This window comes from Mesorhizobium sp. CA10 (genome assembly GCF_020165285.1).
GTDB lineage: Bacteria > Pseudomonadota > Alphaproteobacteria > Rhizobiales > Rhizobiaceae > Mesorhizobium.
This window is the reverse complement of sequence record NZ_JAIUHV010000006.1, coordinates 283047-339410: the sequence shown is the minus strand read 5'-3', so window position 1 is coordinate 339410 and position 56364 is coordinate 283047. Positions and strand designations below refer to the sequence as shown.

The window sequence follows — 56364 nt, the reverse complement described above, 5'->3', positions numbered from 1 at the left end:
ACCGTCGGTAATGAAAAAGCAGAAGCAACATGGGGTAGATGTTGCGATGGGCCTGTTCGACAGAACGCTGGAATACATAGACCAGTTGCAGCATGCTGGCACCGCGGCCGCGGTCTGCGAGAGGCTGCTCGGCATCACCTCGAGCTTCGGCCTGACCGCACTGATGGCGGGAACCGTGCCGCAGCCGGGCACGCCGCGCGGCCGGCAGAAACAGCATGTGATGCTTTGCGATTGGCCCGGCGAATGGCTGGAGCGCTATGTGGCGCGCAACTATGTCGACCACGACCCGGTCGTCAGCCACATGAAGCAGCTTCAGGCGCCGTTCCAGTGGCGGGACGCTTCCAAGAACGCCCTGATCGACAAGAACAGCGACGAAGTCATGGGCGACGCCCGCGAGTTCAAGCTGCGCGACGGCCTGGCGTTTCCGCTGGTCACGCTCGACGGCCAGATCGTCATGGTCTCGCTGGGTGGCGAATCCGTTGAATTGTCGGATGCGGAATTCGGAATGGTATCGCTCGCGTCGACCTATGCGATAGGCCGTGCCATGCAACTGCACACCAAGGCCGACAGCGTCATCGATCACATAGAATTGACGGCGCGTGAGCGGGAGTGCCTGCAATGGGCCGCCGTCGGCAAGTCCGAATGGGAGATCTCGCAAATCCTCGGCATCTCGGAACACACTTCCGAGAAACACCTTCTTAACGCCAAGAGCAAACTCGGCGCAGCCAATCGGGTACAGGCGGTCGCGGAGGCGATTAGGCGCGGTTATATTAGCTAGGTCGGCCGTGCCGACCTGGAAATTCTTGCCTGCGCCTTCGCGCAATATTTTAAGGGACATCACGGCCGTATCTTCCTCTTAAGCCCAGGAGACGGCTAATGCTTTTTGCCCTTACCACTCAGGAACTGATGGAACGCCCCGACCTTTGGGAGGCGGTCCATCGCTTGCGCTACAAGATCTTCGTCGAGGAGATGGGTTGGACCGATCTCGACCGTCCTGACCAGCTCGAGATCGACCAGTTCGATCATGACGAAGCCGAACACCACCTCGTCATCCGCAACGGCGAACTGGCTGGCTACCAGCGCATGCTGCCGACCACACGGCCGCATCTTCTGACGGATGTTCTGTCGGATCTCTGCGAAGGACCGTCCCCCTCGGGGCCGAATGTCTGGGAACTGACCCGCTACGCGGTGGCTCCGGGTTTTCGCGACGGCAAACGCGGCGTCTCGACAGTCGGCACCGAGCTGATCGCCGGCTTCGTCGAATGGGGCCTGAAGCGCAACGTCAACCAGGTCATCATCGAGTTCGAGCCGATGTGGGTGCTGCGCGCTCTGCAACTGCACTTCCTGGCGACGCCGCTCGGTTACCAGCGCACCTATGGCAACCAGCAGGTCGTGGCGACGCTGCTCACCTTCACCGAGCATACGCTCGATGTCGTGCGGGCCCGCCGCAACCACCATCTGCCGGTGCTGAACCGGGGCTATCCCGGTCTGCTCGGCCTCAAGCAGGCTTCGTGATGGAGGCGGTCATGAGTTTCCATCCCGAACCGGAACTGCGCGGCCATACGCTGGTCGTCACCGTGTCCTCGCATGACGGCCGACCGGTGCTCGACAGGCACGCCTATGCGAGCCTTGCCAGGACCTTGCGCGATGCGGCGGTCAACGACGAGGTCCGCGTCGTCATGCTGCGCGGCCTTGCCGGGTGCTTCTGCCTTGGCGGGGACTTCTCGGAGTTCCTCGACGCCACCAAGCACCGAGAGCTGATCGCCGCCGTCACCGACATGTTCCGCATGTTGGCGACCTTCCCAAAGCCGGTCCTTGCCTGCGTCGACGGCGATGCCGTCGGCGTCGGCTGCACCATCCTGTTCCATTGCGACATGGTGATCGCTTCCAGGGGCAGCACCTTCAGGGTGCCGTTCGTCGATTTTGGCCTGGTGCCGGACGCGGCGACCAGCATTCTGGCGCCCCAGAAGCTCGGCTATGCCGGCGCCTTCCGTTTCTTCTGCTTGGGCGATACGCTGGGCGTCGAAGACGCCAAGGCGCTTGGCCTGGTCGGCGAGATCGTGACGCAAGGCAGCGCCGAGGAAGCAACGCTGGCGAGGGCGAAACAGCTGGCCAAGAAGCCTGTTGCGGCATTGCTGCAGACGCGCAGCCTTCTCAAGGGAGATACGGACGTGTTGTGCGACCGCATCGACCACGAGATCACGCTGTTCCAGCAGGCGCTTCAGGATGACACCACGCTGAAGCGGCTGCAGCGGATTGCTCGCCTGGCCGCCTGAGCGCCCGGCATGAAACCTCAGCGCCGCGCGAGCCGAAAGGCGCGCGGCGCTGTAACTCGTCCGGAACCGCGTTACCCCGCGGGTAGGGCAGGCCAGCGGTTCCAGACGAAGAACAACAACTAGTCTTCAAGGAATTCCGGCCCCTCGCCGATGATCTTCTTGTCGGGCTTGCCGACGGCGTCGAGGTCCCTTCCGTCATAAGGCAGGGAAAGCAGGATACGCTGGATCACCGCAAGCCGGGCGCGTCGCTTGTCATTGGCCCGCACGACGACCCAGGGCGAGAACTCCTTATGTGTGCGCTCGATCATCTGGTCGCGCGCCCTGGTGTAGTCGTCCCACTTGCCGACGCCGGCGATGTCGATCGGCGAGAACTTCCAGTTCTTCAGCGGCGACCAGCGGCGGTCATGGAACCGTTCGAGCTGCGTTTCGCGGCCGATATTCAGCCAGAATTTGAAGAAATGCATACCTTCGTTGCAGATCATCCGCTCGAAATGCGGCGTCTCGTCGAGGAATTTCTCATGCTGCTCCGGCGTGCAGAACCCCATGACCGGCTCGACACCGGCGCGGTTGTACCAGGAGCGGTCGAAGGTGACGAATTCGCCCGAAGTCGGGAAATGGTCGACATAGCGCTGGTAATACCATTGCCCCGCCTCGGTCGGCGTCGGCTTGGGCAGCGCGACGTTGCGGGCCGTGCGCGGGTTCATATATTGCCGCAGCACGAAGATCGTGCCTCCCTTGCCGGCCGCGTCTCTACCCTCGAAAAGCGCCATCACCCGCTTGCCGGTGGCTTGCAGCCAAGCCTGCGCCTTGACCAGTTCGATCTGCAGCTCCTCGAGTTCCTTTTCGTAGTCCTCGCTTTTCATCTTCTTGTCGTAAGGATAGCCGCCTGCGGTAAGCTTGTTGTCCTCGATCCAGTCGGGCAGCACCGGATTGTCGATGTCGAACTCGCGCTCCTTGCCGCCGATCTTGATCTTGATCGGCGCCGTGGCCGGCACCGCTTCGGCCGTTTCCTTGGCTTTTTTCATCCGGACGAACCTTTCCAGTTTGCGGACTCATGCTATGGAGCCTGTGCAGCGCAAAGACGCTGCAGCATTTTGATCTTGCGCATGAACCTTCGCGAAAATCGATCCTGATTTCCAGGGGCCCATGCGTCAGGCCGGTCCAGCGAGCCGGCTGACCGGTCGAACGGGATGCGGGGTGGCGCGGGCCTATGGCAGAGACGGGCGCGGGACAAGACAACAAGGGGCAAGCCTTGGCCGGGCGGCTGGCGCGCAACCGCTGGCTGCTTGGCGCAGGCGTTCTCGCGGTCCTTGCCGTTCATTTTTTCGCCGGCTCATCCGCCTATGTGCTGCTGCTGGCCCTGGCCGCGCTGGCGGCCGCGGCGATGCTGCCGGCAGATGCCGAACGCCAGCCGGCCGATGCGGGGGCAGCGATCGAGGCCAGCGGGCTGCAGAGGCTCTCCGGCGAATATCTGGCCGCCGCGGTCGCCGACCCGCTGATCATCTTCGACCATTCCGCCACCATCGTTCACGCCAACGCTGCCGCCTTCGCCGCCTTTGGCGGACTGGCGCCCGGTATGTCGCTGTCGCTCAAGTTCCGCGCCCCGGAGATGCAGGCGCTGCTGGACGGCATCCTTGCCGGGGAAGTCGCTTCCGATGCGGTCGACTACACCGAAAAGCTGCCGGTGGAACGCACATATCGGGTCAGCGCGTCCACGGTTGGTCATGCTACAGGCCTTTACGTGCTGGTGTTCAAGGATCAAAGCGAGACGCGTCGCATCGATCGCATGCGCGCCGACTTCATCGCCAATGCCAGCCATGAGCTGCGCACGCCGCTTGCCTCGATCGCCGGCTTCATCGAGACGCTGCGCGGGCCGGCCCGCAACGATCCGGCGGCGCGCGACCAGTTCCTGCAGATCATGCAGAACCAGACCGGCCGGATGGCCCGCCTGATCGACGATCTGCTCTCACTGTCGCGGTTGGAGATGAAACCCTATCTGGGGCCGGGCACCGAGGTCGATCTTCGCCAGACGATCGACAGCGTCATCGATTCGCTGGGGCCGCTGGCCAGTGAGAACGGCGTCGTCATCGAGCGGGAGTTCGCCAACGCGCCGCTTGTCGTCCCCGGCGATCGCGACGAGCTGTTCCAGGTCTTCGAGAATCTCCTTGAGAATGCCTGCAAATACGGCCAGTCAGGCGGGCGCGTCACCGTATCGGTCGCCGGCGGCGAGGATGGCCAGCAGCCGGGCTTCGACGTCACGATAAGGGATTATGGTCCGGGCATTGCCGAAGAGCACATCCCGCGCATCACCGAGCGCTTCTACCGCGTCGATGTTGAAAACAGCCGCGCCCAGAAAGGCACCGGGCTTGGCCTTTCGATCGTCAAGCATATATTGACCCGTCATAACGCAAGATTGTCCATCAAGTCGGAAGTCGGCAAGGGCGCGGCGTTCACGGTTCATTTGCCGGCTCGCTGATCGTATATCGGTTACCAACCGGGATTTTCTTCTTTCTGTCATGCGGTTCACGTATCAGCGACGGATTGAGGGAACGCACCAGCCGGCACAAGCCGGGAAGGCATATCCATGCAGTCCGTTCATATCGCCAGTGCCTATGATGAAGAGCTGAAATTCCTGTCGAAGCGCATCGCCGCGATGGGCGGCCATGCCGAGCGCATGGTCGAACAGGCGGTCGCGGCCCTGGTGAATGTCGACCATGGCCTCGCGCAGAAGGTCATCCAGGACGATCTCGTCCTCGACGAAGGACAGCGCGAGATCGACGACAAGGCCATCATCATCATCGCCAGGCGCCAGCCGATGGCGACGGATCTTCGCGAGATCGTCGGCGCGATCCGTATCTCGGCCGATATCGAGCGTGTCGGCGACTTGGGCAAGAACGTCGCCAAGCGGGTGGCCTCGGTGGACGGCCGCCAGCCGAATAGCCTTTTCCGCGGTATCGAGGCGCTTGCCAATCTGGCGCTGACGCAGCTCAAGGAAGTGCTCGACGTCTACGCCTCGCGTTCGGTCGAGAGGATTGGCCTCGTGCGCGACCGGGACGACCAGATCGACGCCATGTACACCTCGCTGTTCCGCGAGCTCTTGACCTACATGATGGAAGATCCGCGCAACATCACACCGTGCACGCATCTTCTGTTCTGCGCCAAGAACATCGAGCGCATCGGCGACCACGCGACCAATATCGCCGAGACGATCTATTACATCGTCACGGGCGACCAGATGCCAGCCGACCGGCCGAAAGGCGACAGGACCGACAAGGTCGTACTTCCCGGCCCGGTGCCGGCTAAGTGAACCGCCGCCTCTCGAACGGCTTCCTGATTTAGGATAAGCTCCTCCAGAGACAGCGATTTTTGTCAGTCGCAGTCTCGGGAGGTTTGCGATGGAACAAGTTCGAAACCTGACCCCGGCCCCTATGTCGGGCATCATTGCATCCAGCGTCTATTCGGGCGGCAAGCGCATCGCCGACATCGCCATCGAACAGGCCGGCGAATGGGCGGCAAAACCCGGTCATGTCGTCTGGATCGGCCTGCTCGAGCCCGATCGCAACCTGCTGCTCCGGGTGCAGGCGCAATTCCACTTGCATGATTTGGCGATCGAGGATGCCGAGCATCCGCATGCGCGCCCGAAGATCGAGCAATATGGCGACGCCCTCTTCATCGTTGCCCGCACCGCGCAATTGATCGACGGCCGTGTCACTTTCGGCGAGACGCATCTGTTCGTCGGCGCCGGCTATATTGTCAGCGTCCGGCACGGCCCGTCGACCTCTTACGCCGCCGTGCGCCAGCACTGGGAGAGCTGCCCGCATTCGCTCGCCAAAGGCGAGGATTTCGTCCTCTACGCTATCCTCGACTTCATCGTCGACAACTACATGCCGGTGCTGGAGCAGATCGAGGACGAGGTCGAGGCGATCGAGGACAAGGTGCTTCTGAAGCCGATGACCGGTTCCGATATCGAGCGGCTTTACATGCTGCGCCGCGATCTGCTGCGGCTGCGCAATGCGGCGCTGCCGCTGGTCGAGGTCTGCCGCCGGCTGACCAGCGCCGACCTGCCGCAGATACATGCCGCCATGCATCCGCTGTTTCGCGACGTGACCGACCACATCCGCACCGTTCAGGAAAAGATCGATAGCCTTCGCGAGGTTCTGGCCTTCGCTTTCGAAGCGAGCCTGCTCGTGGGACAGAGCCAGGAAACCGCCATTTCCAAGAAGCTCGCCTCATGGGCGGCCATCCTGGCGGTGCCCACGGCCTTCGCCGGCATCTACGGCATGAACTTCTCCGACATGCCGGAACTGAAGATGGAATACGGCTATCCGGCCGTCCTGGTGGCGATCGCGCTCATCTGCGCGTTCCTGTACTGGCGGTTCAAGAAGAATGGATGGCTGTGAAATAGGGGAGTAGGGCAGTAAGGAATAGGGAGCGAGTAGCGAATAGGGAGCAGCGAGTAGGGGAAATAAGTTGCCCTTTTCGCGAAACTCTATCCAGTTCTATTCGCTATTCGCTATTCGCTATTCGCTATTCGCTATTCGCTATTCGCTATTCGCTCAGCGCGCCCTGCGCCGCTCCCCGGCCGGCTGGAACGCCACCCGCGAATGATATTTGCAATAGGGTCCCGTTTCGGCGGCGTCGTTGCCGCAGAAGTTGAAGTCTTCCGACAGCGGATCGCCGTTCGGCCATTTGCAGGTGCGTTCGGTCAGCTCGACGAGCTGCAGATGCCGCGAGATCGGCACGACCACGTTCTCGACCGGTCGGATATAGTGGCGCGCGACCGGCTCGGCGTCGAACTGCACCTGCAGCGCGGTGGCGCCGATGGTGGTGGTCACGTGACGTGTGGCACTCGCGGCGCGGGTCACCGATTTCTGCATCGAGGCGCCTTGCGTCGCCTTCTTCTGGCGCGCCGGAGCGGCCGTTGCGCGGCCGCGGCCCGACAGCTTCAGGCGATGCACCTTGCCGATGACGGCGTTGCGGCTCACCCCGCCGAGCTGTGCGGCGATCTGGCTGGCGCTCAGACCCTCCGACCACAATTTCCTGAGAAGTTCGACCCGCTCGTCAGTCCAGTTCATGAGACCGCGCTCCTGCTGAGGCGTACGACAGTCAGAATCCTTTCCCGCCCCCGGCTCTCGCCGGGCAAACAACACCACATATACCGGGTGATTAGGTCCGCCGCACGAAATCTAGTTATTTCTCGACTACAAATACCTTATGCGCTGACTCGGTGACAAGAGTCCCCAGGGCAACACGATTCGGTTTTTTCGGTTTTCCCCAACTTGCCGGCCTACTTATGAGCCGGCGTGGCGTCAGGGGCTTGCCACGCGCTTCTGCGTGACGTTTTCGTTGACTTCATGGCCGAAAAACATGATAAGCCGCAAAGGCCGCCGCATTGGCGGCTTTTTTGATTTCCGGTTCCGGAGACGCATATAATGAGCGGTTCGGCGCTTTACGAGACCTTTGCCCGCGCACCCCTGGCTTTCGACCGCGGGGAGGGGACCTGGCTGGTCACCGACAAGGGCGAGCGATATCTCGACTTCGCCGGCGGCATCGCGGTGAATTCGCTGGGCCACGGCCATCCGCATCTGGTCGCGGCGCTCACCGAGCAGGCCGCCAAGCTGTGGCACGTCTCCAACCTCTATGAGATCCCGGAACAGCGCCGGCTGGGCGAGCGGCTGACTGAGGCGACCTTTGCAGACAAGGTGTTCTTCACCAATTCCGGTGCCGAGGCACTGGAATGCGCCATCAAGACGGCCAGGCGCTATCAATTCGTCAAGGGCCATCCCGAGCGTTTTCGCATCATCACCTTCGAGGGTGCCTTTCACGGCCGCACGCTGGCGACGATCGCCGCCGGCGGCCAGTACAAATACCTCGAAGGCTTCGGCCCGAAGGTCGAGGGATTCGACCAGGTGGCTTTCGACGACATCGACGCCGCTGAAAAGGCGATCACGCCGGAAACCGCGGCGATCCTGATCGAGCCGGTGCAAGGCGAGGGCGGCATACGCCCGGTGCCGACGCAATCGCTGAAGCGGCTGCGGCAACTCTGCGACAAGCACGGCCTGCTTTTGATCTTCGACGAGGTCCAGTGCGGCATCGGTCGCACCGGCAAGCTGTTCGCACATGAATGGTCAGGCGTCACGCCCGATCTGATGGCGATCGCCAAGGGCATCGGCGGCGGCTTCCCGATGGGCGCCTGCCTTGCCACCGACGAGGCGGCGACCGGCATGACGGCCGGCGTGCACGGCACCACCTTCGGCGGCAATCCGCTGGCGATGGCCGTCGGCAACGCCGTGCTCGACGTGGTGCTGGCCGACGGCTTCCTCGAGGACGTGCAGCGCAAGGCGCTGCTTCTGAAGCAGGGCCTTGCGGCGGTGGCCGATGAATTCCCCGACGTCATCGAGGGCATCAGGGGAACCGGCCTTATGCTCGGCCTGAAATGCGCCATGCCCAATGCCAAGGTGAACATGGCGCTGCGCGACCAGCACCTGCTTGCCGTGCCGGCGGGCGACAACGTCATCCGCCTCCTGCCGCCGCTCACCGTCACCGACGAGGAGATCGGCGAGGCGCTGGAGCGCATTCGCGGCGGCGCCAAGCGCCTGACCGACGCGATTGCCGCCGAAGCCGCCAAATAATTTCTGGAACCTGCCGATGAGTGTTCGCCACTTCACCGATCTGTCCGCCGTTTCCGCGGGCGACCTGCGCATCATGCTGGACGACGCGGTGGCGCGAAAGACCAGGCTCAAGGCGGGCGAGCGTTCAAAACCGCTCGACGGCAAGGTGCTGGCCATGATCTTCGACAAGCCGTCGACGCGCACGCGCGTGTCCTTCGATGTCGGCATGCGCCAGCTCGGCGGCGAGACCATCATGTTGACCGGCACCGAGATGCAGCTCGGCCGTTCGGAGACCATCGCCGACACGGCGAAAGTGCTGTCGCGCTACGTCGACGCCATCATGATCCGCACCACCTCGCACGACCGGCTGCTGGAGCTCACCGAGAACGCCACCGTTCCGGTCATCAACGGGCTGACCGACGACACGCATCCCTGCCAGCTCATGGCCGACATCATGACCTTTGAGGAGCATCGCGGTCCGGTGTCCGGCAAGACCTTCGCCTGGACCGGCGACGGCAACAATGTGCTGCATTCGCTCTTGGAGGCCTCGGCGCGGTTTAGCTTCAACCTCAATGTCGCGGTGCCGGAAGGCAGCGAGCCTTTCGAGAAATATGTCGACTGGTCGAAAGCCAATGGCGGCAAGGTCCGGTTTTCCAGGTCCGCCGAGGAAGCCGTCGACCAGGCCGACTGCGTCGTCACCGACAGCTGGGTCTCCATGGGCCAGGAGCATCGCGCCCGCGGCCACAACGTCTTCCTGCCCTATCAGGTCAATGCGGCGCTGATGGCGAAAGCCAAGCCCGATGCATTGTTCATGCACTGCCTGCCGGCGCATCGCGGTGAGGAGGTCACCGACGAGGTGATCGACGGCCCGCATTCGGTGGTCTTCGACGAGGCCGAGAACCGGCTGCACGCCCAGAAGGCAGTGCTGGCCTGGTGTCTGGGCGCGTGAGAAGGGCCGGACCTGACCGCTTCCGGCCCGATCGGGCTCAACTTGATCTGGGGACATGTGATGCCTATTTGCGGGCCATCACGTAAATCGAACGCGCTTCGATGCATGCGGCTCACCGGGCGGCATGGCTGCGCCCCGGAGTATTGTCATGTTGGAAACCCAGACCTTGGCTGAGCATAAACCCCAACTCGGTGAATTCGGCTTCGCCGGCGACGATCATGTCGTGCCTTATGAGGTCGCGCCGCTCGATGTGCGCGGCCGCACCGTGCAGCTCGGGCCGATGCTCGACGCTATTCTGAGCCGCCACGATTACCCTGAGCCGGTCGCCCGCCTGCTGGCGGAAGCCTGCGTGCTCACCGTGCTGCTCGGCACTTCGCTGAAGTTCGAAGGCAAGTTCATCCTGCAGACCCGCACCGACGGTCCGGTCGACATGCTGGTGGCCGATTTCACCACGCCGCATGCGCTGCGCGCCTATGCGCGCTTCGATGCCGACCGGCTGCAGGCGCTGACCGCCGCCGGCGAGACCTCGCAGCAGACGCTGCTCGGCGACGGCGTCTTGGCGTTGACGATCGACCAGGGCGCACATACGCAGCGCTACCAAGGCATCGTCCAGCTCGACGGCACCTCGCTCGAGGACGCCGCGCGCACCTATTTCCGGCAGTCGGAGCAGATCCCGACCGATATCAAGATGTCGGTCGCCAAGCTGGTCACGCCCGGCCCGGCCGGCGCGCGCGAGCAATGGCGTGCCGGCGGCATCCTGGCGCAATTCCTGCCGCAATCGCCGGAGCGCATGCGCGTTCCCGATATTTCCGGCGGCGACGGCGATCCGCGTGACGTTGCGGACCAGCCGGCCGACAATTCCTGGCAGGAGTTGCTGGCGCTGCTCGGCACGATCGAGCCGACCGAGTTGATCGATCCGACCGTGGGCGCCGAGCGGTTGCTCTACCGGCTGTTCCACGAACACGGCGTGCGCGTTTTCCGCGGCGTCCCTGTCGCCGACCAGTGCTCCTGCTCGCGCGACAAGATCCGCGGCATTCTCGAAGGCTTTTCGGCTGAGGAGATCAAGGAATCGACCGAGGAGGGCGGCATCCATGTCGCCTGCGAGTTCTGCTCGACCCAATACGACTTCGACCCGGCTGAATTCGCGAAGTGATCTCTCTTCCTTCTCCCCGTTCCACGGGGAGAAGGTGCCCGAAGGGCGGATGAGGGCGGCGCCAACGTTGGCGATCATAGCGACACGCTGGCGACGCGGTCGTCCGCCTCAAGGAAAATCTCAGAAGGCCGGCGCCGCCCCTCATTGCCCAGCCGGGCATTTCTCCCGTGAAACGCGGAGAAAGAGGCTGTCGCCGACGTCTAATTCACCGTGCGCCTTGTTCCCGGCATATCGAGCGAGAAAGCCGGAATGGCGATATCGAACGTCTCGCCGCGGCCGTTGCGCATCGTGTAGTGGCCGACCATGATGCCTGATGGCGTCGAGAGCGGGCAGCCCGAGGTGTACTGGTAGCTGTCGCCGGGATTGAGTTCCGGCTGGTCGCCGACGACGCCGGCGCCGCGCACCTCCTCGACCCGGCCCTGACCGTCGGTGATGTGCCAGTAGCGCGACACAAGCTGCACGAACTCGTCGGAGCGGTTGTCGATCGTCACCTGATAGCCCCAGACATAGCGGTTCTCGGACGGATCGGAGCGGTCCTCCAGATAGAAGGGCCTGACCAGCACTTCGATGTTGCGCGTCACTGCGCGATACATGGGCCACTCCGGTTGCCGCCGCGGAACATATGTCACGCTCCGCTCTTGATAGGCGCAGCGCCGACCATCCTGCCAGCCTTGTAAGCGCAGGTGCCGAAAAACAATGTCATTTAAGTGACACATGACAATGTTGGTGTGCACAAACCTGCCGGGCGACTCGGACGCTCTGTAAACAGTTGAAACGGCCGCGTGCGGCCTAAAGCAATTCTAGGAAAAGCGCGAGCGGTTAGGCTCGGCGCCTTCGCCGTAGCCCTCGTCCGGAATCGCGTGAAAACAAGGAGATGGAGTGGGTCGCCGTTTGCGTGAAACGGTGAAACTCTCTGTCGGGAGTGACCAGATCTCGATGGAACTGACTATCGCAGCCGGCCTGGCTTCGTCAGCGCTTCTTTCCTTCAATCTCGCCAGCATCCTGCTCGCCTCGTCGCAGCTGAAGCGGCGGCATGTCATCGCGCCGCCCCCCGGCGCGCGGCCGCCGGTCTCCATCATCGTGCCGTCGCGTGGCGTCGAGCCGTTCACGCCGGAAACCTTGCAGCGCGCCTTCTCGCTCGATTGGCCGCGCTACGAGCTGATCTTCTGCGTCGCGCATGCCGAAGACCCGGTGGTCAAGCTGATCGATGCGGCGATCGCGCGCTGCCCGAAGGTTCCGGCGCGGCTGCTGATCGGCGACGATCGTGTCAGCGCCAATCCCAAGCTCAACAACTGCGTCAAGGGCTGGCAGGCGGCGCGACACGATTGGGTGATCCTCGCCGATTCCAACGTGCTGATGCCGAGAGACTATGTCCAGCACCTGATGGCGGCATGGCGGCCGGATACCGGCCTCGTCTGCTCGACGCCGATCGGCTCGCGGCCGGACGGGTTTTGGGCCGAAGTCGAATGCGCCTTCCTCAACACGCTGCAGGCGCGTTGGCAGTATGCCGGCGAGGCGCTTGGCCTTGGCTTCGCCCAGGGCAAGAGTATGCTGTGGAACAAGGCGATGCTCGATGCCAATGGCGGCATCCAGGCCTTGGCCGCCGAGATCGCCGAGGACGCGGCGGCCACCAAGCTGGTCAACGGCCTGGGGCTTAATGTCAACCTCGTCGCCTCCCCGTTCGAGCAGCCGCTCGGCCAGCGCAGGTTCGCCGAGATCTGGTCGCGCCAGACGCGCTGGGCGCGGCTGCGGCGGGTTACGTTCCCTCTGTTCTTCGCGCCGGAGATACTGACTGGCGCTGCGGTGCCGCTGCTGCTGGCGCTGATTGCAGCGGCAAGCGCCGGCGTCAGCCTGCCCACGACGGCCTTGGGCGTGCTGGCGATCGCCTACCTGCCGGAATGGCTGCTGGCCTTTGCGAAGGGCTGGTATTTGTCGCCGCGCAGCATCACCGCGATGATCGTGCGCGATGCCCTGCTGCCGGCCATCTGGGCGCGCGCCTGGTTCGGCGGCGCCGTCGAATGGCGCGGCAACGCCATGACCATCCGCACCAAGGCGATGACCGAGCTGGAGGAGCTCGCCTAGAGCAATTCCAGGAAAAGTGTGAAACGGTTTTCCGTCCGGAATTGCGGCTCTGGAAGGCTCGGGCCGCGGCGTTCTCAGCCTTCTATTTTGCTGCCTTCAGCGCCTGTTCCACGTCTTCCAGCAGATCGTCGCTGTCCTCCAGGCCGACGGAGAGCCTCAGCGTCCCTGGCCCGATGCCGAGCTCGGCGCGGGCCTCGTCGCTCAGGTTCTTGTGCGTCGTGGTCGCCGGATGGGTGATCAGGCTCTTGGCGTCACCGAGATTGTTCGAGATCAGCACGATGTCGAGCGCGTTCTGGAAGGCAAAGGCCGCCTGCTTGCCGCCTTTGACGTCGAGGCAGATCAGCGTCGAGCCTCCCGACATCTGCTTCTTGACGATATCCGCTTGCGGATGATCGGCGCGGCCCGGATAGATGACGCGGGCGATCTCCGGCCGCTCGGCCAGGAAATCGGCGATCTTGCCGGCGCTCTCCGTCTGCTGGCGCACGCGTAGCGGCAGCGTCTCCAGGCCTTTGAGCAGCGTCCAAGCGTTGAAGGGCGACAGGCTCGGGCCGGTGTGGCGGAAATAGTCGTGAAGGTTCTCTTCGATCCACTTCTTGTCAGACAGGATGACGCCGCCCAGGCAGCGGCCCTGGCCGTCTATGTGCTTGGTCGCCGAATAGACGACGATATGGGCGCCGAGCTGCAGCGGCTTCTGCTGCAGCGGCGTGGCGAAGACATTGTCGACGATCAGCCTGGCGCCGATCGAATTGGCGAGCCTGGCGACGGCGGCGATGTCGACCACCTCCAGCGTCGGGTTGGTCGGGCTTTCCAGGAAGAACAGCTTGGTGTTCGGCCTTACCGCCTTTTCCCAATTGGCGATGTCGGTTCCGTCGACCAGCGTCGCCTGGATGCCGTAGCGCGGCGCCAGCGTCTCGACCACCCAGCGGCAGGAGCCGAACAGGGCGCGCGCCGCGACGATATGATCTCCGGCCTTGGCGCTGCAGAGCAGCGCGGCGGTTACTGCGGCCATGCCGGAAGCGGTGGCGCGGGCATCCTCGGCGCCTTCGAGCGCGCACATGCGCTTTTCGAACATGTCGACGGTCGGGTTGGCGTAGCGCGAATAGATGAAGCCCGGCTCTTCGCCCTTGAAGCGGGCTTCCGCCGCTTGCGCCGTCTCGTAGACATAGCCTTGGGTGAGATACATCGCCTCGGATGTCTCGCCGAAACCGGAACGCAACGTTCCGCCATGCACGAGTGCCGTCTGAGGTTTCCAGTTGCGCTTCTTGGTGCTCATAGCCCTGCTTTCAGACACAAAAAAACCGGCCGCGAAGTCGCAACCGGTCCATATAGCCTTGCGGCTCGACGGTCCTTTAGCGACTTGTTTAACGTGGCTGCAAGCCGACCGGCCAAATCACCACGGGATAACGACCCTTTAGACCCGCGCCGCGCTTGCGTCAATTGCCGGCTTCATTAAGAGGTTTGTACCAGCCGGGCGGCAAGAGCCTGCTTAGATCCTCGCCCGGCCTTGTGAACGGAGCCAGCCTTTGCGGCAAACAGGCATTCTTCCGGATCAGGACATCGCAGCGCTGTTCGAGGCGAACGCGCTGAAGTCGCCGCGCGCGCTGGACGCCGACCAGATCCAGCCGGCCAGCCTCGATCTAAGGCTCGGCGACAAGGCGTTTCGCGTGCGTGCCTCGTTCCTGCCGGGTCCGGATCATCGGGTCGCCGACAAGCTCGAGCGGCTGAAGCTGCACGAGATCAGCCTTGCCGAGGGCGCGGTGCTGGAAACCGGCTGCGTCTATATCGTGCCGCTGCTCGAGAGCCTGGCGCTGCCGGCGAACGTATCCGCCTCGGCCAATCCGAAGAGCTCGACCGGCCGTCTCGACATATTCACGCGCGTCATGACCGACCGCGGCCATGAGTTCGACAAGATTGCCGCCGGCTACCGCGGGCCGCTCTATCTCGAGGTCAGCCCGCGCACCTTCCCGATCGTCGTGCGCGCCGGCTCGCGGCTGTCGCAGATCCGCTTCCGCACCGGCAACGCGGTGCTCTCGGAGAATGAGCTGCGCGACCTTCACCGCGCCGAGATGCTGGTCGCCACCGAGCCGCCCAATATTTCAGGCGGCGGCATCGCGCTCTCCATCGATCTCGACGGCGACAAGGACGGCCTTGTCGGCTACCGCGGCAAGCACCACACCGGACTGGTCGACGTCGACAAGCGCGCCGCCCAGGATGTCGTCGATTTCTGGGAGCCGATCTACAAGAGCGGCGCCGGCGAACTGGTGCTCGATCCGGACGAATTCTATATCTTGGTCAGCCGAGAAGCTGTGCACGTGCCGCCGCTCTATGCCGCCGAGATGACACCCTTCGATCCGCTGGTCGGCGAGTTCCGCGTCCATTATGCCGGCTTCTTCGATCCGGGCTTCGGCCACTCCGCCGCCGGCGGCAGCGGTAGCCGCGCGGTGCTTGAAGTGCGCAGCCACGAGGTGCCTTTTATCCTCGACCACGGCCAGATCGTCGGCCGTCTCGTCTACGAGCATATGCTGAAACGCCCGCAGGCGCTTTACGGCACCGAACTCGGCTCGAACTATCAGGCGCAGGGCCTGAAGCTCTCCAAGCATTTTCGGGCAGCGCGCTGAGGTCCAAGTGGGGAGATGTCCGGAAGGGGACGCGCCGTCCCATCTGTTCTTCGTCATTCTAGGGCGGAGCAAGGAGCGAAGCGACGCGCGCAGACCCTAGAATCCATGCCGTGACGCCTGAGCGCCGCCACGGTGCCGAACGCTCACCAGCCAATTCCGTGAGAGAACTCGAACCATTCAGGATGATCTTCTGGAGCCTTGGCCGGTCTTGTGCCCGGGCATGCGGTGGGTAAGGTCATTGGCGACACCGAAATAGCGTGCCACCTTCTGGCTCGCGGTCATGTAAACATAGCCTGTCATGTTGCGATCTTAGCTGGCGCTGCGCCAACGGTTATTCTGGACGGCAGCAGTCTACGCCCAATGTCACGGCATGGATTCTAGGGTCTGCGCGCGTCGCTTCGCTCCTTGCTCCGCCTAGAATGACGAAGTGGAAGAGGCAGCTTCCTTCGCGCCCCTCTGGCCTGCCAGTCACCGGGAGATCGGCGCTACAGCGCCTTCACCGCCACCTTGACCGGCTTTTCGATCTCCAGCGGATTGCGCAGCGGCAAGCCGAAATCCGGCGCCTCGATCTCGAACGTATCGCCGGCCTCGGTCCTGATGCCATCGGCGAAGGAGAGCGTCGCGGTGCCGAACATATGCACATGCACGTCGCCCGGCTGGCGGAAGGCCGAATATTTGAAATGGTGGTGCTCGAGATTGGCGATGGTGTGCGACATGTTCGCTTCGCCCGACAGGAACGGCTTTTCCCAGAGCAGCTTGCCGTCGCGCCAGATGCGCGAGGCGCCGCGGATGTCGGCGGGCAGCTCGCCGATCAGGATTTCAGGGCCAAACGAGGCGTTGCGCAGCTTGGAATGGGCGAGGAACAGATAGTTCACCCGCTCGGTGACGTGATCGGAGAACTCGTTCGACAGCGTGAAGCCGACGCGGAACGGCGCGCCGTCATCGCCGATGACATAGATGCCGGCGATCTCCGGCTCCTCGCCGCCATCCTGCGCGAAGGCCGGCGACATCAGCGGCGCGCCGGGGGCCACCGCCATCGTGCCGTTGCCCTTGTAGAACCATTCCGGCTGCACGCCGACCTGTCCCTTGGCCGGCTTGCCGCCTTCGAGCCCCATGCGGAACATCTTCATGGAATCGGTGAGCTGTTCTTCGCCGTCATTGAGCTTCTTATGCATGGAATCGCGCGTTGCCGCGGAACCGAGATGCGTCAGCCCCGTGCCGGTGAGATGCAGATGCGCCGGGTCCGGATGGTTGATCGGCGAGACCAGCCTGCCCCTCTTGTAGACGGCGTCGAGATCGACCGTCTCGCCATAGCCCTTGCGCTCGATCAATGCCTCGAGGCCCGTGCCTGTCCGCGCGGCCTCCATCGCCAGCGAATAGACGCTGCGCGCGCCGTTGATGACCCTGGTCTTGCCGCCGCCATTGCGGGCGACGACGCGGATCGTCTCGGCGTCGTCGAGGATCTGGGAGATCAGCATGTTTGAACCCTCTCTCATCTTGCCTGGCTGCCCGCGGGCAAACCTTGACCGGCGCGGCGCGGAGAAATCCGTGCCACGGTTGAAATTCTTCGTCCGGATTGCGCTCGCGAGCCCGGTCCTTGCCTGGACTTCTTGGCGCCGACGGGTTGCCGGCAGCTTCGCGATCTGAAACCCGTATGCCTCCTGAACCTTGTTCCGGCCCTTAAGCCTTGTTCTTGTTGTAGACGTCGAAGATGACGGCGCCGAGCAGCACCAGGCCCTTGACCACCTGCTGCCAGTCGACATTGACGCCCATGATCGACATGCCGTTGTTCATCACGCCCATGATGAAGCCGCCGACCACGGCGCCGATCACCTGGCCGACGCCGCCCATTGCCGAGGCACCGCCGATGAAAACCGCCGCAATGACGTCGAGCTCGCTGCCGAGACCCGCCGCCGGCACGGCCTGGCCGAGGCGCGCCGCGATGATCAGGCCGCCCAGCGCCGAGAGCACGCCCATGTTGATGAAGACAAGCAGCGTCAGCCTTTCGGTGTTGATGCCCGAGAGCTGCGCGGCCTTGGCGTTGCCGCCCATGGCATAGATGCGGCGGCCGATGGTCATGCGCTTGGTGACGAAGACAAAGAGCGAGATCAGCACGCCCATCACCAGCAGCACGACCGGCAGTCCCCTGTAGCTGGCGAACTGGAAGACTAGGAAGAGCGCCAGCGCGCTGCCGACCAGCGTCTTGATGACGAAGAGCGGGAAGGGCTCCGCCTCATAGCCATGACGCTCGCGCTTGCGCCGCGTCCGGAACCCGAAATAGGCATAGGCGAGGACCGCGATCAGACCGAGCACGACCGTCGTCATATGCAGTGTCAAGCCGCTGCCGACGATCGTCTTGCCGGCGGCATTCACCGTCGGCGGGATCAGCGTCAGCGGGCCGATCACGTCCGGAATGAAGCCGGAACTCAGCGCCTTGAAGCTGTCCGGCAGCGGGCCGACCGAGGAGCCACCGCCGAGCAGCGCCTGGCAGATGCCGCGGAAGATCAGCATGCCCGCCAACGTCACGATGAAGCTCGGTATCTTGTGATAGGCGATCCAGTAGCCTTGCGCAGCGCCGATGAGCGCCCCGACGATCAGGCACACGATCGAGACCACCAGCGGATTCGAGAACATCCCAAGCGGCCAGATCACCATCATCATCGCCGCCAGCGCGCCGATGAAGCCGGCGACCGATCCGACGCTGAGGTCGATATAGCCAGCGACGATCACCAACAGCATGCCAAGCGCCATCACGATGATGAACGAGTTCTGCTGCACCAGATTGCTGAGGTTCACCGGTTTGAACAGCGTTCCCGACGTCGTGTACTGGAAGAACAGCATGATGACGATCAGCGCGATGATCAGGCCGTATTCGCGCAGGTTCGTCGTCAGCGCCGAGACGGCGACGCGCGGACCCTGCTGCTTGACGTCCTCGGCGAGCCCGCTTTGCGGCGCGGGAGCGCTTTCTGTGCTCATGATGCTTTTCCTTCTCCGCGAACGATGGCGCGCATGATTTTTTCCTGGCTTGCGTCGCTTGCAGCCATTTCGCCGACTATACGCCCTTCGTTCATCACATAGATACGGTCGGAGATACCGAGCAGTTCGGGCATTTCCGACGAGATGACGATGATCGCTTTGCCCTCGGCGGCAAGGCGCGCGATGATCGTATAGATTTCGTACTTCGCGCCTACGTCAATGCCGCGGGTCGGCTCGTCGAGGATCAAAACCTCCGGATCGGCGAACAGCCATTTCGACAGCACGACTTTCTGCTGGTTGCCGCCCGAGAGGTTGCCGGTCAGCTGGTAGACGCTGGAGGCGCGGATGTTGGTCTTCTTGCGGTAGTCATTGGCGACGCTCATCTCGCGCATGTCGTCGATGACGCCGCGGCTGGAAACGCCGGAGAGGTTGGCCAAAGTCACGTTGTGCTTGATGTGGTCGATGAGGTTGAGGCCGTAGGTCTTGCGGTCTTCGGTGACATAGGCGATGCCGCTCGCCACCGCCTTGCTCACCGATGAGAGGTCGATAGGCTTGCCGTGCAGCGACACCTCTCCGGTGATGTGCCGGCCGTAGGAGCGTCCGAAAAGGCTCATCGCGAATTCGGTCCGGCCGGCGCCCATCAGCCCGGCGATACCGACAACCTCGCCCTTGCGCACATTGAGGTTGATGTTCTTGATCACCTGCCGCTCGGCATGGATCGGGTGGTAAACCGACCAGTCCTTTACCTCGAAGATGACGTCGCCGATCTTCGGCTCGCGCGGCGGGTAGCGGTCGTCGAGCGAGCGGCCGACCATCGAGGTGATGATGCGGTCTTCCGAGATGTCCTTCCTCGGCAAGGTCTCGATGGTGCGCCCGTCGCGGATCACCGTCACCTTGTCGGCGACGCGGTTCACCTCGTTGAGCTTGTGCGAGATCAGGATCGAGGTCATGCCCTGGCGCTTGAACTCGAGCAGAAGGTCGAGCAGCGCCTGGCTGTCCTTCTCGCTGAGCGAGGCCGTCGGCTCGTCGAGGATAAGGAGCTTCACTTCCTTGCTCAGCGCCTTGGCGATCTCGACCAGTTGCTGCTTGCCGACGCCGATATTGGTGATGAGCGTCTTGGGGTCTTCCTTGAGCCCGACCTTCTTGAGAAGGGCGCCGGTACGCGTCTCGTTGGCGTCCCAGTCGATGACGCCGTAGGTGGCGTGCTCGTTGCCAAGGAAGATGTTTTCCGTGATCGACAGCATCGGCACCAGGGCAAGCTCCTGGTGGATGATGACGATGCCGATATGCTCGCTGTCGTGAATGCCTTTGAAATTGCATTCCTGGCCGCGGAAGATGATCTGGCCCTCATAGGTGCCGGATGGATAGACGCCCGACAGCACCTTCATCAGTGTCGACTTGCCGGCGCCGTTCTCGCCGACGACGGCGTGGATCTCACCTTCCTCGACGCTGAGATTGACGTTCGACAACGCCTTCACGCCGGGGAACGTCTTGGTGATGTCGCGCATCTCCAAAATCGTCGAGGCCATCAGGATCTGCTCCCTGGCGCAGGCCTTCCACTCGCGGAAAGCGTCTTGCGCGAAATCAACATGCCACAGTTTCGCTCATGCCTTGGCGGCATATGGCGCTGCGGTAGCCGGCAAAAACAATACCGGGGTCGCTTGCGAACGAAAAGGGGCCCTGCAGTCGCGCAGGACCCCTTCCTTTGAGACCGGATTACTTCAGCTCTTCAGCCTTGATGTAGCCGGAGTCGACGACCAGTTCCTTGTAGTTCGACTTGTCGACCTCATGCGGCGTCAACAGGATCGAGGGAACTGCCTTGACGTCGTTGTTGTAGGTCTTGGTGTCGAGGCCGTCCGGCTTGCCGCCGGAGAGCACCTTGTCGACCAGCTGCACGGTGGCCTTGGCCAGCTCGCGGGTGTCCTTGAACACGGTCGAGTACTGCTCGCCCGAGATGATCAGCTTGACCGAGGCGGTCTCGGCGTCTTGGCCGGTCACGATCGGCCAAGGCTGGGCTTCCGTGCCGTAGCCGACGGCGCGCAGCGAGGCGGTGATGCCGCGCGACAGGCCGTCATAGGGAGACAGAACGCCGTCGACGCGGCTGCCGTCCGAGTAGTTGGCCGAGAGCAGGTTGTCCATGCGCGCCTGGGCGGTGGCGGCAAGCCAACGCAGGGTGCCGACCTTGTCCATGCCCATCTGGCCGGACTTGATCTTGATCGAGCCGTCGTCGATCAGCGGCTGCAGGACCGACATGGCGCCGTTGTAGAAGAAGAAGGCGTTGTTGTCGTCCGGCGAGCCACCGAACAGCTCCACGTTCCACGGCTTGGTGTTCGGGAAGCGCTCCTTGAGGCCCTTGACCAGCGAGTTCGCCTGGATCACGCCGACGCCGAAATTGTCGAAGGTGGTGTAGTAGTCGACATTCGGGGTCTTCTTGATCAGGCGGTCATAGGCGATGGTGACGACGCCGGCATCATTGGCCTTCTGCAGCGCGTCGGCCATGGTGGTGCCGTCGATCGAAGCGATGATCAGCGCCTTCGGGCCTTTGGTGATTTCGTTTTCCAGCTGGCTGAGCTGGTTCGGGATGTCGTCCTGCGCATATTGCAGGTCGACGGTGTAGCCGAGCGCTTCGAGCTGGGACTTGACGGCGTCGCCGTCATTGATCCAGCGCTGCGAGGTCTTGGTCGGCATCAGCACGCCGACGAGACCCTTGTCGGCGGCGTGCGCCGAATAGGTCGTGGCGGCAATGCCAAGGGCCGCGATGGCGGCCAGCGTCTTGATGATCTTCACGATTACTCTCCCTGGTTGATGGACGCGACACCTCGGGGCTTCGCGGGCCGCGCAGTCGAACAGGTGCGCTGGCGCGCCACTGTCGGCTTTATCGATCTCCGGTATCCTCCCAATCGGCCCCGCGGCGCAGTTTCAATCGATACGATTTCGCTCGTCGCCGACCCCTGCGCATCGGAACGCGCGGAGGGTGGGTCGCTTTGACATAACTGTCAAATGCGATCTTTGCTGGTTGCTATATCGATACTGGTATGGCTTAAGCGATCGATAGAAACTCGCACAGGAGACCGAAAACCATGGCGGCGTTGCGCGATCCCGATGCGATTTCAGGTGGTTACGAGAAATTGCCGGGAGATGGCGAGACGCTGCTGCGCAGCGGCCTCAGTCTCCGCCACATGCGCATGATTGCCGCCTTGGACGATCACGGGCGGGTGAGCGCCGCCGCCCAGGTCATGAACATCTCCCAGCCGGCCGCCTCGCGCATGATCGCAGAGATGGAAGCGGTGCTCGACGTGAAGTTGTGCGAGCGGCTGCCGCGCGGCGTGACGCTGACCCCCTACGGCCAGGCGCTCGCCCGGCGCGCCCGCTCCATCCTGCTGGAGATGCGGGAGGCCGATCGTGAGATTTCCGAGCTCAAGGCCGGCAAGGGCGGCTCCGTATTCCTCGGCGCGGTCACGGCGCCGGCGATCGAGCTGGCCGTGCCGGCGATCCGTGAGATCCGCCGCATCTATCCGCGCATCGAGATCACAATGCAGGTCGAGACCTCGAACGTGCTGGCCCGCGAGCTGATCGCCTCGCGCCACGACTTCATCATCGCCCGCATCCCGGACGATCTCAATCCGCGGCTCTTCGAATCGCGCGTCATCGGCGTCGAGAAGGCCTGCCTCATCGTGCGCCGCGGCCACCCGCTGGCGAGCGGCAAGATGGTGCGGCTGGAAGATACCGCGGCCTATGACTGGGTGTTCCAGTCCGGGGGCTCGCCATTGCGCCAGGCGATGGAAAGCAACTTTTTGAATCGCGACATTCCGCTGCCCGACCGCATCCTCAACACCTCTTCGCTGCTGCTCACCTTGGTGATGGTGGCGCAGTCCGACGCCATCGCGCCGGTCTCGATCCAGGTCGCCAAGTTCATCCAGGGCGGCGATGGGCTGGCCGGCGCCATCGATGTCGTGCAGACCGAGTTCGACATCGAGGTCCGGCCTTACAGCCTGATCACGGTCAGGAACCGCGCGCTCTCGCCCGCCGCCAAGATGCTGCACGACTTCATTTTGCGCGAGGTGGGCTAATGGAACGAGAATGCTACTTGCACGTTCAAACCGATCGGTCGCTCCCTGGAGCCCGTTGCGGGTGAGGAAGGGCTGCCGTGCCCAACAGCTCGGGAGGTTTTTATGGAACGTCGGTTGTTTCTCACCGGAATGCTTGGCGTTGCGGGGGCGGCAGCGCTTGCAAGCCTGGCCGGACCCAGCAAGGCCGTTGCCGGTATTCCCGCCGGCAACGGAATTCTGGATGAATTGGATAAGCCGGATCCGGCCATCTACGAGGAGGATGACCAGGCCGATCTGCTGCAGCCAGCCCAGTACTACCGTCGTCGGTATTACCGTGATCGGTACTACCGCCGCCGGCGCCACGTTTGGAGAAGGGTCTGCCGGCGCTACTGGCGCCATGGCCGGCGTCATGTCCGCTGCTGGCGCCGCCGCGTCTGGATCGGCTTCCGGCTCTAGAGCATGATCATCTAGGTCGATAGCGACCATGTATCCGGGCTGCCGGGTGAATCGCTGACTGGGGTCTTGCATGGGTGTGCAAGACCCCAACGCTCGCTTTACAAACAGCCGAATTCACCCTCGCGCAAACTGCCCGGCCTGAGGGTCGACCCGATGCAATTCCGCCCCGCGATCGCCGGCAGCCGACCTGAATCGGACGCGCAATTTGGCCCCTTGGTGAGGCCTCACTCAAATCCCTGCGGTGCAAGCTGGAGCGGGTAGCGGGAATCGAACCCGCGCGTTCAGCTTGGGAAGCTGACAAGCTACCATTACATCATACCCGCGTCGGCCACCTCGTTATCATGATGGCAGGGCGTCAAGCAATCGGCAAAGCGGAACCGCGGCTCCATTGCTTGATGCCTTTCCGCGGAATGCGTATCTCTGATGTCGTCCCGCCGAATCGGGCGGCTCGAACCGGAGAATGGCCTTGTCCGCACTGACGCGCTTTCTTGGCGACACGCCGCTCAGGGTGTTCCTGAAGCTGCTCGTGGTCTCCTTCCTCGTCGGCCTCGTCATGCATGCCTTCGGCTGGTCGCCGATGGACGTCTTCTATGGCATCCGCCAGTTCTTCGTCGATTTGTGGAATCTCGGCTTCCATGCCATCGACCGTTTCCTCGGCTATATCCTGCTCGGCGCGGCGATCGTCGTGCCGGTGTTCATCCTGCTCAGGATCGCCAGCTACCGGAAATAGCTTGGCGTGGCATCACGCATATCGCGACGCCACCTCGAACAGGATGGCGTGGCGCGCGGCCAGCGCCGGCACGTCGGTCGAGTAGCCGCCGCCGATGACGCCGCAGAGCGGCACGCCCTGCTTGCGGAAATGGCCGATGACCATGTCTTCGCGGGCTCTGAGGCCATTGTCGGTGAGCGCCAGCCGGCCGAGCCTGTCCTCGGCATGGACGTCCACGCCCGCATTGTAGAAGACGATGTCCCAATGCCTTTGCCGGGATAGGTCCGGCAGGATGGCGGCGAGCCGCCTGAGATAGGCGTCGTCGCCTGTCCCGTCCGGCAAGGCGACGTCGAGGTTGGAAGCGATCTTGCGCACCGGGTAGTTGCGTTCGCCATGCATGGAAAAGGTGAAGGCGCGCGGTTCGTCTTTGAGAATGTCGGCCGTGCCGTCGCCCTGATGCACGTCGAGGTCGACGACCAACACGTTTTCGACGGCGCCTTCCGCCAGCAGCGCCAGCGCGGCGACGGCGACATCGTTGAAGGTGCAGAAGCCGGCGCCTTGCGCGCGCCTGGCATGATGGCTGCCGCCCGCCGTGTTGCAGGCAATGCCGTGTTTCAGCGCCAGCCTGGCGGCCAGCACCGTACCCGCGGTAGCGAGCTGCCCCCTCAATGACACGCGCGGGCCGATCGGAAAGCCGATCTCGCGCTCTATTTTCGCCGGCACCTGGCAGGCGATCACCTGGTCGACATAGTCGGCCGCATGCGCAAGCTTCAGCCGTGCGGCCGGTGCCGGCTCCGGCATCGAAAGCGCGCCCAGCACGGCTAGACCGCGTAAGCGCAAATCCTCCATCAAAAGCGGATATTTGCTCATCGGAAAGCGGTGGTTGACGGCGAAGCCGGCATCATAGTCGGGATGATGGACGATCTGCAGCGGCATGGGTCGGGAGGCCTGCGCCAGCCTGGAGCAATTCCAGGAAAAGTGTGAAACGGCTTTCCGTCCGCAATTGCGTAAGACCAGCAGAAAATTCGGTTGGCAGTCCGGCTGATGGTGATTGCGTGACGCCGGCAAACTGAGGCACATCGGGTCCTTGATCAAGCCGCAATCGGACAGGCAGCAATGGACGCAACCCAAGCCAGCGCCAGATCCTTCGCCGTCACCAACCGCTCGGTGCTGGCGATCGCCGTGCCGATGACGCTTGCCTATCTGACGACGCCGCTGCTCGGCATTGTCGACACGGCGGTGGTCGGCCAATTCAGCGATGCGGCCCTGCTCGGCGGCCTGGCGGCGGGATCGCTGGTGTTCGACGTCGTCTTCACCACCTTCAACTTCCTGCGTTCGGGCACCACCGGCCTCGTCGCCCAGGCTTTCGGGCGCGGCGATGCGCTGGAGGAGCAGGCGGTGCTGTGGCGCGCCGTGCTGATCGCGGTCGTCGCCGGCGTCATACTTGCCGCCCTTGCGCCGTTCTTTGCCGTCGCCGGCCAATGGTTCATGGGCGCCGAACCGCGCGTTAGCGAAGCGATGTCGGTCTACATCCGCATCAGACTGCTCGCCGCGCCCTTCTCGCTGATCAACTACGCCATACTGGGTTACGTGCTGGGGCGAGGCGAGGGCGGGCTCGGGCTGACGCTGCAGGCGGTGCTCAACGGCATCAACATCTTGCTCTGCTTCCTGCTCGGCCTCGAGCTCGGCTGGGGCGTTGCCGGCGTCGCCTGGGCGACCGTCACCGGCGAGTTCCTGGCCATGCTGCTTGGCCTTGCCATCGTGCTCAACCGTTTCCGCAAGCTGGAGCGGCCGTCGCGCCGGCGTATCCTCGATTTGCCGGCCTACCGGCGCATGCTGTCGCTCAACCGCGACATCATGATCCGCTCCTTCTCGCTGCTTGCCGCCTTCGCGCTGTTCACCAGGCAGGGCGCGCAGTTCGGCACGGTGACGCTCGCCGCCAATGCCGTGCTGATGAATTTCTTCCTCATCGCCGGCTATTTCCTCGACGGCTTCGCCACCGCCGCCGAGCAGCTTGCCGGCCGCGCCATCGGCGCGCATGCGCCCGCCCCGTTCCGGCAGGCAGTCCGGCTGACGCTGATCTGGGGCTTTGGCCTCGCCGGTATCGCCACGCTCATCCTGCTGACCGCCGGCGCCAGTCTGGTGGCGCTCGTGACGACCTCGATGGATGTTCGCGCGGTCGCCGACACCTATCTTCCCTGGGCCGCCTTCACGGCGCTGAGCGGCGTGCTGGCCTTCCAGATGGACGGCGTCTTCATCGGCGCCACCTGGTCGCGCGACATGCGCAACATGATGCTGTTGTCGTTCCTCGCCTTCAGCGCCGCGCTCATCACCCTAGCGCCGGCACTCGGCAACAGCGGCCTGTGGGCATCGCTGCATGTTTTCCTGCTGGTGCGCGGCTTGAGCCTGCTGACGGTGCTCAGGCTCAGGGTGAAGACAGCTTTCAGCTGATCGGTTTTGAAGCCCAGCGCTCGCAAGCCGAGTCGCGCAGGTCCCTGATCGACCCAAGCCGCTCGCGTTCCATGAACCGCGCCATGCCGGCGACGATGCGCCCGGGCAGCGCCGGCCCGGCATAGATCATGCCGGTGTAAAGCTGGACGAGATCCGCGCCGGCGCGGATTTTCTCCAGCGCCGTTTCGGTGGAATCCACGCCGCCCACGCCGATGATGGCAATGCTTGGGCCGAGCAGCTTGCGCATACGGGCGAGAACCGCGGTCGAACGCTCGAACAATGGTTTCCCTGAAAGACCGCCGGTTTCATTCGCCACGCCGCCGCTCCGCAATCCCGTCCTTGCAAGCGTCGTGTTGGAGACGATGACGCCGTCGATCTTCTTCTCGGCGATCTCGGCGGCGATGTCTTCCAGCTCCGCCTCGACGAGATCCGGCGCGATCTTGAGGAAGACCGGCGGCTGCGCGGGGGCCGCAGCACGTGCTTTCATCACACGTGACAACAGCTCGCCGAGCTGCTCGCGCGCCTGCATATTGCGCAGGCCCGGCGTGTTGGGCGAGGAGATGTTGACCGTCAGATAGCTCGCATAGGGCGCGAAGCGGGCGACGCCGCGCTCATAATCGGCGATGCGGTCGGCGCTGTCCTTGTTGGCGCCGATATTGACGCCGACGACGCCTGGCCGCCCCTTGCGCGCGGCAAGGCGCTTTTCGGCGGCCGCATGGCCCTCATTGTTGAAGCCGAGACGGTTGATCACTGCTTCGTCCGCCGTCAGCCGGAAGATGCGCGGCTTCGGATTGCCGGGTTGCGGCAGCGGCGTGATGGTGCCGACCTCGGCGAAGCCGAAGCCAAGCCCAAGCAGCACGTCCGGCACTTCGGCGTTCTTGTCGTAGCCGGCGGCCATGCCGAGCGGGTTTGGAAAGTCGAGGCCGCAAAGGCTGATCTTGAGCCGCGCGTCATGCGTCGGGCGCCGCGGCGCCGTCGCGCCGACTGGCAGCCCGCAGCGCAGCGCCGCGATCGACAGGCCATGCGCGGTTTCCGGATCGAAGGAGAAAAGCAGCTTCTGGCCGATCCGGTCGAGCACGCTCATTCGCCCTCCAGCGTCGGGAATTCGTGGCCGCCGGCGCCGAGCGGCAGCGGCTTTATCCAGAGAACGGCATCAAGGTCGAGCTCGGCGTAGAGATGCGGGAACAGGGCGCCGCCGCGCGAGACCTCGTATTTCAGCGCATCACCCAGCTTCGCCGCGTCGATCGCGATCAGCAGCAGGTCCGTCTGGCCGGCGAAATGCCTGGCCGCCGTCTCGCGAACCTGGCCGGCGGTGGAGAAATGGATGAAGCCGTCGGCGACGTCGACCGGCGCCCCGGCAAAGCGCCCGTTCTTTTCGGCTTCGCGCCAAAGCGCCTCGGGCGCGATCTTGTAGATAATCTGAGACATTGTCGCGCTATAATCCGAACCGAAGGTGCGGGGAAGGCTCGAAGCTCGACTCTTCCCCATTTCCGGCGCAAACCTGTGATAGCCCGCCTTCACTGGCTCATGGAGGAACAACATGCGTCTGCAGCACATCGTGATCCCCGCGGCGCTTTGCTCGCTGGTTGCCGCATCCGCTTATTCCGAGGAAACCGACCATTACCGTTTGGAGAAGTCGGCCAACGGCTATGTCCGCATGGACACAAGGACCGGCGCCATGTCGATCTGCGAAGAGCGCGCCGGCCAGCTCGTCTGCAAGATGGCCGCCGACGAGCGGGCCGCCTACCAGGACGAGATCGACCGGCTGGACAATTCGGTCAAGGCGCTCGACGCGCGCGTCGCCAAGCTCGAGAATTCGCTCTCCGCCCGGCTGGAATCGCAACTGCCCAGCGAAGAGGATTTCAACAAGACGATGGGTTACATGGAGCGCTTCTTCCGGACCTTCAAGGACATCGTCAAGGACCTGGACAAGGAAGATGGCGACGGCAAGCTGAACCAGCAGAAGACCTGAGCCGGCGCGGCCGAGCCGCCCTGGGGAAAACCCCGCGCGCGGCCTTTGCCGCTTGAAAACGCGCCACGCCGCCGCATAATCATTCCGGTCCCCGCAAGAAGCACACAATGATGATGGGATCGGGGGAGGAATATTTGCCGTCGGGCCACACTTTCGTCATTGCCGACGACCATCCGCTTTTTCGCGGCGCGCTGAAGGAGGCGCTTGCCGGCATCGGCGACGTTGCCGCCATCCATGAAGCCGGCGATTTCGAGAGCGCCAAGGCGCTGGTGCTTGCCAATGAAGATATCGATATGGTGCTGCTCGACCTGTCGATGCCGGGCGCCAGCGGCCTCTCCGGCCTGATCTCGCTGCGCGGTATCCATCCCGCGGTGCCGCTGGTGGTGGTATCGGCGCATGACGATCCCGTCACCATCCGCCGCGCGCTCGATCTCGGCGCTTCCGGCTTTATTTCCAAATCGGCCAGCATGGATGAGATACGCGGCGCCGTGCAGGCGGTGCTTGCCGGCGACATTTCCGCGCCGGCCGGCATTGAGCTCGGCGTCGAGCGCGACCCGGAAATCTCCGACCTGATCAAGCGGCTCCAGGCGCTGACGCCGCAGCAGACGCGGGTGCTCGGCATGCTGGCGGAGGGCCTGCTCAACAAGCAGATCGCCTATGAGCTCGGCGTCTCCGAGGCCACCATCAAGGCGCATGTCTCGGCTATCCTGCAGAAGCTCGGCGTCGACAGCCGCACCCAGGCGGTCATCCAGCTGTCGAAGATCGGCGGCGACCCGCTGCAGCCGGTCGGCTGATCGCAGGCACCTCAGGCGAAGCTTTTCACCCTAACTGAACCCGACCAGCGCGGATCGATCATGCGGTCGCTTCGCGTCGGGTCGATGGCTGCGCCCGTCAGCGATAGTTTTCGACGGCCGAGCACAACTGCGACGCGGCATCATCCTCGGTCGGGCCTGAAGGATTCCGCGCTCGCCCGATCGCGGCGCCGAGGCCCAGCGAAGCGATCGCCACCAGTGGAATGCCGGCGATCCAGGGCAGGCGCGGCGCGAGCGCATAGAGCGCCGTGCCGATCGACGGTCCGAGCGAGTCCTTGAGGTCGACCGCCACAGACGAGGCGGCCATATAGGAAGCGCGTCGCGGCGATGGTGCGAGCGCGTTGACGGCGGTCGGCACGAGCGGCCCGACCAGCATCTGTCCCACCGAGCAGAAGCTGACTGCGGCGACCAGCGAAAGTATCGTCGGCGAGGTCGCCAGCAGGGCAAAGGCGGCGATGGTCGAGATGCCGGCGCCGGCTGCCAGCCAAAGCGCCGATCGCGTCTCGGCAAAGCGGCTGACCAGCATCTGCAAACCGACCGTCAGGGCGGCCGCATAGGCAAACAGCGCGCCGACACCGGACGGGGTGAGCGTGCCGGCATCCTGCGCATAGAGCGGGATGACCGCTTCGATCCAGTTGCCGGAAATCTCGAACAGCACGACCCAGGCGAGCAGCTTTGCCAGGCGGCCGTCGCGGAAGGCCGGCAGCAGCGCCGACAGGCCTTCCTCTTCCTCCGTTTGCCCATGGTCGGCTGCGGCATGGCCGCGCGTCTCGGCGAATGCGGCAAGCATGACGATGCCGCCGAAGAGCAGCATACCGCCGCCGGCCAGGAACACGCTGCCAAGCGAAACGAGCGCCAGCAGCGCGCCGCAGGCCGGGCCGAGGATCTGTCCGGCGCTCGAGCTGACGCGCGCCATGCCGAACCAGCGCGGATGCGCCGACGGTTCCGTCACATCGGCGATAGCTGTGAGGATGGTCGGGTGGAGCACCGACTCGCATATGCCGGTCAAAAGCAGCACGGCCGCGGTGGCGGCGACGCCATGGGCGAAGAACAGCGCGACGAAGCCGCAGCCGACGCCGAGCGACGACAGGATCAGCACCGGCCGCCGGCCGACCCGGTCGGCGATGCCGCCGATCAGCGGCGCGGCGATCAATTCGCCGCCGGCATAGCAGGCAAACAAAAGCCCGATCGCGCCGATCGGAATGTTCGCCTCGCCGCTCGCCCAGAGCGGAAAGAAGGGCACCAGCGCGCCGTCGGCGAAACCGGCGCAGAAGAACAGGAACAGGCCGAGCAGAGCCGGGCGCGGCAGCCCGCGCCACGACGATGGGAGGAAGGTCATGGATGTCACCTACGCGTCTAAGGCCCGAAGGCCGGAATTGCGCGTTGGTTGACGTAAACGCCTACGGCTGCCTCAAAAGCAGCATGAGGTAGTTTCGAGCAGGCCTTAGCTGAGCCGCATCGACAGCTCCACGTCGTCGCCGAATGGCGTCGACATATAGCCGCCGGCCGGCGCGCGCACCCGTTCCAGATAGTCGGGCGAGAAGTCGGCATTGTCGGCGATGACAAGCGCGCCGGGCCTGAGCCGGCTCTCGACCAGGCTCAGTATCTCCGGATAGAGCGCCTTGGCGCCGTCGAGCAGCAGGAGGTCTATCCGGTCAGGCAGGTCGGTGCTGAGCGTTTCCAGCGCGTCGCCCTCGCGGATCTCCACCAGGTCGATGAGGCCGCCTTCGGTCAGATTGGCCTTGGCCCGCGTTACCTTCGACGGCTCGAATTCCGTCGTGATCAGCCGGCCGCCGCCATTGTCGCGCAGCGCCGCGGCAAGATAGAGCGTCGAGATGCCGAACGATGTGCCGAATTCGACGATGATGCGCGCGCCGGTGCTGCGCGCCAGCATGTAGAGCAGCGTGCCGGTCTCCGGCGAGACCGCAAGCCACAGGTCCTTCAGGCTGCCGTAGAACTGGCGATACTCGGTCTTGCTGTGGAGCAGGCGCGTCCGTTCGTCGCGCGAGTACTGGGCGATCGCCGGGCTGGTCGCCGCGTCGGCTTCCTTGAACAGGCGGGCGAGCAGCGGTGCCAAAGGGGTTGCGGTCAAGGTGGTCATGGCTGTCTCCGGCAGGGTTCTTGTGTTGCTTCAAAAATACGAATAATCCTTCAGGTTTCCAATTCGCATTTCGGCGCGCGACTATGATCCAACGCTCAAGCCCTTCAATTTCCACCCGAAAACAGCCCAAACAGGCGCGCGCCACGGAGCTGGTCGCGGCGATTTTAGAGGCGGCTGCTCAGGTTTTGGCTGCTGAAGGCGCGCAGCGTTTCACCACCACGCGCGTTGCCGAAAGGGCGGGCGTCAGCGTCGGTTCGCTCTACCAGTATTTCCCGAACAAGGCGGCCCTGCTGTTCAGGTTGCAGAGTGACGAATGGCGCCAGACGACAGAGCTTTTGTGCGGCATTCTCGAAAATACCGGGCTATCACCGCTCGAGCGGACAAGAACGCTGATCCACGCCTTCATCCGCTCCGAATGCGAGGAGGCGGCGGTGCGCGGCGCGCTGAACGACGCCGCGCCGCTCTATCGGGATGCGCCGGAAGCTGAGGAGGCGAGGGCGGCGGCGAGCCGGACCGTCGAGACCTTCATGCGCGAGACGCTTCCTGACGCGCCGGACAGCGGCCGCGCCCTGGCCGGCGAACTGATCATCAAGACGCTGAGCGCCGTGGGGGCGGATTTCTCGGAAAAGGAGCGAACGGCCGATGAGATCGAAGCCTATTCTGATGCGCTGGCCGACATGTTCTGCGCCTATCTCCGAAGCCTCGGGCATCGCGGCTGATAGCAGTGCTTTGTCTCTATTCGGCGGCCGGCGCCAGCGGCCTGACGCGCGCCATCATCGAGCGCAGCACGGCCGGCTTCAGCGGCTTGTTGATCACCGGAACGTCGAGCCGGCCGGCAGCCGCGCGCACCTCGCTGGAGCGGTCGGCGGTGACCAGCACGCAGGGCAGGTCCTGCCCGTAGGCGGCGCGCAGCGTGGTGACCGCATCGAGCCCGGTGCCACCGTCGAGATGATAGTCTGCCAGCACGAGGTCCGGCTTCGGCGTGCCGGGCTTCAGGAGATCGCCTGATCCCGAAGCCGTCTCGACACGGCATCCCCAGCCTTCGAGCAGCAGCCGCATGCCGTCGAGGATGCGCGCGTCATTGTCGATGCACAGCACATTGAGCCCGGCAAGCGTCGAGGCGGAGCGGGCCGGCGCCTTGCCGGCCTCGCGCGGCGGCGCGGCGACCGCCGCGACCGGCAGAATCACGGAAAAGCGCGTGCCCTTGCCGGGGTTGGAGTAGATGCGGATTTCGAGCCTCAGCACCCTGGCGATGCGGTCGACGATGGAGAGCCCCAGGCCAAGGCCTTCGGCCTCGCGCGCGCCCTCGTCGAGGCGCGTGAACTCGTGGAAGACGGTGCTGAGCTTGTCGCCGGCAATGCCGATGCCGGTGTCGATCACCTGGATCTCGGCCAGCTCGCCGCGTCGCCGCACCCCAACCAGAATGCGCCCCTGGCGCGTGTATTTGATGGCGTTGGAAACGAGATTCTGGATTAGCCGGCGCAACAGGTTCCGGTCGGTCATGACGCCGAGCGAGGATGGGATGATCTTCAGATCGAGCTTCTTTTCGGCGGCAAGCGGGCGAAAATCGTTGCCGATCTGACCGAGCAGTCCGCCCAGGTTGAAAGCGGTATTGTCCGGCTTCATCGCGCCGGCATCGAGCCGCGAGATGTCGAGCACCGCGCCAAGGATGGTCTCGACCGATTCCAGCGAGGATTCGATGTTGACGGCCGCTTTGCCGGCCGGTCCCTTGCCTGCCTTCTCGATCAGCGACGAGCAATAGAGGCGGGCGGCGTTGAGCGGCTGCAGGATGTCATGGCCGGCGGCGGCGAGGAAGCGCGTCTTGCCGAGGTTTGCCTCCTCGGCCAGCATCTGCGCCTGCGCCAGTTCCTCGTTGACGCGGGTGAGCTCGACGGTGCGGGTCTTGACCCGTTGCTCCAGCGATTCATTGGCCCGCTTCAGCGCCAGGTCCTGCTCGACGCGGCCGGAGATGTCGGCATAGGTGGCGACGATGCCGCCGTCGGGCATCGGGTTGGAGCGCAGCTCCAGGATGCGGCCGCTGGTCTTCAGCTCCATCTGCCACGGGCCAGCGAAACTGGTCAGCCGGTTGAGCATCGTCACGCGCTGGTCGGCGGGAATATCGCCGCGCTCGGCGAGATGATGGAGGATCCGGTCGAGCGAGACGCCGACCTGGCCCATCTCGTCCGGCAGGTCGAACAGCAATCGGTATTGCCGGTTCCAGCAGATCAGCCGGAAATCGCGATCGAAGACGGTGATGCCTTGCTCCATCTGGTCGAGCGCGATCTGCAAAAGGTCGCGATTGTGCTGCAGCGCCTCGGTGGCGTCGTCGAGCAGCTTGAAGGCATCCTTGGAGTCGCGATCGTTGCGGCGGAAGAGCAGCGACAGGATCAGCCGCGCCGAGGACGAGCCGACGGCGCTCGCCAGCAATTGCTCAGAGAAGCGGATGACATCCATGCTGGCTTGTTCGGTGCCGTGCAGGGAGACTTTCGCGTCCCTCTCGAAGGATTGGAACGAGCGCTCCGTGCGCTCGACGCCGAGATAGCGTGAAATCGTATCCTTCAGGTCGTTGACGGTGACGGCGGTGCGGAAGCGGCGCAGGCTGGGCATCGGGCCTGCCTCGCGCGGCACGAAGATCGCCGCCTGGATGCGCTCCAGCGGCACGGACGCTCGGGAGAGGGAGCCGAGGACGAAAAACAGCGCATTGACCGAGAGGCTCCACAGCACGCCGTGGTTCAGCGGCTCGCCGACGGTGCCGAACAGCGCCTGCGGCCTCAGCGCCTCGAAGCCGAACAGACCGTGGACGACTATGTCGGAAGCCGGGCCGACGAGCGAGGGGAGGAGCAGCGTATAACCCCAGACGGCGATGCCGGCGACCATGCCAAGGGCTGCGCCCCGGCCGTTGGCGCGGCGCCAGATCAGCCCGCCGACAAGCGCCGGCGCGAATTGGGCAATCGCGGCAAACGACATCAGGCCGATCGAGGATAGCCGCGCGCTATTGGTGCTCTCGCGATAATAGAGGAAGGCGATGAACAGCATGATGAATATCGAGGCGCGGCGCACATTGAGGATCAGCGTCGACCAGTCCTCGTTCTCCGAAGAACTCGTCTTTAGCACGCGGCGCACGAACAGCGGGATGACGAGATCGTTGGAGATCATGATCGATAGCGCGACGCTCTCGACGATCACCATCGCGGTCGCCGCCGACAGTCCGCCGACGAAGGCGGCCATGGCCAGCACGTCATGGCCGCTGAACAGCGGCAGCGACAAGACATAGAGGTCGCTGCTGGTCTTGCCGCCGACCAGCGACAGGCCGGCAAAGGCGATCGGCAGCACGAAGAGGTTGATCGCCACGAGGTAGAGTGGGAACACCCAGGTCGCCGTGCGCAGTTCCGCCTCGCTGCGGTTCTCGACGATGGTGACGTAGAACTGCCGCGGCAGCATCAGCACGGCAAAGCCGCTCAGGCCGGTCAGCACCAGCCAGGTGGCGAGCGAGGTGCTGTAGCTCATCGCCTGGCGAACCTGGCTGTTTCCGGCAAGCCTGGCGAACATGTCGCCGGGCCCGCCGAAGATCAGGAACATCACCATCAGGCCGATGGCGAGAAAGGCGGCGAGCTTGACCACGGTCTCGACCGCCACCGCCAGAACCAGTCCGTCCTGATGTTCCGTGGCATCGGCATGGCGGGTGCCGAACAGCACCGCGAACAGCGCCAAAAGCATCGCCACCACCAGCGAGATATCGCTGACGAACGGATCGAAAGAGGGGGGCGAGCCCGTATAGTGCTCGACCATCAGGCTGACGGAACCCGAGATCGCCTTGAGCTGCAGCGCAATGTAGGGCACCGCGCCGATGGTCGCGATCAGCGTCGCGATCGCCGCGACGGTGAAGCTCTTGCCGTAGCGGGCTCCGAGGAAGTCCGCGATCGAGGTGATCTTCTCGCTTTTTGCCAGCCGGATCATGCGGTTGAGCAGCGGGAAGCCGAATACGAAGACCAGCACTGGACCGGTATAGATGCCGAGGAATTCGAGGCCGCGCTCGGAGGAAAGGCCGACCGAGCCGAAGAAAGTCCAGGAAGTGCAGTAGATGGCGAGGCTGAGCGCGTAGATGAAAGGCCGCGCCCGGCCGAGCCCGGCTGCCACCGAGCGCCGGTCGCCGACGCTGGCGATGGCGAAAAGCAGCGTCACATAGGCGATCGCGATGATGACGACGAACCAGCCTTGCACGGCCCGCACTTCCTCCTGCCGGTTCCTCATCCGGTCGTTAAGACGCAACCACAGCTTGGAGCCCAAGTCCATCGCGGCTTTTGGCGCATATGCGGCTGGCGAGGCAGGTAAGCACAAACCGGTGTCTTCGCCCTTTTTTCCGGTTTTTCAACCGGGGGTTTTTGTTATTGTGGCTTCGGATCGGTGCCGGAGAGCCGGGGCGGCTGCACGGCCGGTCATGGCAAGGAGGGCCGAATGCTGAAAGAATTCCAGGAATTCATTTCCAAGGGCAATGTGATGGACTTAGCCGTCGGCGTCATCATCGGCGCCGCCTTCGGCAAGATCGTCGACTCGCTCGTCAACGACATCATCATGCCGATCATCGGCGCGATTTTCGGCGGGCTGGACTTCAACAACTACTTCTTCGGGTTGTCATCGAACGTCCATTCGGCCACGCTGGCCGATGCCAAGAAAGAAGGTGCCGTCTTCGCCTATGGCAGCTTTATCACGGTCGTGCTGAACTTCCTGATTCTTGCCTTCATCATCTTTCTGATGGTTAAGGCGGTGAACAATCTGCGCAGGCGGCTGGAGCGCGAGAAGCCGGCTGCTGCCGCGGCACCGCCGCCCGCCGACGTGCAGCTTCTGACTGAGATCCGCGACCTGCTGGCGAAAAGGTAACTCCTCAAAGAGCGCCCTGGACCAAAACCCCGGCCGCTTGCGGCCGGGGTTTTCTGTTTGCGGCTGTCGTAAAAGAGGCTAGCAGTCGCGAAAAACCGGACGGATTCTTGCATGACCCTGATCGAGACCTTGCGCGCCGAAGCCCGTGCGGCGCCCGAAAGCGGCATTGTCGCTGTTGTCAATCACGGCCGCCTGCGCGAAGGGCTGATCCCGCTCTGGGCCGGTGAGGGCGATCTGCCGACGCCTTCCTTCATCAGCGATGCCGCCGCCAAAGGGCTGGCCGATGGCGAGACGTTCTACACTTGGCAGAAGGGCATTCCCGCGCTCAGGCAGGCGCTCGCCCGCTACTACGCCAGGCACTTCGGCAAGGCCTTCGCCGAGGAGGAGTTCATCGTCACCGGATCCGGCATGCACGCCATCCAACTGGCCATCGACGCGATCGCCGGCAGCGGCGACGAGGTGATCTACCTCTCGCCGGCTTGGCCGAATTTCGCCGCGGCCGCCGGCGTGGCGGGCGCCGTTCCGGTGCCGGTCACCCTCGACCAGTCCGACAATGGCTGGTCCTGCGATGTCGAAAAGATCGCCTCCGCGATCACGCCGCGCACGAAGCTGTTGTTCATCAACACGCCATCCAACCCGACCGGCTGGACCGCCGACAGGCAGACGCTGCAGGCAATCCTCGATCTCGCCCGCCAAAAGGGCCTGTGGATCATCGCCGACGAGATCTATTCGCTGTTCCACTACGGCCATGGCCGCGCGCCGTCCTTCCTCGACATCGCCACGGCCGACGACCGTATCCTGTTCGTCAACAGTTTCTCCAAGAACTGGGCGATGACCGGTTGGCGTGTCGGCTGGATCAAGACCCATCCAGCCTTGCAGCAGGTGTTCGAGAACCTGATCCAGTACTCGACGTCGGGCGTCGCCCAGTTCATGCAGCGCGGCGCGGTCGCTGCCCTCGACGAGGGCGACGGCTTCATCACCGAACAAGTGGAGCGTGCACGCGTCGCTCGCGATCTCGTCTGCGACATACTCGGCGCGACCGGCAAGGCGCGTTTCACCGTGCCGCAGGGCGCGTTCTATCTGTTCTTCAGGGTCGACGGCATCACCGATTCCCGAACCGCCGCCTTCGACATCGTCGACAACGCCAATGTCGGCCTGGCGCCTGGCACCGCCTTCGGCCCCGGCGGCGAAGCCTTCCTCAGACTATGCTTCCACCGCCGCCTCGATCAGCTCGAGGAAGCGGCGCATCGCCTGGCGAGGTGGATGAAGACGGTGTGAGAAAGGCGGCTTCAGCCGCCTGACTTCGGCACCAGCAGCGGAATGATCCGGTCGCTCTTGGCGACGGCGGGACGGCCGGAGCCGGCATAGGGAATGCCCAGCGCATCCCAGGTCTCGACCAGCGCGTCCTGCAATTCGGCGATCAGCGCGTCCGAATGGAATGGCGTCGGCGTGATGCGCAGCCGCTCGGTGCCGCGCGGCACCGTCGGATAATTGATCGGTTGGATGTATATGCCGTGCACGCCAAGCAGCCGGTCGCTGGCCATCTTGCAAAGCTCGGGATCGCCGACCAGCACCGGCACGATATGCGTGGCCGATTCCATCACCGGCAGCCCGGCCGCGGCAAGCACCTGCTTGGTGCGCGCCGCCTGGCGCTGCTGCGCGTCGCGCTCGGTCTGCGAGCGCTTGAGATGCCGGATCGAGGTGGTGGCGGCGGCCGCGATCGCCGGCGGCAGCGCGGTGGTGAAGATGAAGCCCGGCGCATAGGAGCGCACCGCATCGATGACGGCGCTGGTGCCGGCGATGTAGCCGCCAAGCGTGCCGAAGGCCTTGGCCAAGGTGCCCTCGATGATGTCGATGCGGTCGGCCAGGCCTTCGCGTTCGGTGATGCCGCCGCCGCGCGGCCCGTACATGCCTACGGCATGGACCTCGTCGATATAGGTCATGGCGTTGTAGCGCTCGGCGAGCTCGACGATCTCTCTGATCGGCGCGATGTCGCCGTCCATCGAATAGACGCTTTCGAAGACGATCAGCTTGGCGCGCTCGCGCCCCGCGGCCTGAAGCAGGCTTTCCAGATGCGCCACGTCATTGTGGCGGAAGATCTTCTTCTCCGCGCCAGAGCGCCGCACGCCTTCGATCATCGAGGCATGGTTGAGCTCGTCCGAGATGATCAGGCAGTTGGGCAGAAGCCTGGCGATGGTCGAGATCGAGGCCTCGTTGGAGACGAAGCCGGAGGTGAAGACCAGCGCTGCCTCCTTGTCATGCAGATCGGCGAGCTCCTGCTCGAGCTCGACCAGCGGGTTGGAGGTGCCGGAAATGTTGCGGGTGCCGCCGGCGCCCGAGCCCATCTTGGCGGCCGCGTTCTGGAAGGCGGCAATCACGTCCTCGTTCTGGCCCATGCCGAGATAGTCGTTGGAACACCATACGGTGATTTCCTGGGCGCGGCCGTTGGAACGCCAGATGGCGCGCGGGAACTTGCCCACGATGCGCTCCAGGTCGGCGAAAACGCGATAGCGACGCTCGGCGTGGAGCTGGTCGATCGCATCCTCGAAGAACCGCTGATAGTTCATGTCGACTTCCCAATTTTGGGCCGGATCATAATCACTGCCCCATGCCGCGTCCACCGCGCCCAACCGGTCAAAATGCCACGCCCGTGCCCTGTTCCTAACGATGCCGGATCGTGGCCTATTCCCTGCTGTTTGAAGCAACTTGGTTTCAGTACGATGCCTCGGGCGCGACGAACTGTTACGGACTTAACACATAGGGAGGCTAGTGGGCTTGCGGCGGGTTTTCCAGCGCGGTGGCTGTTGAGACAGTTTCCGACAAATCTTGATCAGCGAGGTAGATGATGACGGTTTTGGTGACAGGCGGTGCCGGTTATATCGGCAGCCACATGGTCTGGGAACTGCTGGACGCCGGCGAGAGCGTCGTGGTGCTCGACCGGCTTTCCACCGGTTTCGAATGGGCGGTCGCCCCGGAAGCAAGGCTCACCGTCGGCGATGTCGCCGATCGTGATCTGGTCGGCCGGATCATCCGCGACAACAAGGTCGACGCCATCATCCACTTCGCCGGCTCGATCGTGGTGCCGGAATCGGTCGCCGACCCGCTTGGCTATTACGAAAACAACACCTGCAAGACCCGCACGCTGATCGAAACGGCGGTGCGCGAGGGCGTGCCGCATTTCATCTTCTCCTCCACCGCCGCCGTCTATGGCGGCGCCGGGCTGGAGCCGGTGCGCGAGGATGCTCGCCTTGCGCCGGAATCGCCTTACGGCCTTTCCAAGCTGATGAGCGAATGGATGCTGCGCGATGCGGCGCTGGCGCATGACATCCGCTACACGGCGCTGCGTTATTTCAACGTCGCCGGCGCCGATCCAAAGGGCCGCACGGGACAATCGACGCCCGGCGCCACGCATCTGATCAAGGTCGCCTGCGAGACCGCGCTCGGCAAGCGGCCCTTCATGCAGGTCTTCGGCACCGATTATGCGACGCCGGACGGCACCTGCATGCGCGACTACATCCATGTCAGCGATCTCGCCGCCGCGCACCGGCTGGCGCTGCAGCGGCTGCGCGATGGCGGCGGGAGTCTCGTCGCCAATTGCGGCTACAGCCACGGCTATTCGGTGCTGGAGGTGATCGACAGCGTGCGCCGCGCCTTCGGCCATGACTTCGACGTGCGCATGGGGGACCGCCGGCCGGGCGACGCCGCAGCCGTGGTCGCCAATTCCGAGCTTGCCCGCAAGGAATTCGGCTGGACGCCGCAGCGCGACGATCTCGACCTGATCGTCAACGACGCGCTGGCCTGGGAACGGATCCTGACGACCAAGAACTCCGTTCGAAACTGATCTGTTGGGCCAAGGGCTCGTCCGGCGCGTTTGGACGCGGTATTGAGCCTCATGCAGCGGCGGCGCGCGGGCCCGCCGCTGCGATGATGCTTGAGGGAACGGCATGAAGGTCTTGGTTCTCGGCGCCGGCGTGGTTGGCACGGCGGCCGCCTATTATCTGGCAAGGGACGGTCACGAGGTGACGGTGATCGAGCGCCATGAAGCGGCGGCGCGGGGCACCAGCCAGTCCAATGCCGGCCTGGTGTCGCCGGGCGACGCCACCGCCTGGGCTTCGCCCGCGGCGCTGAAGACCTTCCTGCGCGCGCTCTGGAACCATGACCTCGGCATCAAGGTCAGGCTGCGCCTCGATCCCTATTTCTATGCCTGGAGCCTGCGCTTCCTGCGCGAATGCACGGTGACCCGGCTGCGCGCCAACACCAACGTCAAGTTGAGGCTCGCGCTCCATTCTCGCGAGTGCATCAATCAACTGTCGGAGGAAACCGGCATCCATTACGACGAGCGCAAGAAGGGCATTCTCTACTTCTTTCGCTCGCAAAAGAGCCTGGACACCGGCACCGACAATTACCGCTATCTGGGCGAGCACGGCCTGCCGATCGAGATCGTCGGCCGCGAGCGTCTGGTCGAGCTGGAGCCTGGTCTTGCCGGCGTGAAGGAAAAGATCGCCGGCGGCATCTATTCGCCGATCGACCAGACCGGGGATTCCAAGCAGTTCACCGACCGGCTCGCCGCCTATGCAGCCGAGAGGCTCGGCGTGAAATTCCTGTTCGGCACGACGGTCGAGGGCCTCGACATCGAGGGAGATCGGGTGCGCGCGGTGATGACCTCGGCAGGACCGGTCACCGGCGATGCCGTCGTCATCTCCATGGGGCCGGAAAGCGGCCTGCTCGGCCGCCGCTATGGTATCGACCTGCCGGTCTATCCGGTGAAGGGCTATACAGCGACGATTCCCTTGGAGGACGAGAGCAAGGGGCCGACCATGGGCGGCGCCGACGAGGACCGGCTGATCGGCTATTCCAGGCTCGGCAATCGCCTGCGCATGTCCTCGACGGCCGAATTCACCGGCTTCGACCGCAGCTTCAAGCCTAGCGATTTCAGGACCATCCTGGAAACCGGCAAGGATCTTTTCCCGGGTGCGTTCGACGAGAAGAAAGCCGTGCTGTGGGCCGGCCTGCGGCCGATGATGCCGAATTCGGTGCCGGTGATCGGCCAGGCGAAATACAGCAATCTCTATCTCGACACCGGCCACGGCCATGTCGGCTGGACCATGGCCTGCGGCTCGGGGCAGTTCCTGTCGGATGTCGTCGCCGGCAGGAAGCCGCAGATCGATCCCAACGGATTGCTGTACGGGACGGCGCGCTGAAGGCTTTAATTGCCGAGGTCGGCGCTGCCCCTCATCCGCCTGCCGGCACCTTCTCCCCGTTGAACGGGGAGAAGAGAGTTGTGGCCATGCCGACACGCATTTCCGCGGCGTTGAAAATTGGCGAAATCGCCGGTGACGGCCTCTTTCTCCCCGTCACTATACGGGGAGAAATGCCCGGCGGGCAATGAGGGGCGGCGCCAACCTGTCAAGTAGAGCGGCGCCAAGCCCGAGCATATCCGCCCCAGGACTGATCGGTCGGTGGTTCTGTGCGCTCACCCTTGCTCATCGCGATGACGCGATCTGAGGCTAACAAGGCCGCGCCGATGCTGGTCCCGGTCGAGGTCTCTGACGCAATGACCGGTCGCTCGGTAGCTGCCGCCAGCATTCTGATGAAAAGCAGGTTCCGGGCGAAGGGTCCCTCGACAGTCGTCGCTCCGTCGCCGCCGATCAATTCCAGGCAGGTCGCGGTTGTCAGCGCCAGATAGAACGAGATGGTGGCGAAGCGCTGGCCGGCGCTTAGGTTCTCGGCATTGACCCACTGCGCGCCGCGATGCGGAAACGGTCCCGAACCCCGCTGAGTGGCAGGCAGGAGCAGCACCTGCCGCGCCAGAACGGCGGCAACATCGTCTTCGCTCCACTCCTGGCTTTGGCCCTCGGTCAGCAGCGAGAACTCGCGTCCGCCCATGAAGCGCCCGGACGGCACCGGATCGCCGAGCGCGTTGACATTGACCAGCGTGTCGCGCGCCGGGTCGAGCTCCACCTTCCTGCCGCCCACCGCCATCGACACCACCCATGTGCCGGTCGAGACGACGGAGAAGGGCGGTGCCTCGGACAAAAGGTGCGGCAGCAGCGAGGCGTTGGAATCGTGCAGTCCGCAAAACACGGGCGTCTGCGGATCGAGGCCGGTCCGCCGCGCCAGCTCCGGCAGGATCGGGCCAAGCCGATCCTTTGCCGGTCGCACCGGCGCCATCAGCCGGCGCCAGCCCATCCTGTCGACCAGCGACGAGTAATCGGACGTCCAGGGATTCCAGAGATCGGTGTGACAGCCGAGCGAGCTCACCTCATTGGCGGCGACGCCGGTCAGCCGCAGCGCCCAATATTGCGGATACATCAGCATCGCGGCGGCCATAGCGAAGTCCGCCGGGAAACGTTTCTGCTGCCAGAAGAACTGCGCGCCGAGATTGAGGCCGATCGGCAACCGCGGCGTGCCGGTTTCGCCGAAGGGCGGACGCACGGCGTCGTAATCGGCCGCAAGCTGGTCGGGGCCGTCGAATTCATAGTCGAGCACAGGCAGCACCAGTTCGCCTGAGCCGTCGACCAGCGCGCCGGTCGCGCCATGCGTGGTGATCGAGATCGCATCGATCCGCCGTTCGCGGTTGAGATCGGCGAGGCTGTTTAGGATGAACGCCCACAGCGCCTCGACATCGTGATGCGGATAGGGCGCCTGCCGCACCGGCGCGTTGGCGAAGCGGCGCAACCCAATCTCGCTCAGCGTCACGAGATCGACCAGCGCCACCTTGGCGTTGGTCTTGCCGATATCGATGACGGCGACGATCATGCCATATGGAACACGGTTTCCAGCGGCGCCGCCACCGGCTCGTTGTCGGGTTTGGTCTCCATGACGTCGGCCATATACGCCCACCAGCGCTGCATCACCGGGTGCTTCGGAAGATCGGCCATGCCGTGGTCATCGCGGCGCCACAGCACCCCGAACAGGATGTTGGTCTCCTCGTCGAGATAGATCGAATAGTCGGAGACGCCGGCCTCTCTCAGCAGCGCGACCAGCTCGGGCCAGATCTCGTCATGCCGGCGCTTGTACTCGGCCTTCATGCCGGGATTGAGCTTCATCTTGAAGGCGTATTTCTCCATCAGGTGAAGCGCCCCTCGCGCAGCCGCCGCCAGACGATCGGCAGCGCAATGACGATGATCAGCAGCAGGCCGATGAAGATCGACATGACAATGCCGGGCACGTTGAGCAGTCCGAGGCCAAACGTCACCAGCCCCATGATGAAGGCGGCGAGCACGACGCCAAGTATGCTGCCGGCGCCGCCGAGGATCGAGACGCCGCCGAGCACCACCATGGTGATCGCCTCAAGCTCATAGCCCTGCGCGATCGACGGCCGCGTCGAGCCAAGCCGCGAGGTGATCAACACCGAGGCTATGCCCGACATCAGCCCGGTCAGGCAAAACAGGATGAATTTGATGCGGTCGACGCGCACGCCGGAGAACTGGCAGGCGACCGGGTTGTTGCCGATGGCGAAGACGCGGCGGCCGAAGCTCGTGCGGTGCAGCAGGAACCAGTAGATCAGCGCCGCGACGAGGAACAGCGCCAGCTCGAACGAGAAGACCCACCAGACATAGCCCTGGCCGAAGAAGGCGAAGCTCTCCGGATAGCCTTTGTAGGCCTGGTCCCCGAGGATGATGAAGGCGATGCCGCGAAACAGGCTCATCGTGCCGATGGTGACTACGATGGAAGGCAGGCCGAGCCGGGTGACAAGCAGCCCGTTGCAGGCGCCGCAGCCGAGTCCCACGAGGACGCCGATTGCCACCAGCACCGGTGTTCCCGCGCCGGCCTGCACTGCCATGCCCATCATCGTCGAGGCTAAAGCCACGATCGCTGCGACCGACAGGTCGATCTCGCCCGAGATGATCAGCAGCGCCATGGCTAAAGCGATCAGGCCCTTTTCGGTGAAGTTGAAGGTCAGGTCCGACAGCGACCACGGATCGAGGAAGTAGGGCGAAGCAAAACTGTTCACCGCGAAGATGAGGACCGCGATGACGACGAGCAGCGCCTCCCAGGAGAAGATCGCCGAGGAGAGTGGCTTGTCCAACCGGTCGGGGATGTGGCGCGGGGCAGGGGTGTCGGTCATGCCGCTTCCGCCTTTCTCAGGATGATCCGGCCCTGCCGGCGCTCGCCGCGCGCGTTGAGCACCACGGCCAGGATGATGGCGCTTCCCGAAATCGCCATCTGCCAGAAAGGCGAGATGTTGATGACCGGCAGCGCGTTGGAGATGATGCCAAGGAACAGCGCACCCAGCACCGCGCCGCCGACCGAGCCGATGCCGCCGGCGATCGAGATGCCGCCGATCACGCAGGCGGCGATGATGTTGAGCTCATAGCCGTTGGCGACCTCGACTGAGGCGATGACGTAGCGCGAGATCCACAGATAGCCGGCGAGCCCGCCGATCATGCCGGAAATGCAGAACACGATGAATTTGGTGCGGCCGACATCGATGCCGGCATAGACCGAGGCGGTCGGGTTGACGCCGATGGCGTGAATCGAGCGGCCGATCTGCGTGCGCGTCATCACCAGAAAGAACAGCGCGATCACGATGATCGCGATCCAGGACAGCACCGGCAGGCCGAGGAAGGCGGCGCGCTGGAAATTGATGAAGTCCGAGCTCATCTGGTCGGCATTGACCCAGGCGCCGCCCGAGACGACGAAGGTGGCGCCTCGATAGATCGTCAGCGTGCCCAGCGTCACCACGATCGACGGGATGTTCAGCCGCCACACCAGGAAGCCGTTGATCGCGCCAAGCGCCAGTCCGATGGCAAGTGCGATCACGATCAGCACCGGGATCGGGATCGCCGGATGCGCGGCGTTGAGCATCGCCACCACCATGCCGGTGAAGCAGAGGTTGGACGCCATCGACAGGTCGATCGAGCGCGTCAGGATCACCACCATCTGACCCAGAGCCAGGATCATCAGGATCGAGGTGTCGTTGAAGACCTGACGCAGATTGGCGGGGACGGCGAAGCCGGGGAAGCGCGTCGAGATCAGGCCGATCAGCACGACGATGCCGGCAAGCAGCCAGATCTCGCGGTATTTGAGGAAGCTCTTCATGCCGCGATCCCCGCCGCCGTTCGAACCAGCGTCTCGGCGTCGAGCCCCTTGTTGTCGTAGGTCGCCGCGATGCGGCCTTCGCGCATGACCACGACGCGGTCGGACATGCCGAGGATTTCGGGCAGTTCCGACGAGACCATGATCACCGACAGGCCTTGCGCGACCAGCTCGGCCATGAAGCCGTGCACGGCGGCCTTGGAGCCGATGTCAATGCCCTTGGTCGGCTCGTCGAGGATGATCACCTTGGGCGCTGTGGCCAGCCATTTGGCGATAACGACTTTCTGCTGGTTGCCGCCGGAAAGCGTGCCGACATCCTGGCTCAGCGATGAGGCGCGCAGGTCGAGTCGCTCGGTGTAGGAGCGCGCGAGCGAGAACTCTTCCGCCAGCCTCAGCACGCCGGATTTCGAGGTGCGCGCCAGTGAAGGGAGAGAAACATTCTGGAAGATCGGCAGGCCGATCACCACGCCTTGCTTGCCGCGCTCTTCCGGCACGTAGACGATGCCGGCCTCGATCGAATCCGCCGCCGACTTCGGTGCGATCGTCTTGCCGTCCAGCGAAATCGCGCCCCGGCTGGTGCGGGTGATGCCGGCGATCGCCTGCATCACCTCGCTGCGCCCGGCGCCGACCAGCCCGTAGAAGCCGAGGATCTCGCCCTTGCGCAATTCGAAGCCGATGTCGTCGAATTCGGTCGGATGCGACAGGCCGGAGACGGACAGCACCGGCGCCCCGATCTTCGGCTCGCGCTGCGGAAAGATGTGGTCGACATTGCGGCCGACCATCATGCGCACGATCTCGTTCTGGCCGGTATCTTTCAGCAGGCCTTCGCCGACCATCTCGCCGTCGCGGAAGACGGTGTAGCGATCGGCGATGCGGTAGATCTCGTCGAACTTGTGGCTGATGAAGAGCACCGCCTTGCCTTCGCTCTTCAGGAATTCGATCAGCAGGAAAAGCTCCTCGATCTCCTTCATCGAAAGGGCAGCGGTCGGTTCGTCCATGATTACGATGCGCGCGTCGATCGACATGGCGCGGGCAACCGCAACCAGATGCTTGTTGGCGATGCCGAGATCCTTCAGCCGCGTGTCGGCATCGATGTGGCCGGCGCGCATCGTCTCCAGCACCTCGCGGGCGTTCTTGCGCATGGTGCGCCAATCGATGGTGCCGAAGCGGGTGCGCGGCGCATGCCCGAGAAAAATGTTTTCGGCGACCGAAAGATCGTCGAACAGCACTGTCTCCTGGTGGATGGCGGTGATGCCGTGGCCGAAGGCGGCATGCGCGCTGGGCAGCGTCGTGGCCAGGCCGTCGACGCCGATCTCGCCTGAATCGGGCTGGTAGATGCCGGTCATGATCTTGACCAGCGTCGACTTGCCGGCGCCGTTCTCGCCGATCAGCGCCGTCACCTGTCCGGGATAGAGCGACAGGCTGACATTGTGCAGGGCGCGCACGCCCGGGAAAGTTTTCGAGATGCCTGAGAGCGTCAGGCGAGGAGCGGAGGCGGGGAGCCGCTCCTTTACCGTGCCGTCATGGGCCGTCGTGTCCATAGTCGTATCAAGCCCAGTCAATCTATTGCGTGTAGACTTCCCCTCACCCGACCTCCGCTTCGCTCGGTCGACCTCTCCCCGAGGGGAGAGGAGGTTTGCGAGCTTGGCTCCTGGCTCTTCTCCCCACCGAGGAGAAGGTGGCCGCGAGCGGCCGGATGAGGGGGCAGCGCCATTGGTTCCAGGATCAATAAATCTTGGAGAACTTCTCGATGTTCGTCTTGTCGAACTGGAAAGGCGGAGCCATGGCGGCCGACTTGGTGTCGTCGAGCGTCACCTTGCCGACGCGGCCGATCGACAGCGTGGCGCCGGGCTTGGCTTCTTCCTTCTTCACCGCCAGGTCATGGGCGAGGTAGATCGCCGAATAGCCGAGGTCGATCGGGTTCCAGAGAGCGACAGCCTGCGAAGCGCCGTTGTCAATGAACTTCTTGAACTCGGAAGGTAGGGCAAGACCCGTGACATTCACCTTGCCGATCAGGTTCTCGTCGGTGACGACCTGCGCAGCCGCTACAACACCAACCGTGGTCGGCGCGATGATCGCCTTGAGGTTCGGGTAGGACTTCAAGAGGCCCTTGGCTTCATCCGTGCTCTTGGCCGAGTCGTCATCGCCATAGACGGTGGCGACCAGCTTGATCTTCGGGAACTTCTCCGGCAGCACCTTCTTGGCCGCTTCGATCCAGGCGTTCTGGTTGGTCGCGGTCGAGGAGGCCGACAGGATGGCGACATCGCCGCCTTCCGGCAGATAGTCGGCGGCGAGCTTAATGATGGTCTCGCCGATCAAATTGGTGTCGGACGGGTTGAGGTGAAGCTGGCGGCCTTCCTTGGCGACGCCGGAGTCCCACGAGATCACGGTGATGCCCCGGTCCATCGCCTTCTTCAGCACTGGCACCAGCGCGTCGGCGTCATTCGCTGAAACGGCGATCGCATTGACCTTCTGCGCGATCAGCGAATTGATCACCTCGATCTGGGCTTCGGCGGTAGCCTTGGTCGGGCCGGTATAGATGACATCGACATCGCCCAGTTCCTTGGCCGCTTCTTCGGCGCCCTTGTTGGCGGCGTCGAAAAAGCCGTTGCCGAGCGACTTCACCACCAGCGCGATCTTGACGTTCTCGGCATAGGCGGCATTCACGAACATGGCGGCGGAAAAGGCCGCCGTAACCAGCAGTTTCTTCAAAAAGCTCATCGAATATCCTCCCTTGAGCGTTGCATTCCATCGCCGCTGCGGGCGCGAGTTTCCTCAGGCCTGCAGTGAAGATTCCTCCTTGTCGCTTGACTGTCTGCGGGCGACGATCAGCGCCACGCCCGCCGTTTCCAGCATCTTGGCCTCGCGGTCCTCGATGCCGTCGTCGGTGATCACGGTTGCAATGCGCGACAGCCCGCACAGGATAAGGCTCGAGCGCATGCGGAATTTCGAGGAATCGACCAGCACCACCAGTTCGTCGGCCTGATCGATCAGCTTCTGCTCCGCCTGTATCAGCAGCGGATCGCCCTCCATCAGCCCGAGCGGCCCCAGCCCCTGCGCGCCCATGAACATGCGCCTCGCATAGAAGTTGCGCGTCACGTCATTGTCGAAGGGCGACAGGATGATGTTCTGCTCGCGGTAGATCGTGCCGCCCGACAGCATCACCGTGTTCTTGGAGTGCTTGAGCAGATGCTCGGCGATCGGGAAGGAATTGGTGAAGATCGGCATGCGGCGTCCGGTCAGGAAATGCACCATCTGGAAGGTGGTGGTGCCGCCATTGATGATGATCGGCTCGCCGTCCGCGCAAAGGTTCACGGCTTCGCGGGCGATCGCCCGCTTCTGCGCGGCGTTCAGTGTTTCGTTGACCGAGAAGGGCCGGCCGGCAAGGCCGATGAACTGCGGCGGCGAGATCGCCTCGGCGCCGCCGCGCACCCGGCGCAGGCGCTTCTGCACATGCAGCGCCGCGATGTCGCGCCGGATCGTCGCTTCGGAAGAGTCCGTCAGCTCGACCATCTCCTGCACCGTCACCACAGGCTTTTCCTGGACGGCGGACAGAATGATCCTGTGGCGCTCTTTCTCGTGCATGGTTCCTCCCTGCCCAAGCATCAGGCCTTAGAAAACGCGCAGTGTCAATCATTTCCGATCATATATTTTCATTGTGCAGTGCAATATGATCGATATTGATCGTTTGTGATTGACAAGCGCGGCGCTTGCGTAGACATTCCCGGTCGAGAAATGAGGGCGCGGCATCGCGCTCCAAGGGAGGATACCTATGCTCTACAAGCGCTCCGGCTCGCGCCTCGCCAATCTTTGGGACGATGCAAAGGCCGAAGGGATGAGCGGTCCTGAGCTCTTGGTCTATCGCTCGAACACGCTGGGATCCGACAAGCGCGTCACCAACTATGGCGGCGGCAACACCTCGTCCAAGGTCTGGCAGAAGGACCCGCTCACCGGTGAGGAGGTCGAGGTGCTGTGGGTCAAGGGCTCGGGCGGCGACAGCGCCTCGATCAAGCTTGGCGGTTTTGCCACCCTCTACATGCAAAAGCTGCGGGCGCTGAAGGGCCTGTATCGCGGGGTCGAGCATGAGGACGAGATGGTGGCCTATCTGCCCCACTGCACCTTCAACCTCAATCCGCGCGCGGCCTCGATCGACACGCCGCTGCATGCCTTCGTGCCGAAGGCTTGCGTCGACCACATGCATCCCGACGCCATCATCGCGGTCGCTGCCGCCAAGGATTCCAAGGCGATCACCAAGGAGATATTCGGCGACGCCATAGGCTGGCTGCCGTGGAAGCGGCCGGGCTTCGAGCTCGGCCTGTGGCTGGAGAAATTCTGCCTCGAAAACCCTGATGCCAAGGGCGTCGTGCTGGAAAGCCATGGCCTGTTCACCTGGGGCGACACGCCGAAGGAATGCTACGAGACGACGATCTCCGTGATCAACCAGGCGATCGACTGGTTCGAGCGCAAATCCGAGGGCAAGGCGATCTTCGGCGGCGAGGCGGTCCAGCCGCTCGACGCTCCCGCGCGCCGCGCCATCGCGGCCAAGCTGATGCCGCGGATCCGCGGCCTCATCTCCGAAAAGAGCCATAAGCTCGGCCATTTCGATGACCAGCCCGCCGTGCTCGAATTCGTCAATTCGAAGGATTTGCGGCCGCTGGCGGCGCTCGGCACCTCATGCCCCGATCACTTCCTGCGCACCAAGATCCGGCCGCTGGTGATCGAGTTCGATCCCGGAAAGCCGGATGTCGATGCCGTCATCGCCCGCCTGGCCGACGACATCGCCGAATACCGCGTCGGCTATCAGGCCTACTATGACAGCTGCAAGCATCCGGACTCGCCCGCCATCCGCGATCCCAATGCCGTGGTCTATCTGATGCCGGGCGTCGGCATGTTCACCTTTGCCGGCGACAAGGCGACGGCGCGCATTTCCGGCGAGTTCTATGTCAACGCCATCAATGTCATGCGCGGCGCCTCGACCGTCTCGTCCTATGTCGGCCTGCCTGCCCAGGAAGCCTTCGACATCGAATACTGGCAGCTCGAGGAGGCCAAGCTGCAGCGACTGCCGAAACCGAAAGCACTCGCCGGTCAGATCGCGCTGGTCACCGGCGGCGCTGGCGGCATCGGCCGCGCCACCGCCACCCGGCTGCTGCGCGAAGGCGCCTGCGTGATGCTGGCCGACATCGACGAGGCCGCGTTGGCCAGCGCCAATGACGAGCTTTCGAAAGCCTACGGCAAGGACTTCGTCCGTCCGGTGCGGATCGACGTGACGTCGGAAGATCAGGTCGCCTCGGGCTTTGCCGAGACGTCGGTCGAATTCGGCGGCATCGACATCCTGGTGTCCAACGCAGGTCTGGCCTCCTCGGCGCCGATCGAGGAGACGACGCTGGCCTTGTGGAACAAGAACATGGACATCCTGTCCACCGGCTATTTTCTCGTTTCGCGCGAGGCGTTCCGGTTGTTCCGCGCCCAGAAGATCGGCGGCAATGTCGTCTTCGTCGCCTCCAAGAACGGGCTTGCCGCCTCGCCGAACGCGTCCGCCTATTGCACGGCCAAGGCTGCCGAGATCCATCTGGCCCGCTGCCTCGCGCTGGAAGGGGCGGAGGCGCAGATCAGGGTCAATGTCGTCAATCCGGACGCCGTGCTGCGCGGCTCAAAAATCTGGACCGGCGAGTGGAAGGAACAGCGCGCCGCCGCCTACAAGATGTCGACCGACGATCTCGAGGAGCATTACCGCTCGCGCTCGATGCTGAAGCGGTCGGTCTTCCCGGAAGACATCGCCGAAGCGATCTATTTCTTCGCCTCCGACATGTCGGCCAAGTCCACGGGGAACATCGTCAACGTCGACGCCGGCAACGCGCAGAGCTTTACGCGCTAAGCTTCCTTCTCCCCGTTCCACGGGGAGAAGGTGCCGGGAGGCGGATGAGGGGCAGCGCCAGCCGAACGCATTCTTGGGAGGAATAGCTTTTGTCCGAAGTGATCATTTCAGCCGACCTCGTCGCTAAGCACAACGCCGCGCGCCAGGCCGATCTCGAGCGCGACTACGCCGCGCTAGGCGAGCGCCTTGACCGGCGCGGTATCGCCATCGATGCGATCCGCGACAAGGTCGAGAAATTCGGCGTCGCGATCCCGTCCTGGGGCGTCGGCACCGGGGGCACGCGCTTTGCCCGCTTTCCCGGCGCCGGCGAGCCGCGCGATATCTTCGACAAGATCGAGGACTGCGCCGTTATCAGCCAGCTGACGCAGGCAACGCCCACCGTCTCGCTGCACATCCCGTGGGACAAGGCCGATCCGAACCGGTTGAAGCAGGCGGCGTCCCGCTTTGGCCTCGGCTTCGACGCTATGAACTCCAACACCTTTTCGGACGCCAAGGACCAGAAGCTCTCCTACAAGTTCGGCTCGCTGTCGCATGCCGATGCCGGCACGCGCCGCCAAGCGGTCGAGCACAATCTTGAATGCATCGAGATCGGCAAGACGCTTGGATCGAAAGCGCTGACGGTGTGGATCGGCGACGGCTCCAACTTCCCCGGCCAGGTCAATTTCGCAAAGGCTTTCGAGCGCTATCTCGACGCCATGCGCGAGATCTATGCCGGCCTGCCGGACGACTGGAGACTGTTCACCGAGCACAAAATGTATGAGCCCGCCTTCTATTCGACCGTCGTGCAGGACTGGGGCACCAACTACATCATCGCCAAGGAGCTCGGCGACAAGGCCTTCTGCCTGGTCGATCTCGGCCACCACGCGCCCAACGTCAACATCGAGATGATCGTGTCGCGGCTGATCCAGTTCGGGAAGCTCGGCGGCTTCCACTTCAACGATTCCAAATATGGCGACGACGATCTCGACGCCGGCTCGATCGACCCCTACCGGCTGTTCCTTGTCTTCAACGAGCTGGTGGATGCCGAGCTCACCGGTGCCAAGGGCTTCGATCCCGCGCATATGCTCGACCAGAGCCACAACGTCACCGACCCGATCGAGAGCCTGATGCTGTCGGCGGTCGAGGTGCAGCGCGCCTATGCGCAGGCCCTGCTGGTCGACCGCAAGGCGCTGGAAGGTTTCCAGAACGGCAACGATGCGCTGATGGCGACGCAGACATTGAAGCTGGCCTATCGCACCGACATCGAGCCGATCCTCGCCATGGCGCGGCTGAAGAAGGGCGGCGCCATCGATCCAGTCGCAGCCTATCGCGAGGCCGGTTACCGGGCGAAGGTCGCGGCAGAGCGGCCGGCAGTCCCGGGTGGCGGCGGCGGGATTGTGTAGTCAGCTTCTTGTCGATCCGACGGGCGACGGCAGCGCTTGAGCACCCCCCTCTGTCCTGCCGGACATCTCCCCCGCAAGGGGGGAGATCAGCAGTTCCGCCGACGGCGCTGTTCCTTCAACGTTGGTGATTGGCGAACGCGATGGCCACATCCGATCTCCCCCCTTGCGGGGGAGATGGCCGGCAGGCCAGAGGGGGGTGTGAAGGATCGCCAGCCGTCACAATTGGCTGGACTCACCAGTTCCGCGGGTCTTTCCTAGGCGTCCCCCAACGCCAGGAGCACCGCCATGCCCTTGACCCGCCGGACGCTGATCGCCGTCAGCCTTTCGCTCACCTTTGCCTTCACGCCGACCATCGTCTTCGCCGCTTCGCCAACTCCCGCCAAAGGCGAGCACGGCATGGTGGTGACTGCCCAGAATCTTGCAACCGAAATCGGTGTCGACGTGCTGAAGAAGGGCGGCAACGCGGTCGATGCCGCGGTCGCCGTCGGCTATGCGCTCGCCGTGGTCTATCCCAATGCCGGCAATATCGGCGGCGGCGGCTTTATGACCGTGCGCATGAAGGACGGCCGCACGACCTTTCTCGATTTCCGCGAGCGCGCGCCGCTCGCGGCGACCAAAACCATGTATCTCGACAAGGACGGCAATCCGATCAAAGGCGCCAGCCTCGACGGCTATCTCGCGGTCGGCGTGCCCGGCTCGGTCGCGGGCTTCGAGATGGCGCGCGAGAAATACGGGACCTTGTCGAGACAGGATCTAATGGCGCCGGCGATTGCCTACGCCAAGGACGGTTTCGTGCTCAACCAGGGCGACGCGGCTTCGTTCGCCGGCGGCGCCGACCGGCTGGCGAAGGACCCGGCTGCCGCCGCCATCTTCCTCAAAAAAGACGGCAAGCCTTACGGCATAGGCGAGAAGCTCGTTCAGCCGGACCTTGCCGCCTCCCTTTCGGCGATCTCGGAAAAAGGCCCGGACGCCTTCTACAAAGGGTCGATTGCCGATGAAATCGTCAAGGCGAGCGGCGCGAAAGGCGGCATCCTCGCCAAGCCTGATTTCGAGCAATATGCCGTGCGCGAGCTGAAGCCGGTGACCTGTTCCTATCGCGGCTACGAGATCATCTCCTCGCCGCCGCCGAGCTCGGGCGGCGTCATCATCTGCGAGATCCTCAACGTGCTGGAGGGCTATCCGCTCTCTTATCTCGGCGCCGGCTCGGCCGAGACGGTTCACGTCATGGTGGAAGCCATGCGCCACGCCTATGTCGACCGCAACTCGGCGCTCGGCGACCCTGATTTCGTCGACAATCCGGTCTCGAAGCTGGTCGACAAGGCCTATGCGAAAGACATTCGCGACAAGATCGACCCGTTCCGCGCCGGCGTCTCGAAGGAGCTGATGCCGAAGGGCTTCGGCGAGTCGAAGGAAACCACGCATTACTCGATCATCGACAAGGACGGCAACGCGGTGGCCGTCACCTACACGCTGAACGGCTCCTTCGGCGCCGGCGTCGTTGCCGACGGCACCGGCATCCTGCTCAACAACGAGATGGACGATTTCACCCAGAAGCCGGGCGTGCCGAACCTCTACGGCCTGGTGCAGGGCGAAGCGAACGCCATTCAGCCGAAGAAGACGCCCTTATCCTCTATGAGCCCGACGATCGTCACGAAGGACGGCAAGCCGTTCATGGTCATCGGCAGCCCGGGCGGCTCGCGCATCATCACCATCACGCTGGAGGCGATCATCAACGTCATCGACCACGGCATGGACATCCAGCAGGCGATCGACGCTCCGCGTATCCACCATCAATGGCTGCCGGACACGGTCTATGTCGAGCCATTCGGGCTGTCGCCGGACACAGAGAAGCTGCTTGCCGGCATGGGCTACCACCTCGATCTCAGCGACCAAACCTGGGGGCAGGCGGCTGGCATCCTGGTCGGTGGCAAGAGCCTGGCACAGATCGAGAAAGGCGGCGGCGCGCGCTACAACGGCGCCATCGACAGCCGCGCTGCCGCCGGTGAGGCGCTGGGATATTAATTGATCAGATGACCAGCGTGATGGTCGAAGCGATCAGCATCACGGCGGCGATGGCGACGAACAGCGCATAGATGCGCGGCCGGTCGAGTAGCAGCGCATTGCCGGAAATCCAGGCCGCCGTGGCGCCGCCGAGCGCGAACAGGAAGCCGTTGCGATGGCCGAAGGACATGGAGGCAGCCATCAGGCCGCCGATGATCAGCGCGCCGAAGACGATGATGACGGCGACCGCGTATTTCTCGAAATCATTGCCGCCACCCATCGCCGGCCCCATCGCATTGAGATTGGGCAGGTCGTCAGGGTCGAAGGGACTGGTCGAGCCATATTCGTCTTGGCCGAGGGATTCGCGCATCATTCGTTCTCCGCTGGGCGGCAACAAACCATCAACGCCTGCCGAGCGCAACCCGGCAAAACCGCCACGCCGATGCATTCGCTGCCCGGCTGATGCCGACGTGCCACGGTTTCCCGGTCGGTTTCAACGGCGCAGCGGCGTTGCGGTTCCCACAGCATGATGCCGAAAGATGCGAAGGGTTTTCCGACGATATCAGCTCCATCTCTGGCCCTGATCTACTTGGAAAAATCACTGCGCACGATGCCGTGCCGTTGCAGCTTGTCGTAGAAGGTCTTGCGCGGGATGCCGAGCGCCTCGATGGTGCGCCGGACGTCGCCGTCATTACGGCCAAGTGTCTCGCGGATGAGTTCGGCCTCGTAGCGATCAAGCCGTTCCGGCAAGGACACGGAGGTGTCGCGTTCCGTTGCCGCCGGGGAAGGCGATCCGGCGACGTCCTCGAGCCCGAGCACGAAACGTTCGGCGAAATGAGCGAGCTCGCGCACATTGCCCGGCCAGTCGTGGTCGCTGAGGTGGCGCCGGACCGAGGCGGAGATTGCCGGCACGCCGCGCCTGAAACGGGCCGCCGCCCGCTCGGCGAAGTATCCGAACAACAACGGCACGTCGTCCCTTCGCTCGCGCAGCGGCGGGATCGACAGCGTGACCACATTGAGCCGGTAATAGAGATCCTCACGGAAAGCCCCGCGCTGGCTGGCATCGCCGAGATCGACCTTGGCTGCCGCGACCACCCTCAGGTCGACCGGCCGCACCTCATTGGTGCCGAGCGGCGTCACCTCGCGCATTTCCAAGACGCGCAGCATCTGCACCTGTGTCGAGGCCGGCATGCTTTCGATCTCGTCGAGGAACAGCGTGCCGCCGCTCGAATGCTCGATACGGCCGACGCGCTTCTTCTGCGCACCGGTGAAGGCGCCGGCCTCGTGTCCGAACAATTCGCTCTCGATGACCGTCTCCGGCAGCGTGCCGCAGTTGAGCGCGACGAAATTGCCCTTGGCGCGGCGGCTCCAGCGATGCAGCAGGCTCGCCACCACTTCCTTGCCGGAGCCGGTCTCGCCGGTCACCAGAACGTCGACATCGGTGTCGGCGATCTGCCGCAGCGTCCGGCGCAGCCGCTCGATCGCCGGCGTCTGGCCGATCAGCGGCAATCCCTCCTGGGCCTGCTCGGCCGCTTCTCGTAAAGCGCGGTTTTCCATCACCAGCCGTCGTTTTTCCGCCGCGCGTGCAACGCTCTGCGCCAGCCGGTCGGCGGCGAAGGGCTTGGTGATGAAGTCGTAGGCGCCGTCCTTGATCGCCTTGACCGCCATGGCGATATCGCCATGGCCGGTGACCAGGATGACGGGAATGTCGGGGTCGAGCCGCAGCACGCGGTCGAAAAGCTGCAGCCCGTCGATCTCCGGCATGCGGATGTCCGACACCACCGCGCCGGCGAAATTCCTATCGAGCGCTGCCAGCGCTTCCTTCGCCACCGAGTAGGCCGACACCGCAAAGCCGGCAAGCTCCAGCGTCTGTCTTGTCGCCTTGAGCAGATCGCTGTCGTCGTCGATCAGGATCACTGGTGCCGGATCATGCTTCGTCATGCCGCGCCCGCTTTCGACAAATGGATGGTG

The 56364-nt window shown here is 64.0% G+C and carries 51 protein-coding genes, 1 tRNA gene and 1 riboswitch (1 of these 53 cut by a window edge); of the genes, 25 read left to right on the top strand and 27 right to left on the bottom strand.

Annotated elements, in window-relative coordinates; all coding sequences use genetic code 11:
* The first annotated feature begins 46 nt into the window (after positions 1–46).
* The 3 genes from LB535_RS15965 (at position 47) to LB535_RS15955 (ending at position 2276) form a co-directional block, all read left to right on the top strand.
* Entirely contained in the window at positions 47–778 is a 732-nt protein-coding gene (locus tag LB535_RS15965) for a LuxR family transcriptional regulator (RefSeq protein WP_095765903.1), read from the top strand.
* Between the two features lie 98 nt (positions 779–876).
* The gene (locus LB535_RS15960; protein WP_095765902.1) at positions 877–1515 is read left to right on the top strand and encodes an acyl-homoserine-lactone synthase; all 639 of its coding nucleotides are present in this window, start codon (positions 877–879) and stop codon (positions 1513–1515) included.
* A gap of 11 nt (positions 1516–1526) precedes the next feature.
* Positions 1527–2276 carry an enoyl-CoA hydratase-related protein gene (locus LB535_RS15955; RefSeq protein WP_140845695.1) on the top strand — a complete coding sequence of 250 codons (750 nt, stop codon included), beginning with the start codon at positions 1527–1529 and terminating at the stop codon, positions 2274–2276.
* Between the two features lie 119 nt (positions 2277–2395).
* On the opposite strand, the gene ppk2 is transcribed toward LB535_RS15955, so the two are convergent.
* Positions 2396–3301, bottom strand: a complete 906-nt coding sequence (gene ppk2 / locus LB535_RS15950) for a polyphosphate kinase 2 (protein ID WP_224603037.1) — start codon at positions 3299–3301, stop codon at positions 2396–2398.
* Positions 3302–3486: 185 nt separating this feature from the next.
* On the opposite strand from ppk2, the gene LB535_RS15945 reads away from it, so the two are divergent.
* The 3 genes from LB535_RS15945 (at position 3487) to LB535_RS15935 (ending at position 6676) form a co-directional block, all read left to right on the top strand.
* A complete protein-coding gene (locus LB535_RS15945) occupies positions 3487–4752 on the top strand; it encodes an ATP-binding protein (protein ID WP_224603039.1) in 1266 nt (421 codons plus the stop codon).
* A gap of 108 nt (positions 4753–4860) precedes the next feature.
* Positions 4861–5583, top strand: a complete 723-nt coding sequence (gene phoU, locus LB535_RS15940) for a phosphate signaling complex protein PhoU (protein WP_224603040.1) — start codon at positions 4861–4863, stop codon at positions 5581–5583.
* 88 nt (positions 5584–5671) lie between these two features.
* Positions 5672–6676 carry a magnesium and cobalt transport protein CorA gene (locus LB535_RS15935; RefSeq protein WP_095765898.1) on the top strand — a complete coding sequence of 335 codons (1005 nt, stop codon included), beginning with the start codon at positions 5672–5674 and terminating at the stop codon, positions 6674–6676.
* Between the two features lie 156 nt (positions 6677–6832).
* Here LB535_RS15935 and LB535_RS15930 read toward each other — a convergent pair whose 3' ends face one another.
* Positions 6833–7351: a GcrA family cell cycle regulator gene (locus LB535_RS15930; RefSeq protein ID WP_095765897.1), complete on the bottom strand. Its 519-nt coding sequence runs from the start codon at positions 7349–7351 to the stop codon at positions 6833–6835.
* 357 nt (positions 7352–7708) lie between these two features.
* On the opposite strand from LB535_RS15930, the gene LB535_RS15925 reads away from it, so the two are divergent.
* The 3 genes from LB535_RS15925 to LB535_RS15915 all read left to right on the top strand — a co-directional run bounded on the left by LB535_RS15925 (position 7709) and on the right by LB535_RS15915 (position 10989).
* The gene (locus LB535_RS15925; protein ID WP_224632880.1) at positions 7709–8908 is read left to right on the top strand and encodes an aspartate aminotransferase family protein; all 1200 of its coding nucleotides are present in this window, start codon (positions 7709–7711) and stop codon (positions 8906–8908) included.
* A gap of 16 nt (positions 8909–8924) precedes the next feature.
* Positions 8925–9836 carry an ornithine carbamoyltransferase gene (argF, locus tag LB535_RS15920; protein ID WP_140845699.1) on the top strand — a complete coding sequence of 304 codons (912 nt, stop codon included), beginning with the start codon at positions 8925–8927 and terminating at the stop codon, positions 9834–9836.
* A 124-nt stretch (positions 9837–9960) separates the two neighbouring features.
* Complete coding sequence (locus LB535_RS15915) at positions 9961–10989, top strand: Hsp33 family molecular chaperone (RefSeq protein WP_140845700.1); 1029 nt, start codon at positions 9961–9963, stop codon at positions 10987–10989.
* Positions 10990–11189: 200 nt separating this feature from the next.
* Here the strand turns inward: LB535_RS15915 and apaG are convergent, their stop codons facing one another.
* Positions 11190–11582 carry a Co2+/Mg2+ efflux protein ApaG gene (apaG, locus tag LB535_RS15910; protein WP_095765893.1) on the bottom strand — a complete coding sequence of 131 codons (393 nt, stop codon included), beginning with the start codon at positions 11580–11582 and terminating at the stop codon, positions 11190–11192.
* A 343-nt stretch (positions 11583–11925) separates the two neighbouring features.
* Between apaG and LB535_RS15905 the strand changes: the two genes are divergently transcribed.
* Entirely contained in the window at positions 11926–13071 is a 1146-nt protein-coding gene (locus LB535_RS15905) for a ceramide glucosyltransferase (protein ID WP_224632879.1), read from the top strand.
* Between the two features lie 82 nt (positions 13072–13153).
* On the opposite strand, the gene LB535_RS15900 is transcribed toward LB535_RS15905, so the two are convergent.
* The gene (locus tag LB535_RS15900) at positions 13154–14344 is read right to left on the bottom strand and encodes an O-succinylhomoserine sulfhydrylase (RefSeq protein WP_224632878.1); all 1191 of its coding nucleotides are present in this window, start codon (positions 14342–14344) and stop codon (positions 13154–13156) included.
* Positions 14345–14400: 56 nt separating this feature from the next.
* A riboswitch (SAM riboswitch) is annotated at positions 14401–14478 on the bottom strand.
* 116 nt (positions 14479–14594) lie between these two features.
* On the opposite strand from LB535_RS15900, the gene LB535_RS15895 reads away from it, so the two are divergent.
* Complete coding sequence (locus LB535_RS15895) at positions 14595–15689, top strand: 2'-deoxycytidine 5'-triphosphate deaminase (RefSeq protein ID WP_224632877.1); 1095 nt, start codon at positions 14595–14597, stop codon at positions 15687–15689.
* A gap of 177 nt (positions 15690–15866) precedes the next feature.
* Here LB535_RS15895 and LB535_RS28850 read toward each other — a convergent pair whose 3' ends face one another.
* The 5 genes from LB535_RS28850 to chvE all read right to left on the bottom strand — a co-directional run bounded on the left by LB535_RS28850 (position 15867) and on the right by chvE (position 21452).
* A complete protein-coding gene (locus LB535_RS28850; protein ID WP_263481479.1) occupies positions 15867–15989 on the bottom strand; it encodes a hypothetical protein in 123 nt (40 codons plus the stop codon).
* Positions 15990–16174: 185 nt separating this feature from the next.
* Positions 16175–17167 carry an AraD1 family protein gene (gene araD1, locus LB535_RS15890; protein WP_224632876.1) on the bottom strand — a complete coding sequence of 331 codons (993 nt, stop codon included), beginning with the start codon at positions 17165–17167 and terminating at the stop codon, positions 16175–16177.
* 202 nt (positions 17168–17369) lie between these two features.
* Positions 17370–18665, bottom strand: coding sequence for a multiple monosaccharide ABC transporter permease (gene mmsB / locus LB535_RS15885; RefSeq protein WP_095765889.1), 1296 nt, complete (start codon positions 18663–18665; stop codon positions 17370–17372).
* Positions 18662–20194 carry a multiple monosaccharide ABC transporter ATP-binding protein gene (gene mmsA, locus LB535_RS15880; RefSeq protein WP_095765888.1) on the bottom strand — a complete coding sequence of 511 codons (1533 nt, stop codon included), beginning with the start codon at positions 20192–20194 and terminating at the stop codon, positions 18662–18664. Before mmsA ends, mmsB begins: the two co-directional genes overlap by 4 nt.
* A gap of 187 nt (positions 20195–20381) precedes the next feature.
* On the bottom strand, positions 20382–21452 hold the full coding sequence (gene chvE, locus LB535_RS15875; protein WP_224632875.1) for a multiple monosaccharide ABC transporter substrate-binding protein: 1071 nt from the start codon (positions 21450–21452) through the stop codon (positions 20382–20384).
* Positions 21453–21745: 293 nt separating this feature from the next.
* On the opposite strand from chvE, the gene LB535_RS15870 reads away from it, so the two are divergent.
* Complete coding sequence (locus LB535_RS15870; RefSeq protein ID WP_224523451.1) at positions 21746–22735, top strand: LysR family transcriptional regulator; 990 nt, start codon at positions 21746–21748, stop codon at positions 22733–22735.
* 102 nt (positions 22736–22837) lie between these two features.
* Complete coding sequence (locus LB535_RS15865; protein WP_224632874.1) at positions 22838–23170, top strand: protamine-2 (modular protein); 333 nt, start codon at positions 22838–22840, stop codon at positions 23168–23170.
* A gap of 249 nt (positions 23171–23419) precedes the next feature.
* Here LB535_RS15865 and LB535_RS15860 read toward each other — a convergent pair.
* Positions 23420–23493 (bottom strand) — tRNA-Gly (locus tag LB535_RS15860).
* A gap of 137 nt (positions 23494–23630) precedes the next feature.
* On the opposite strand from LB535_RS15860, the gene LB535_RS15855 reads away from it, so the two are divergent.
* On the top strand, positions 23631–23900 hold the full coding sequence (locus LB535_RS15855) for a DUF6460 domain-containing protein (RefSeq protein WP_181166832.1): 270 nt from the start codon (positions 23631–23633) through the stop codon (positions 23898–23900).
* A gap of 12 nt (positions 23901–23912) precedes the next feature.
* On the opposite strand, the gene LB535_RS15850 is transcribed toward LB535_RS15855, so the two are convergent.
* The gene (locus LB535_RS15850; protein WP_224632873.1) at positions 23913–24815 is read right to left on the bottom strand and encodes a histone deacetylase; all 903 of its coding nucleotides are present in this window, start codon (positions 24813–24815) and stop codon (positions 23913–23915) included.
* Between the two features lie 180 nt (positions 24816–24995).
* On the opposite strand from LB535_RS15850, the gene LB535_RS15845 reads away from it, so the two are divergent.
* Positions 24996–26330 (top strand): MATE family efflux transporter, encoded by a 1335-nt coding sequence (locus tag LB535_RS15845; RefSeq protein ID WP_224632872.1) that lies wholly within the window; start codon positions 24996–24998, stop codon positions 26328–26330.
* Here the strand turns inward: LB535_RS15845 and LB535_RS15840 are convergent.
* Positions 26323–27414 (bottom strand): quinone-dependent dihydroorotate dehydrogenase, encoded by a 1092-nt coding sequence (locus LB535_RS15840; protein ID WP_224632871.1) that lies wholly within the window; start codon positions 27412–27414, stop codon positions 26323–26325. The genes LB535_RS15845 and LB535_RS15840 overlap by 8 nt on opposite strands.
* Positions 27411–27758: a DUF952 domain-containing protein gene (locus tag LB535_RS15835; RefSeq protein ID WP_224632870.1), complete on the bottom strand. Its 348-nt coding sequence runs from the start codon at positions 27756–27758 to the stop codon at positions 27411–27413. Before LB535_RS15835 ends, LB535_RS15840 begins: the two co-directional genes overlap by 4 nt.
* 112 nt (positions 27759–27870) lie before the next feature.
* Here LB535_RS15835 and LB535_RS15830 point away from each other — a divergent pair, with 112 nt between their 5' ends.
* Both LB535_RS15830 and LB535_RS15825 read left to right on the top strand, forming a co-directional pair.
* The gene (locus LB535_RS15830) at positions 27871–28302 is read left to right on the top strand and encodes a hypothetical protein (RefSeq protein ID WP_224632869.1); all 432 of its coding nucleotides are present in this window, start codon (positions 27871–27873) and stop codon (positions 28300–28302) included.
* A gap of 134 nt (positions 28303–28436) precedes the next feature.
* Positions 28437–29096: a response regulator transcription factor gene (locus LB535_RS15825; RefSeq protein ID WP_224632897.1), complete on the top strand. Its 660-nt coding sequence runs from the start codon at positions 28437–28439 to the stop codon at positions 29094–29096.
* Between the two features lie 97 nt (positions 29097–29193).
* Here LB535_RS15825 and LB535_RS15820 read toward each other — a convergent pair whose 3' ends face one another.
* A complete protein-coding gene (locus tag LB535_RS15820) occupies positions 29194–30453 on the bottom strand; it encodes an MDR family MFS transporter (protein ID WP_224632868.1) in 1260 nt (419 codons plus the stop codon).
* A 105-nt stretch (positions 30454–30558) separates the two neighbouring features.
* Positions 30559–31215, bottom strand: a complete 657-nt coding sequence (locus tag LB535_RS15815) for an O-methyltransferase (RefSeq protein ID WP_224608728.1) — start codon at positions 31213–31215, stop codon at positions 30559–30561.
* A gap of 83 nt (positions 31216–31298) precedes the next feature.
* On the opposite strand from LB535_RS15815, the gene LB535_RS15810 reads away from it, so the two are divergent.
* Positions 31299–31934, top strand: a complete 636-nt coding sequence (locus LB535_RS15810) for a TetR family transcriptional regulator (protein ID WP_224632896.1) — start codon at positions 31299–31301, stop codon at positions 31932–31934.
* 16 nt (positions 31935–31950) lie between these two features.
* Here the strand turns inward: LB535_RS15810 and LB535_RS15805 are convergent, their stop codons facing one another.
* A complete protein-coding gene (locus LB535_RS15805) occupies positions 31951–35436 on the bottom strand; it encodes a PAS-domain containing protein (protein ID WP_224632867.1) in 3486 nt (1161 codons plus the stop codon).
* A 234-nt stretch (positions 35437–35670) separates the two neighbouring features.
* On the opposite strand from LB535_RS15805, the gene mscL reads away from it, so the two are divergent.
* Positions 35671–36093 carry a large conductance mechanosensitive channel protein MscL gene (mscL, locus tag LB535_RS15800; protein WP_095766185.1) on the top strand — a complete coding sequence of 141 codons (423 nt, stop codon included), beginning with the start codon at positions 35671–35673 and terminating at the stop codon, positions 36091–36093.
* Positions 36094–36204: 111 nt separating this feature from the next.
* Positions 36205–37371, top strand: coding sequence for a pyridoxal phosphate-dependent aminotransferase (locus LB535_RS15795; RefSeq protein WP_224632866.1), 1167 nt, complete (start codon positions 36205–36207; stop codon positions 37369–37371).
* 11 nt (positions 37372–37382) lie between these two features.
* Here the strand turns inward: LB535_RS15795 and hemA are convergent, their stop codons facing one another.
* Positions 37383–38660: a 5-aminolevulinate synthase gene (hemA, locus tag LB535_RS15790; protein WP_224632865.1), complete on the bottom strand. Its 1278-nt coding sequence runs from the start codon at positions 38658–38660 to the stop codon at positions 37383–37385.
* A gap of 278 nt (positions 38661–38938) precedes the next feature.
* On the opposite strand from hemA, the gene galE reads away from it, so the two are divergent.
* Together galE and LB535_RS15780 are read left to right on the top strand one after the other, a co-directional pair.
* The gene (gene galE, locus LB535_RS15785; protein WP_095766183.1) at positions 38939–39934 is read left to right on the top strand and encodes a UDP-glucose 4-epimerase GalE; all 996 of its coding nucleotides are present in this window, start codon (positions 38939–38941) and stop codon (positions 39932–39934) included.
* A 103-nt stretch (positions 39935–40037) separates the two neighbouring features.
* Entirely contained in the window at positions 40038–41294 is a 1257-nt protein-coding gene (locus LB535_RS15780) for a D-amino acid dehydrogenase (protein WP_224632864.1), read from the top strand.
* A 205-nt stretch (positions 41295–41499) separates the two neighbouring features.
* On the opposite strand, the gene LB535_RS15775 is transcribed toward LB535_RS15780, so the two are convergent.
* The 7 genes from LB535_RS15775 to LB535_RS15745 form a co-directional block, all read right to left on the bottom strand.
* Entirely contained in the window at positions 41500–42852 is a 1353-nt protein-coding gene (locus tag LB535_RS15775) for an FGGY-family carbohydrate kinase (protein ID WP_224632863.1), read from the bottom strand.
* Complete coding sequence (rhaM, locus tag LB535_RS15770; protein ID WP_224627338.1) at positions 42849–43163, bottom strand: L-rhamnose mutarotase; 315 nt, start codon at positions 43161–43163, stop codon at positions 42849–42851. The genes LB535_RS15775 and rhaM overlap by 4 nt, the downstream gene beginning before the upstream one ends.
* Complete coding sequence (locus LB535_RS15765; protein WP_224632862.1) at positions 43163–44164, bottom strand: ABC transporter permease; 1002 nt, start codon at positions 44162–44164, stop codon at positions 43163–43165. The genes rhaM and LB535_RS15765 overlap by 1 nt, the downstream gene beginning before the upstream one ends.
* Positions 44161–45138: an ABC transporter permease gene (locus LB535_RS15760; protein ID WP_095765870.1), complete on the bottom strand. Its 978-nt coding sequence runs from the start codon at positions 45136–45138 to the stop codon at positions 44161–44163. The genes LB535_RS15765 and LB535_RS15760 overlap by 4 nt, the downstream gene beginning before the upstream one ends.
* On the bottom strand, positions 45135–46676 hold the full coding sequence (locus LB535_RS15755; RefSeq protein ID WP_224632861.1) for a sugar ABC transporter ATP-binding protein: 1542 nt from the start codon (positions 46674–46676) through the stop codon (positions 45135–45137). The genes LB535_RS15760 and LB535_RS15755 overlap by 4 nt, the downstream gene beginning before the upstream one ends.
* Positions 46677–46860: 184 nt before the next feature.
* Positions 46861–47856, bottom strand: a complete 996-nt coding sequence (rhaS, locus tag LB535_RS15750; RefSeq protein ID WP_224632860.1) for a rhamnose ABC transporter substrate-binding protein — start codon at positions 47854–47856, stop codon at positions 46861–46863.
* 54 nt (positions 47857–47910) lie between these two features.
* Positions 47911–48720, bottom strand: a complete 810-nt coding sequence (locus tag LB535_RS15745) for a DeoR/GlpR family DNA-binding transcription regulator (RefSeq protein WP_224632859.1) — start codon at positions 48718–48720, stop codon at positions 47911–47913.
* 187 nt (positions 48721–48907) lie between these two features.
* On the opposite strand from LB535_RS15745, the gene LB535_RS15740 reads away from it, so the two are divergent.
* The 3 genes from LB535_RS15740 to ggt all read left to right on the top strand — a co-directional run bounded on the left by LB535_RS15740 (position 48908) and on the right by ggt (position 54414).
* Positions 48908–51010, top strand: coding sequence for a bifunctional rhamnulose-1-phosphate aldolase/short-chain dehydrogenase (locus LB535_RS15740; protein WP_224632858.1), 2103 nt, complete (start codon positions 48908–48910; stop codon positions 51008–51010).
* A gap of 89 nt (positions 51011–51099) precedes the next feature.
* Positions 51100–52392 (top strand): L-rhamnose catabolism isomerase, encoded by a 1293-nt coding sequence (rhaI, locus tag LB535_RS15735; RefSeq protein ID WP_224632857.1) that lies wholly within the window; start codon positions 51100–51102, stop codon positions 52390–52392.
* Positions 52393–52677: 285 nt separating this feature from the next.
* Positions 52678–54414 (top strand): gamma-glutamyltransferase, encoded by a 1737-nt coding sequence (gene ggt, locus LB535_RS15730; protein WP_224632856.1) that lies wholly within the window; start codon positions 52678–52680, stop codon positions 54412–54414.
* A gap of 4 nt (positions 54415–54418) precedes the next feature.
* On the opposite strand, the gene LB535_RS15725 is transcribed toward ggt, so the two are convergent.
* From LB535_RS15725 to LB535_RS15715, 3 genes are all read right to left on the bottom strand, one after another.
* Positions 54419–54766, bottom strand: a complete 348-nt coding sequence (locus tag LB535_RS15725; RefSeq protein WP_224512899.1) for a hypothetical protein — start codon at positions 54764–54766, stop codon at positions 54419–54421.
* A 212-nt stretch (positions 54767–54978) separates the two neighbouring features.
* On the bottom strand, positions 54979–56334 hold the full coding sequence (locus LB535_RS15720; RefSeq protein WP_224632855.1) for a sigma-54-dependent transcriptional regulator: 1356 nt from the start codon (positions 56332–56334) through the stop codon (positions 54979–54981).
* Positions 56331–56364, bottom strand: the 3' end of a protein-coding gene (locus LB535_RS15715; RefSeq protein WP_224632854.1) for a sensor histidine kinase. Its footprint extends 1832 nt past the window's final position; the window shows 34 of its 1866 coding nt (coding positions 1833–1866); its start codon lies beyond the right edge, outside the window — the gene reads right to left on this strand; it ends in the stop codon at positions 56331–56333. The genes LB535_RS15720 and LB535_RS15715 overlap by 4 nt, the downstream gene beginning before the upstream one ends.

Bases quoted from the DNA above. Each gene is read 5' to 3' on its own strand.
- LB535_RS15925 (WP_224632880.1), top strand. From the start codon at position 7,709: ATGAGCGGTTCGGCGCTTTACGAGACCTTTGCCCGCGCACCCCTGGCT.
- phoU (WP_224603040.1), top strand. From the start codon at position 4,861: ATGCAGTCCGTTCATATCGCCAGTGCCTATGATGAAGAGCTGAAATTC.
- LB535_RS15945 (WP_224603039.1), top strand. From the start codon at position 3,487: ATGGCAGAGACGGGCGCGGGACAAGACAACAAGGGGCAAGCCTTGGCC.
- LB535_RS15760 (WP_095765870.1), bottom strand. From the start codon at position 45,138: ATGAAGAGCTTCCTCAAATACCGCGAGATCTGGCTGCTTGCCGGCATC.
- LB535_RS15865 (WP_224632874.1), top strand. From the start codon at position 22,838: ATGGAACGTCGGTTGTTTCTCACCGGAATGCTTGGCGTTGCGGGGGCG.
- LB535_RS15905 (WP_224632879.1), top strand. From the start codon at position 11,926: ATGGAACTGACTATCGCAGCCGGCCTGGCTTCGTCAGCGCTTCTTTCC.
- LB535_RS15955 (WP_140845695.1), top strand. From the start codon at position 1,527: ATGAGTTTCCATCCCGAACCGGAACTGCGCGGCCATACGCTGGTCGTC.
- LB535_RS15900 (WP_224632878.1), bottom strand. From the start codon at position 14,344: ATGAGCACCAAGAAGCGCAACTGGAAACCTCAGACGGCACTCGTGCAT.
- rhaS (WP_224632860.1), bottom strand. From the start codon at position 47,856: ATGAGCTTTTTGAAGAAACTGCTGGTTACGGCGGCCTTTTCCGCCGCC.
- LB535_RS15725 (WP_224512899.1), bottom strand. From the start codon at position 54,766: ATGATGCGCGAATCCCTCGGCCAAGACGAATATGGCTCGACCAGTCCC.
- argF (WP_140845699.1), top strand. From the start codon at position 8,925: ATGAGTGTTCGCCACTTCACCGATCTGTCCGCCGTTTCCGCGGGCGAC.
- LB535_RS15855 (WP_181166832.1), top strand. From the start codon at position 23,631: ATGGCCTTGTCCGCACTGACGCGCTTTCTTGGCGACACGCCGCTCAGG.
- ggt (WP_224632856.1), top strand. From the start codon at position 52,678: ATGCCCTTGACCCGCCGGACGCTGATCGCCGTCAGCCTTTCGCTCACC.
- LB535_RS15845 (WP_224632872.1), top strand. From the start codon at position 24,996: ATGGACGCAACCCAAGCCAGCGCCAGATCCTTCGCCGTCACCAACCGC.
- LB535_RS15795 (WP_224632866.1), top strand. From the start codon at position 36,205: ATGACCCTGATCGAGACCTTGCGCGCCGAAGCCCGTGCGGCGCCCGAA.
- galE (WP_095766183.1), top strand. From the start codon at position 38,939: ATGACGGTTTTGGTGACAGGCGGTGCCGGTTATATCGGCAGCCACATG.
- LB535_RS15755 (WP_224632861.1), bottom strand. From the start codon at position 46,676: ATGGACACGACGGCCCATGACGGCACGGTAAAGGAGCGGCTCCCCGCC.
- LB535_RS15765 (WP_224632862.1), bottom strand. From the start codon at position 44,164: ATGACCGACACCCCTGCCCCGCGCCACATCCCCGACCGGTTGGACAAG.
- mscL (WP_095766185.1), top strand. From the start codon at position 35,671: ATGCTGAAAGAATTCCAGGAATTCATTTCCAAGGGCAATGTGATGGAC.
- LB535_RS15915 (WP_140845700.1), top strand. From the start codon at position 9,961: ATGGCTGCGCCCCGGAGTATTGTCATGTTGGAAACCCAGACCTTGGCT.
- LB535_RS15835 (WP_224632870.1), bottom strand. From the start codon at position 27,758: ATGTCTCAGATTATCTACAAGATCGCGCCCGAGGCGCTTTGGCGCGAA.
- LB535_RS15815 (WP_224608728.1), bottom strand. From the start codon at position 31,215: ATGACCACCTTGACCGCAACCCCTTTGGCACCGCTGCTCGCCCGCCTG.
- LB535_RS28850 (WP_263481479.1), bottom strand. From the start codon at position 15,989: ATGACAGGCTATGTTTACATGACCGCGAGCCAGAAGGTGGCACGCTAT.
- LB535_RS15810 (WP_224632896.1), top strand. From the start codon at position 31,299: ATGATCCAACGCTCAAGCCCTTCAATTTCCACCCGAAAACAGCCCAAA.
- LB535_RS15960 (WP_095765902.1), top strand. From the start codon at position 877: ATGCTTTTTGCCCTTACCACTCAGGAACTGATGGAACGCCCCGACCTT.
- rhaM (WP_224627338.1), bottom strand. From the start codon at position 43,163: ATGGAGAAATACGCCTTCAAGATGAAGCTCAATCCCGGCATGAAGGCC.
- apaG (WP_095765893.1), bottom strand. From the start codon at position 11,582: ATGTATCGCGCAGTGACGCGCAACATCGAAGTGCTGGTCAGGCCCTTC.
- LB535_RS15780 (WP_224632864.1), top strand. From the start codon at position 40,038: ATGAAGGTCTTGGTTCTCGGCGCCGGCGTGGTTGGCACGGCGGCCGCC.
- araD1 (WP_224632876.1), bottom strand. From the start codon at position 17,167: ATGCTGATCTCCCAGATCCTCGACGACGCCGAGACGATCCGCGTCGTC.
- LB535_RS15830 (WP_224632869.1), top strand. From the start codon at position 27,871: ATGCGTCTGCAGCACATCGTGATCCCCGCGGCGCTTTGCTCGCTGGTT.
- LB535_RS15820 (WP_224632868.1), bottom strand. From the start codon at position 30,453: ATGACCTTCCTCCCATCGTCGTGGCGCGGGCTGCCGCGCCCGGCTCTG.
- LB535_RS15870 (WP_224523451.1), top strand. From the start codon at position 21,746: ATGGCGGCGTTGCGCGATCCCGATGCGATTTCAGGTGGTTACGAGAAA.
- LB535_RS15775 (WP_224632863.1), bottom strand. From the start codon at position 42,852: ATGATCGTCGCCGTCATCGATATCGGCAAGACCAACGCCAAGGTGGCG.
- mmsA (WP_095765888.1), bottom strand. From the start codon at position 20,194: ATGGCCTCGACGATTTTGGAGATGCGCGACATCACCAAGACGTTCCCC.
- ppk2 (WP_224603037.1), bottom strand. From the start codon at position 3,301: ATGAAAAAAGCCAAGGAAACGGCCGAAGCGGTGCCGGCCACGGCGCCG.
- LB535_RS15740 (WP_224632858.1), top strand. From the start codon at position 48,908: ATGCTCTACAAGCGCTCCGGCTCGCGCCTCGCCAATCTTTGGGACGAT.
- LB535_RS15930 (WP_095765897.1), bottom strand. From the start codon at position 7,351: ATGAACTGGACTGACGAGCGGGTCGAACTTCTCAGGAAATTGTGGTCG.
- hemA (WP_224632865.1), bottom strand. From the start codon at position 38,660: ATGAACTATCAGCGGTTCTTCGAGGATGCGATCGACCAGCTCCACGCC.
- LB535_RS15935 (WP_095765898.1), top strand. From the start codon at position 5,672: ATGGAACAAGTTCGAAACCTGACCCCGGCCCCTATGTCGGGCATCATT.
- LB535_RS15720 (WP_224632855.1), bottom strand. From the start codon at position 56,334: ATGACGAAGCATGATCCGGCACCAGTGATCCTGATCGACGACGACAGC.
- LB535_RS15745 (WP_224632859.1), bottom strand. From the start codon at position 48,720: ATGCACGAGAAAGAGCGCCACAGGATCATTCTGTCCGCCGTCCAGGAA.
- LB535_RS15965 (WP_095765903.1), top strand. From the start codon at position 47: ATGGGCCTGTTCGACAGAACGCTGGAATACATAGACCAGTTGCAGCAT.
- LB535_RS15840 (WP_224632871.1), bottom strand. From the start codon at position 27,414: ATGAGCGTGCTCGACCGGATCGGCCAGAAGCTGCTTTTCTCCTTCGAT.
- LB535_RS15850 (WP_224632873.1), bottom strand. From the start codon at position 24,815: ATGCCGCTGCAGATCGTCCATCATCCCGACTATGATGCCGGCTTCGCC.
- mmsB (WP_095765889.1), bottom strand. From the start codon at position 18,665: ATGAGCACAGAAAGCGCTCCCGCGCCGCAAAGCGGGCTCGCCGAGGAC.